General features: G+C 51.1%; 39 protein-coding genes. 26 read left to right on the top strand and 13 right to left on the bottom strand.

The window, feature by feature from the left end; genetic code table 11:
- Positions 1-89: 89 nt before the first annotated feature.
- Genes ACFQ03_RS17895 through ACFQ03_RS17845 form a run of 11 tightly spaced genes read left to right on the top strand, consistent with a single transcriptional unit; the run spans position 90 to position 13,016 of the window.
- Positions 90-1,511 carry a UDP-glucose dehydrogenase family protein gene (locus ACFQ03_RS17895; RefSeq protein ID WP_379289868.1) on the top strand — a complete coding sequence of 474 codons (1,422 nt, stop codon included), beginning with the start codon at positions 90-92 and terminating at the stop codon, positions 1,509-1,511.
- Positions 1,512-1,543: 32 nt separating this feature from the next.
- Complete coding sequence (locus ACFQ03_RS17890) at positions 1,544-2,269, top strand: YveK family protein (RefSeq protein ID WP_379289866.1); 726 nt, start codon at positions 1,544-1,546, stop codon at positions 2,267-2,269.
- Positions 2,253-2,882, top strand: coding sequence for a CpsD/CapB family tyrosine-protein kinase (locus ACFQ03_RS17885; protein WP_379289864.1), 630 nt, complete (start codon positions 2,253-2,255; stop codon positions 2,880-2,882). Before ACFQ03_RS17890 ends, ACFQ03_RS17885 begins: the two co-directional genes overlap by 17 nt.
- A 24-nt stretch (positions 2,883-2,906) precedes the next feature.
- Entirely contained in the window at positions 2,907-4,355 is a 1,449-nt protein-coding gene (locus ACFQ03_RS17880; RefSeq protein ID WP_379289862.1) for an O-antigen ligase family protein, read from the top strand.
- Positions 4,289-5,746, top strand: a complete 1,458-nt coding sequence (locus ACFQ03_RS17875) for an oligosaccharide flippase family protein (protein ID WP_379289860.1) — start codon at positions 4,289-4,291, stop codon at positions 5,744-5,746. Before ACFQ03_RS17880 ends, ACFQ03_RS17875 begins: the two co-directional genes overlap by 67 nt.
- A 25-nt stretch (positions 5,747-5,771) precedes the next feature.
- Positions 5,772-6,962: a glycosyltransferase family 4 protein gene (locus ACFQ03_RS17870; RefSeq protein ID WP_379289858.1), complete on the top strand. Its 1,191-nt coding sequence runs from the start codon at positions 5,772-5,774 to the stop codon at positions 6,960-6,962.
- Entirely contained in the window at positions 6,959-8,206 is a 1,248-nt protein-coding gene (locus ACFQ03_RS17865; RefSeq protein WP_379289856.1) for a glycosyltransferase family 4 protein, read from the top strand. The genes ACFQ03_RS17870 and ACFQ03_RS17865 overlap by 4 nt, the downstream gene beginning before the upstream one ends.
- Positions 8,184-9,305 carry a glycosyltransferase gene (locus ACFQ03_RS17860; RefSeq protein ID WP_379289854.1) on the top strand — a complete coding sequence of 374 codons (1,122 nt, stop codon included), beginning with the start codon at positions 8,184-8,186 and terminating at the stop codon, positions 9,303-9,305. Before ACFQ03_RS17865 ends, ACFQ03_RS17860 begins: the two co-directional genes overlap by 23 nt.
- A gap of 37 nt (positions 9,306-9,342) precedes the next feature.
- A complete protein-coding gene (gene gmd / locus ACFQ03_RS17855; RefSeq protein ID WP_379289852.1) occupies positions 9,343-10,335 on the top strand; it encodes a GDP-mannose 4,6-dehydratase in 993 nt (330 codons plus the stop codon).
- A 43-nt stretch (positions 10,336-10,378) separates the two neighbouring features.
- Positions 10,379-11,728, top strand: a complete 1,350-nt coding sequence (locus ACFQ03_RS17850) for a sugar phosphate nucleotidyltransferase (protein ID WP_379289850.1) — start codon at positions 10,379-10,381, stop codon at positions 11,726-11,728.
- Positions 11,729-11,777: 49 nt separating this feature from the next.
- On the top strand, positions 11,778-13,016 hold the full coding sequence (locus ACFQ03_RS17845) for an LCP family protein (RefSeq protein WP_379289848.1): 1,239 nt from the start codon (positions 11,778-11,780) through the stop codon (positions 13,014-13,016).
- A gap of 95 nt (positions 13,017-13,111) precedes the next feature.
- Here ACFQ03_RS17845 and ACFQ03_RS17840 read toward each other — a convergent pair whose 3' ends face one another.
- The 8 genes from ACFQ03_RS17840 to pseB form a co-directional block, all read right to left on the bottom strand.
- On the bottom strand, positions 13,112-14,470 hold the full coding sequence (locus ACFQ03_RS17840) for a DUF4910 domain-containing protein (protein ID WP_379289846.1): 1,359 nt from the start codon (positions 14,468-14,470) through the stop codon (positions 13,112-13,114).
- 45 nt (positions 14,471-14,515) lie between these two features.
- Positions 14,516-16,009, bottom strand: coding sequence for a hypothetical protein (locus ACFQ03_RS17835; RefSeq protein WP_379289844.1), 1,494 nt, complete (start codon positions 16,007-16,009; stop codon positions 14,516-14,518).
- A 63-nt stretch (positions 16,010-16,072) separates the two neighbouring features.
- Positions 16,073-17,140, bottom strand: coding sequence for a pseudaminic acid synthase (gene pseI / locus ACFQ03_RS17830; RefSeq protein ID WP_379289842.1), 1,068 nt, complete (start codon positions 17,138-17,140; stop codon positions 16,073-16,075).
- Positions 17,100-17,837, bottom strand: coding sequence for a formyltransferase family protein (locus tag ACFQ03_RS17825; protein WP_379289839.1), 738 nt, complete (start codon positions 17,835-17,837; stop codon positions 17,100-17,102). Before ACFQ03_RS17825 ends, pseI begins: the two co-directional genes overlap by 41 nt.
- Positions 17,837-19,180, bottom strand: a complete 1,344-nt coding sequence (locus ACFQ03_RS17820) for a DUF4910 domain-containing protein (RefSeq protein ID WP_379289837.1) — start codon at positions 19,178-19,180, stop codon at positions 17,837-17,839. The genes ACFQ03_RS17825 and ACFQ03_RS17820 overlap by 1 nt, the downstream gene beginning before the upstream one ends.
- Positions 19,181-19,221: 41 nt before the next feature.
- A complete protein-coding gene (locus tag ACFQ03_RS17815) occupies positions 19,222-19,956 on the bottom strand; it encodes a cytidylyltransferase domain-containing protein (protein ID WP_379289835.1) in 735 nt (244 codons plus the stop codon).
- Positions 19,953-21,164, bottom strand: a complete 1,212-nt coding sequence (pseC, locus tag ACFQ03_RS17810; protein WP_379289833.1) for a UDP-4-amino-4,6-dideoxy-N-acetyl-beta-L-altrosamine transaminase — start codon at positions 21,162-21,164, stop codon at positions 19,953-19,955. The genes ACFQ03_RS17815 and pseC overlap by 4 nt, the downstream gene beginning before the upstream one ends.
- On the bottom strand, positions 21,151-22,149 hold the full coding sequence (gene pseB, locus ACFQ03_RS17805; protein ID WP_379289831.1) for a UDP-N-acetylglucosamine 4,6-dehydratase (inverting): 999 nt from the start codon (positions 22,147-22,149) through the stop codon (positions 21,151-21,153). The genes pseC and pseB overlap by 14 nt, the downstream gene beginning before the upstream one ends.
- A gap of 550 nt (positions 22,150-22,699) precedes the next feature.
- On the opposite strand from pseB, the gene ACFQ03_RS17800 reads away from it, so the two are divergent.
- On the top strand, positions 22,700-22,891 hold the full coding sequence (locus ACFQ03_RS17800; protein ID WP_379289828.1) for a hypothetical protein: 192 nt from the start codon (positions 22,700-22,702) through the stop codon (positions 22,889-22,891).
- Between the two features lie 42 nt (positions 22,892-22,933).
- On the opposite strand, the gene ACFQ03_RS17795 is transcribed toward ACFQ03_RS17800, so the two are convergent.
- The 4 genes from ACFQ03_RS17795 to ACFQ03_RS17780 form a co-directional block, all read right to left on the bottom strand.
- Entirely contained in the window at positions 22,934-23,299 is a 366-nt protein-coding gene (locus ACFQ03_RS17795) for a helix-turn-helix domain-containing protein (protein ID WP_379289826.1), read from the bottom strand.
- Positions 23,300-23,711: 412 nt separating this feature from the next.
- Positions 23,712-25,136 (bottom strand): SpoVR family protein, encoded by a 1,425-nt coding sequence (locus tag ACFQ03_RS17790; RefSeq protein WP_144941421.1) that lies wholly within the window; start codon positions 25,134-25,136, stop codon positions 23,712-23,714.
- A 5-nt stretch (positions 25,137-25,141) separates the two neighbouring features.
- Positions 25,142-26,287 (bottom strand): sporulation protein YhbH, encoded by a 1,146-nt coding sequence (gene yhbH / locus ACFQ03_RS17785; RefSeq protein ID WP_144941423.1) that lies wholly within the window; start codon positions 26,285-26,287, stop codon positions 25,142-25,144.
- Positions 26,288-26,735: 448 nt separating this feature from the next.
- The gene (locus tag ACFQ03_RS17780; RefSeq protein WP_144941425.1) at positions 26,736-27,182 is read right to left on the bottom strand and encodes a hypothetical protein; all 447 of its coding nucleotides are present in this window, start codon (positions 27,180-27,182) and stop codon (positions 26,736-26,738) included.
- Between the two features lie 894 nt (positions 27,183-28,076).
- Here ACFQ03_RS17780 and ACFQ03_RS17775 point away from each other — a divergent pair.
- The 14 genes from ACFQ03_RS17775 to ACFQ03_RS17710 all read left to right on the top strand — a co-directional run bounded on the left by ACFQ03_RS17775 (position 28,077) and on the right by ACFQ03_RS17710 (position 47,232).
- A complete protein-coding gene (locus tag ACFQ03_RS17775) occupies positions 28,077-28,451 on the top strand; it encodes a DUF423 domain-containing protein (protein WP_144941427.1) in 375 nt (124 codons plus the stop codon).
- Between the two features lie 234 nt (positions 28,452-28,685).
- Positions 28,686-33,200, top strand: coding sequence for a DEAD/DEAH box helicase (locus ACFQ03_RS17770; RefSeq protein WP_379289822.1), 4,515 nt, complete (start codon positions 28,686-28,688; stop codon positions 33,198-33,200).
- Between the two features lie 117 nt (positions 33,201-33,317).
- On the top strand, positions 33,318-33,620 hold the full coding sequence (locus ACFQ03_RS17765) for a YunC family protein (protein WP_144941431.1): 303 nt from the start codon (positions 33,318-33,320) through the stop codon (positions 33,618-33,620).
- Positions 33,621-34,286: 666 nt separating this feature from the next.
- Entirely contained in the window at positions 34,287-34,865 is a 579-nt protein-coding gene (locus ACFQ03_RS17760) for an AAA family ATPase (RefSeq protein WP_144941433.1), read from the top strand.
- Between the two features lie 189 nt (positions 34,866-35,054).
- Positions 35,055-35,849, top strand: coding sequence for a thymidylate synthase (thyA, locus tag ACFQ03_RS17755; protein WP_379289819.1), 795 nt, complete (start codon positions 35,055-35,057; stop codon positions 35,847-35,849).
- Positions 35,850-36,302: 453 nt separating this feature from the next.
- Complete coding sequence (locus ACFQ03_RS17750) at positions 36,303-36,821, top strand: dihydrofolate reductase (RefSeq protein WP_379289817.1); 519 nt, start codon at positions 36,303-36,305, stop codon at positions 36,819-36,821.
- 195 nt (positions 36,822-37,016) lie between these two features.
- Positions 37,017-37,352, top strand: coding sequence for a hypothetical protein (locus ACFQ03_RS17745; RefSeq protein WP_379289815.1), 336 nt, complete (start codon positions 37,017-37,019; stop codon positions 37,350-37,352).
- A gap of 267 nt (positions 37,353-37,619) precedes the next feature.
- The gene (locus ACFQ03_RS17740; RefSeq protein ID WP_379289813.1) at positions 37,620-38,399 is read left to right on the top strand and encodes a glucosamine-6-phosphate deaminase; all 780 of its coding nucleotides are present in this window, start codon (positions 37,620-37,622) and stop codon (positions 38,397-38,399) included.
- The gene (locus ACFQ03_RS17735) at positions 38,396-39,553 is read left to right on the top strand and encodes an N-acetylglucosamine-6-phosphate deacetylase (RefSeq protein ID WP_379289811.1); all 1,158 of its coding nucleotides are present in this window, start codon (positions 38,396-38,398) and stop codon (positions 39,551-39,553) included. The genes ACFQ03_RS17740 and ACFQ03_RS17735 overlap by 4 nt, the downstream gene beginning before the upstream one ends.
- Before the next feature lie 426 nt (positions 39,554-39,979).
- On the top strand, positions 39,980-42,316 hold the full coding sequence (locus tag ACFQ03_RS17730) for a helix-turn-helix domain-containing protein (RefSeq protein ID WP_150960376.1): 2,337 nt from the start codon (positions 39,980-39,982) through the stop codon (positions 42,314-42,316).
- Positions 42,317-42,486: 170 nt separating this feature from the next.
- Positions 42,487-44,097, top strand: coding sequence for an extracellular solute-binding protein (locus tag ACFQ03_RS17725; protein WP_144941495.1), 1,611 nt, complete (start codon positions 42,487-42,489; stop codon positions 44,095-44,097).
- Between the two features lie 109 nt (positions 44,098-44,206).
- Complete coding sequence (locus ACFQ03_RS17720) at positions 44,207-45,166, top strand: ABC transporter permease (RefSeq protein WP_144941497.1); 960 nt, start codon at positions 44,207-44,209, stop codon at positions 45,164-45,166.
- Positions 45,167-45,178: 12 nt separating this feature from the next.
- On the top strand, positions 45,179-46,057 hold the full coding sequence (locus ACFQ03_RS17715; protein ID WP_144941499.1) for a carbohydrate ABC transporter permease: 879 nt from the start codon (positions 45,179-45,181) through the stop codon (positions 46,055-46,057).
- Between the two features lie 53 nt (positions 46,058-46,110).
- On the top strand, positions 46,111-47,232 hold the full coding sequence (locus ACFQ03_RS17710) for a glycoside hydrolase family 88 protein (protein WP_379289807.1): 1,122 nt from the start codon (positions 46,111-46,113) through the stop codon (positions 47,230-47,232).
- A gap of 76 nt (positions 47,233-47,308) precedes the next feature.
- Here ACFQ03_RS17710 and ACFQ03_RS17705 read toward each other — a convergent pair whose 3' ends face one another.
- Positions 47,309-47,488, bottom strand: coding sequence for a hypothetical protein (locus ACFQ03_RS17705; protein ID WP_144941503.1), 180 nt, complete (start codon positions 47,486-47,488; stop codon positions 47,309-47,311).
- Positions 47,489-47,723: the final 235 nt, after the last annotated feature.

The following is a 47,723-nucleotide window of genomic DNA, read 5'->3' as shown; positions in this document are numbered from 1 at the left end:
CGCAGTTTGGCAACAGGGGGTTATACCCCAAGAGCAAACCACCCGTTGGACGGGTGGTTATGATTTAAGCCATTAATCGGAGGAAGAACATGAAAATTACTTGCATTGGAGCAGGTTATATCGGAAGCGTAACGGGAACGTCTCTGTCAGTTATGGGGCATCATTGCACCATTATCGACATTGACGCTGCCAAAGTCGATGCCATAAACGCAGGAACGAGCCCCATTTACGAGCCGGGACTGCAGGACTTGATACAGCTGCAAGCGGGCACTTTCTTGTTCGCTTCTACCAGCTACCAATCCGTGTACGATGCGGATGTAGTATTTATCGGAGTAGGCACCCCGTCCCTCGAAGATGGAAGTGCAGATTTATCCTATATAAGAGCAGCAGCGGCCAACATTGCGAAGCATTTGAATCCCGACCGGTTTACCGTCATCGTCAACAAATCAACGGTCCCGGTCGGTACCGGGGAAGAAGTAACTTCGATGATAGAACATATTAGCGGTCTGAGGCCGGGAGAGCATTTTGCGGTAGCCAGCAATCCTGAATTTCTGCGCGAGGGTCATGCGCTCGAAGATGTGTTCTTCCCTGACCGAATCGTTGTCGGGGCTTCCGCCGGGCGTGCCAAAGAGAGATTAAAGGAGCTGTATGCCCCCTTTATGCGCCGGGACCTTCTCGTTAAAGCTGCACAGCTTCTTGGAATACAGGAACGGGAAATTGTTCCCCCGGTTTATTTTGAAACGGATTTGCGCAGTGCGGAGATGATCAAATATGCCTCCAATGCCTTCCTGGCCGTCAAAATCAGTTATATCAATGAAGTCGCGAGATTTTGCGAAGCCGTTGGTGCCAATGTTATGGATGTAGCTCAAGGAATGGGGCTAGATTCAAGAATCGGAAACCAGTTTCTGCAGGTTTCCAGCGGCTGGAGCGGGAGCTGCTTTCCTAAAGACACCGCTGAATTGTTGAATGCCAGCCAGAAGCATGGGCAGGAGCTCAGCATCGTTAAAGCGGCCATTGAATCGAACTATCAAATGCATTTATATATTGCGAATAAAGTTCATGACCGGATCGGCTCCCTGCAGAACAGAACGATAGGAATTCTCGGTCTCACGTTTAAACCGAATACGGATGATACCCGTCATACCCAGGCCGCCGTCCTGATCAGGAAATTTAGTGAATGCGGAGCAGTTATCAGGGCGCATGATCCTAAAGGAATGACCGGCTTTCATCAAAGAAATAATGATCTTCCTGTCATCTATTGTTCAACTGGAGAACAGGTTGCTGAAGGGGCGGATGTCCTGGTACTGGTCACGCACTGGCCGGAATATAAGGTGCTCGATTGGAAATGGATGCATGAAGCGATGAGATCCCCCTATATTCTGGATACAAGAAATTTCCTGAATCCCGAGGAAATGCGCGGGCTTGGTTTTATGTACGAAGGACTGGGATTGGGAACGGATAAAGCTGCCGGTCAGAGTGCTTCCCGACCGACATTGTCCCATGTTGTGTAGGCTGCCGTAAACATCTAATGGGGAGGTTCACTATGGAATTAATCGATTATATCCATATGATTCGCAAGCGGATAGGGTGGATCATTTCTTTTGTCATTGTCACGACGGCGACAGCGGTTTGGCTTAGTTATTTTGTCCTTCCCCCAAACTATGAGGCATCGGTGAAGCTGATTGCCGGAAGCTCGGAGAAGCAGGATTACAGTGCAGTGAACGCCGGGCTGCTGTTGATTAATACGTACAAGGAACTGATTAAATCTCCCTCCGTTCTGAGTCAAACAGTCGCCAGCCATCCGGAATGGGGCTTGGATGTAGAGAAGCTGGAGAAGAAGCTTAAGGTGACATCCGCTAAAGATTCTCAAATGATCACCATTAGTATAGAGGATCATTCCTACAGCAAGGCTCAGCAGATTGTGCAGGCCGTTGCCAAATCGTTCGAAACTCAGGCGGCCTGGATTTTGAAGGTGGAGGAAGTAACCATTTTGCCGGACAGCAAGGGGAATCAAGAGGCTAAGCCGACTTCGAAACGGATGGTCAATGTCCTTCTTGCCTTTACCGTATCCGGTATACTTTCGGCTGCCTGGGCCATTGGAAGGGAACTCGCGGATCCTACCATTCGCTCTGCCGGTGTCCTGGAGCAGGAGCTAGGGCTTAAACAGTTAGGTGAGATTTCACGGATTGAGAAGAAGGATTTTAAAAGAGCGGAAAATCAGACCAAATTGAGACAGGTAGGTGAAGCTTCTTATGGCCACCTTGGCTAACCGCACGTTAATCGCACACGTAAATCCGCAATCCAAGGCTGCAGAGGATTTCAAATTTCTTCGCACCCGAATTGACTACTCTTTCGCAGGAGTGAGCAAGCCGGTGCTTCATGTTACATCGGCGAAACAGGGGGAAGGCAAAACCTATGTGGCGGCCAATTTGGCTGTCTCGTTCGCTCAGTCAGGGAAGAAAGTGCTTCTCATCGATGCGAACTTATCCGAGCCGGATCTGCATCAATGGTTCGTCATACCGAATGATATCGGTCTTGCAGATGTATTGGCAGGCAAGTGCGGGGTGTATGAGGGCGTTCATGATACGATGATCGATAACTTGAGCCTGTTCTGCGCGGGAAGGGCGGTCATGTCTTCTTCGGATTTGATAATCACCGGGGAGATAGGAAAACTGCTGGAGCGCTATAAGGAGCAGTACGATGTCATCGTTATCGATTCCCCGGCCGCCGGGGAATCGGCAGACAGCTTGTTTCTGGCCGCCCAGAGCAGCGGAACCCTGCTCGTGGTCAAGAGCGGGGTCGTTACAACGAAGGAAATTCGCCAGCTGATGAAAGATTTCGAGCATGTGAACGGCCAATTGATAGGCTACGTATTCCATTAGATTCTTACAGACGGGAGCAATCCAGTGATTACGAAATTAAAGAAACCTGCAATCCATTGGCCGTCAGCCTGGATCAAGAGGGCAAGAGCGGCCGCTGTCGGGTTAACCGCGGCCGTCCTGATCGGAATGATCTGCTCTTACCTCAATCCGAAAACAGGGGTTCTCTTGGCGATCCTTCTGCTGCTGGTGACGCCGGCGCTGCTGCTAGCCAGATCCGATTCCCGCTGGCTGGTTCCCTATATTATCGCGGTTTGGGCCTTCACCCCTGCCATTCGCCGCATCTACGAATGGGTTTATCTGGAGTATAACTCCGTTTCTCTGCTAAGTATTCTGCCTCTTCTCGTTACGTTGACACTGGTCCTGCCCATGCTGGGCAAACCGCTGGAATTTTCCCCTCTTCTTAAAGGGTTTCTGCTCTGTATGGCGGTTGCGCTCGGATATGGCTTCCTGGTGGGCGGATTGAAGAATGGGGTATCCGGCTTGTTTGATTTGGCGAACTATGCGGTTCCTTTACTAATAATCCCTTATGAAGCCGTTCGCAGAAGCAATATCGAGGAGCGCAAACTGTGGATCGGTTCATTTGTAAATATCGCTATTTTGGCTGCGGCATACGGAATTGTTCAATTTTTTGTAGTACCGGAATGGGATGCCTTTTGGATGAATGAGGTCGATATGTTTTCGAACGGCCAGCCCGTTCCTTATGAAATCAGAGTATTCTCGACTCTAAATTCGCCTGGACCGGCGGCTATTTTTTTGTCCACCGCTCTGCTGGCCATGCTGATGAACAAGTCGTGGAGAGGCTTTGCCGGATGGCTCGGCGTAGGAATCGTCACTTTCGGGTTGATCCTGACCCTGGTAAGAGCCTCTTGGGTAACGATGGTGCTGGCTTTATTTCTGTTCATTCTATTGGAACAAGGAAGAAAAAGATGGTCCCTTATGGGAGCCATCCTGCTGGCCGGAATCTTCATGTACTCTGTGCTGACCGTAGTTCCAGGCGGCGAAAATTTGCTGAACCGGTTCTCGACCTTGGGAAATCTGGAGAGTGATTATTCCTACAACGATCGAATGCAATTTGTATGGAAGATTATTCCGATGCTGGCGGACCAGCCTTTCGGTACCGGGCTTGGAAGTGTCGGAGTCGGAACGAAATTAGAGAATGACGGGCGGCTGGGGCAGTTTGGAAATTTCGACAACGGGTTTCTGGCCCTCTTCCTGACCTTCGGCATCGTAGGCGGGTTGGCCTTCGCCAGGGCGGTATGGCTGCTTGTCCGGCTGCTGCGTCCGATACGTCAGGAGATGGACCCAAGAGAAGCTAAATATACCCTTCTCGCTTTTAGCGTCTTGCTCGCCGCCATCGCCTATTTAATTTTCGAGAACAGGCTGGTTGGCTTGGGAGGATTTGTCGTGTGGCTGTTCGCTGCCATCGGATTGCCGAAGTCGACCCAAAGCTTGAACGGCAAGGGAATGCCATGATGAGCAATTCCAATCTGCTGCATAAATCCGGTACCGTTCGTCTGTGGTCGATTGCCAGAAGTCTGCGGGTCCGCAAGGACAGCACCGCCCAATCTCTTAAAACGGTAGCGGTCAGCATGCTTATCATGATCGTTAACCTGTTAACCGGCATATTGACTGCCCGTTATTTGGGGCCGGCCGGCAAAGGAGAATCTTCCGCTCTATTGCTATGGCCTACTTTTCTGGCGAACCTGTTCCGGCTGGGTCTGCCATCGGCTTTGTTATTCAATATGAGGAGGCATCCGGACGATTCGGCCCCCTTATACACTACCGCTTTGATGATTTGCCTTGGTTTCGGCGGCTTCGCCTTAACGATTGGTGTGTTGGGGGTGCCCCACGCCCTTAGCTCCAGCTCCGAGCAGATGATAGTTTACGCTCAGTGGTTTATGCTATGCGCTCCCATTCTGTTAATGGAAGCTACTAACAATGCAGCGCTGCAGGCACGGGGAGAGTTCCTGCTGTTCAATCGGCTCAGAACGCTTCCTCATCTCGGTGCTCTGATCGGGTTGGCCGTACTGCTGTTAGCAGGGAAACTGACACCCTTGTCCGCCGCCCTGGCTTATTCGTTCACTACAATCCCGGTTACTTTGTGGCTGACATCACGGCTGTTGTCCATCTACCGCTTATCTATTAAACGATTCAAGCATTCGTTCGGGATGATCTTCCGATATGCCCGCAGCTCTTCCGCGGCCGATGTGTTGAGCTCGCTATCCGTTTATATGGACCAGCTCATTGTCGTGGCCCTGCTGAGGCCCGCTGATCTTGGACTTTATCTGGTGGCGCTCAGCTTGTCCAGAGTCATTAATGTGGTCCACAGCTCCCTTGTTATGGTCCTCTTCCCCAAGGCGGCGGGATTGGAGAACAAAGAAGCGATCGAACTGGTCAAGAGAATATTCCGGATCAGCCTCAGCATGACGATGCTCGCAGCGATTCCTATGATGCTGTTGGGGACAGTAGTGCTGAATGTCCTGTATGGCGAGCAGTACACGGCCGCCGTTTCCGTCTATCGAATCTTGGTACTGGAGGCGGTTATCGGAGGGTCCACGCTTATTTTGGCACAGTCGTTCATGTCGTTGGGCAAGCCGGGCTACCAGTCCACGCTGCAAGCCGTCGGGATCGGCGTCGGGATGGTCCTGATGGTCATTCTGGTCCCCCGATTTGGTCTGATCAGCGCAGGAATAGCATTGCTAACAGGTTCCCTCATCCGGCTCCTGCTGGGACTTGTATTTTATAAAAAAGTGCTGCATACCCCTATCCCACAGTTGTGGATGCGGTGGGAGGATGTGCGTTGGCTGTACAGCCGGTTCGCATCCGTTCCGACGCAACAGCCGGATATTAACGATAAAGAATAGAGAAGAAATTCACTAGGAGGGTACGATGGCTGAATTAAGTTTTAATATACTGGCTACCGGATTGGATTGGCCGACGGAAAAGCCGGGAGGTCTAAATATTTACTATCGATCCATATGCAAAACTTTGGCTTTGCGGCACTGTATCGAAGCGTTGGTTTGCTGCAGCGAGCCTCCGGGGCAGGAGCCGGAAACCAATCTGACCCTGTCCAACATCTCCAATCCGCTGGTGCCCATGGTACGAAGGCAAACCGCATTCAAAAAGTACGTTCACCGCGCAACGAATGACCGCAGAATCGACATTATTTATTCTCACTTTGCCCCTTATGCCATGGGAGCCGCTCGTATTGCACTGGGCAAAAATATTCCGGTAGTTGTCGGTTTCCATGGCCCGTGGGCCGCAGAAATGAAAGTGGAGCAGGCCGGCCTGAAGGGGAGGATCAGAGCGGCGATCGCCCGGAGAATTGAACTTCAAACTTATCGTCTGGCAGATCGTTTTATAGTGCTCAGCCGCTATTTCAAGAAAATTCTGCAGGAAGACTACGGCATCTCCCCCGACAAAATTCATATTGTTCCGGGTGCCGCGGATATCGAACGATTCCGCCCGGCAGAAGATAAGATGCGGCTAAGAAAGGAGCTGGGCTTACCGACCGATAAGCTGGTCGTCCTGTCCGTCCGAAGACTGGTTCATCGAATGGGGCTGCTTCAACTGGTGGCCGCCTGGAAGGAAGTGGTTCGGCAGCATCCCGATGCGCTTCTGTACATAGGCGGTACAGGACCTCTGCAAGAGGCGTTGGAGACGGAGATTCAGCTCAACGGGCTGGAGCAGAATGTACATATGCTGGGGTTTATTCCGGAGGAACTGCTTCCGGCCTACTACCAGTCGGCCGATTTGTTCGTTGTTCCGACCCAGGCGCTGGAAGGGTTCGGATTAGTGACGGTGGAGGCGCTGGCCAGCGGGGTGCCTGTGTTTGCAACCCCGGTGGGCGGAAACGTCGAAATTTTGACCCGGTTTTCTCCAGATTTTCTGAGTGAGGATATTACGGTTGATGCTTTGGCCAAAGGACTGAATCTTGTATTAAAACATCAGGAACGGTGGCCTACCGCCCAGCAGTGCAGGGATTATGTCCTGTCTCATTATACATGGGATCAGGTTTTACAATCGGTAGAAAATATATTTTTCGAAGTACTCGAACAGAAAGGGAGAGGAAAACGATGAAAATAGCTTATTTGGACCATACCGCCCGGTGGAGCGGCGGCGAGGTTGCCCTGTATAACCTGCTAACTCACTTGAAAGGAATCGGGATTCCGATTGACCCGATCGTGATCTTGGCCGAAGATGGCCCGCTTCGGGAGAAGCTTGCCGAGAAAGGGGTCGATGTTCGCGTTCTGCCTCTCGATCCGACCGTCCGTGACCGCAATCGTCATGCGGTGTCCAGCGGATTGTTCAGATCCGCCTTCGAGGTCATGCGTTACAGCAGCAGGCTGGCCAGGCTGCTTAAAGAAGAGAAGGTCGATTGTGTCCATACGAACTCTCTGAAATCTGCAGTATATGGGGCATTTGCGGCCAAACTGGCCCGCTTGCCGCTGGTCTGGCATATCCATGATCAAATTCAGCCCCCTTACTTAAAATCTTATGTGGCTAAGTTCATTCAGAAAATGGCCCGTACTCTTCCAAACGGGATTATTGCCAATTCCAGCTCGACTCTGGCCACCCTGCGCCTGCCGGCACACAAGAGACAGAAGGAGCTTGTATTGTATCCCGCTTATGCAGGAAGATTCGGCAGAGAAGAAGTGATTAGGGAGGATCCGGATCCGATCCCTGAAGAATGGAGACGGAGCGAGGACGAATTTGTCGTTCTGATGGCCGGCAGGATTGATGAATGGAAAGGGCACAGGACGCTGCTTCAGGCCGCCCGTCTATTTAAGGATCAGCCTAACGTCAAGTTCTGGATCGCCGGTGATGCGCTGTTCGGCCAGGACGACTACAAGCAATCGCTTCTGGAATTCATCGAGCAGGAAGGGTTGACGAATGTCAAGATGCTGGGGCATGTATCCAGGATGGAACGGTTGATGCTGGAGGCCGATCTGCTCGTTCATGCTTCCGTCATGCCGGAACCGTTCGGTCAGGTCATCGTGGAAGGCATGGCGATGGGCTTGCCCGTCATTGCTTCCAACCAAGGCGGCCCTAAGGAAATTGTGGAGATAGGGGAAACCGGCCTGTTGATCCCTCCGGGAGATCCTCATGTGCTGGGAGAAGCCATCCAATGGATGATCCAATCTCCCGAACGCCGCAAATCAATGGGAGAGGGAGGGATTAAGCGGGTCCGGGAGCGGTTCGCCATCGGACAATCGATCCGGGCATTGGCACACTTTTATCCTGAACTGCGGCCTAAACGAAAGCCCGCTTTCACAGTGAGTACGGCGGAGGGAAAATACATTGAAAATTGCGATCGTTCATGATCTGTTGACCCAGATGGGCGGGGCCGAGCGTGTAGTAGAGGTTCTTCACGAAATGTATCCGGAGGCGCCGATCTATACACTCGCCCTTAACCGCGAGCGGCTCAGCGATGCGTTGCGGAAGTCGGATATTCGCACAACCTGGATACAGAAAATCCCCGGGGTGGAGGCGAATTTCAAGAAACTCCTGCCCCTGTACCCCATCGCGCTGCGCCAATTGACTCTGGAAGGCTATGATGCGGTCATCAGCTCCAGCTTCGCCTTCGTCAAGGGGGTCCGGGTTCCGCAAGATACCTTCCATTTCTGTTATTGCTACACACCTATGAGGTTCGCTTGGGACTTTGAAAATTATATTGAAAGGGAAGCTTATCCCAAGGCAGTGAAGTCGGTCCTGCGACAATATGTCAAATATTTACGCTATTGGGATGAAAAAACCGCTAATCGCGTTGACAGCTACGTAGCCATATCTTCTGTAGTGAAGAAGAGACTTCAAATGTGTTACCGAAGAGAATCGGAAATCATTTTTCCTCCTGTTCATACATCCAGATTTTCACCTTCCCGTCAGATAGACTCCTATTATTTGCTGGTTTCACGGCTAGTTTCCTATAAGCGAATAGATCTGGCCATAGAGGCTTTTAACCAGTTGGGCCTCCCTCTTTATATAGTCGGAGACGGTCCGGATCGGGGGCGGTTGAAAAGCATGGCTAAGAGCAATATCCAATTTTTGGGCCGGCTGCCCGATGAGGAGGTTGGTTCATTGATGTCGCGCTGCCGGGCTCTTTTGTTTCCGGGGGAAGAGGATTTCGGAATCACCCCTCTGGAGGCCAACGCCGCAGGGCGCCCTGTGGTCGCTTACCGGGCGGGCGGTGCCCTGGACACGATTATCCCTTATAAGAACGGACTGTTCTTCGATGAGCAGAAGCCGGATAGTGTTATAGCTGCCATTCGGCAATTAGAAAACTTCGGCTGGGACGCCGGAGCCATTGTGGCCCATGCAAAAACATTTGATACCGAGGTATTTAAACAAAGATTCCATCAACACTTGTTTGAGGTTTACCGTCATCATCTATCTGGAATCAACAGCCGGCGGGCGATACCATGAGCGGATTACATTAATAGATAACGGGGAGGAAGAAAGAATGAAAAGAGCACTGATTACAGGAGTTACAGGTCAAGATGGAGCGTATTTGGCTCAATTGCTGCTAAATCAAGGATATAAAGTGTATGGGATGACGGCTCGTCGGAGTACCCCTTCATTATGGAGGTTGGAGTTTCTGGGCATCGAGCAGGAGGTGGAGCTAATCGATGGGGATATGGCTGACATGTCCTCACTCGTCCGGGCAGTAAAGGCCTCTAAGCCGCATGAAGTGTATAATCTGGCAGCGCAAAGCTTCGTCGGAACCTCCTGGAAACAACCGGTTACGACTGCACAAATAAGCGGGCTTGGAGTCCTACATATGCTGGAGGCCATTCGCCTTACGGATCCATCTATCCGGTTTTATCAAGCATCAACCAGTGAAATGTTCGGTCTGGTGCAGCAACCCGTTCAATCTGAGTCCACTCCCCTATACCCGCGAAGCCCGTATGGCGTTGCCAAGCTGTTTGGACATTGGTCGACTGTCAATTATCGGGAAAGCTTCGGATTATACGCTTGCTCTGGCATTCTGTTCAACCACGAATCACCCTTGCGGGGAATAGAATTTGTGACCCGCAAAGTGACGGATGCTGTAGCCAGAATTAAATACGGCCGGCAGCGGGAGCTTCGTCTTGGCAATATTGATGCAAGAAGAGACTGGGGATATGCGGGTGATTATGTGAAAGCCATGTGGCTCATGCTTCAGCAGGAGCATCCCGATGATTATGTCGTTGCGACGGGGACTACAACAACCGTCCGTGAGATGTGCAAGATAGCCTTCGAGTATGCAGGTCTGAATGCCGAAGATTATGTCGTGATCGATCCGGAGCTGTACCGGCCCGCCGAGGTGGATATTCTGCAGGGAGATCCGGCAAAAGCCCGGGAGAAGCTTGGATGGAAGGCGGAAACGCCCTTTAAGGAACTAATTGAGATGATGGTTGAAGCAGATTTGCATAGAGTCAGAATGGGAGAACCCCGAGAGATATTCTCAGTTTAATTGTAAGATTCACTTCAATATAATCGAAGGATGTGTCCATAGCATGAGATTGGTTTTGTTATCGGGTGGTTCCGGTAAAAGGTTATGGCCTCTCTCCAATGATGCCCGGTCCAAGCAATTTCTGAAGGTGCTGCGCGATGAGGAAGGCCGGCTGGAGTCGATGGCTCAACGGGTGTGGAGGCAGATGGCAAAAGCCGGACTGAACCAGAAGGGCTACATCGCCACGAGCCGGGAGCAGGTCGATATGGTCCGCAACCAGCTGGGCAGCGAGATTCCGCTGATCGTTGAACCGGAACGCAGGGATACGTTTCCTGCCATCGCCCTGGCTGCCGTATATATGTATACGGTAGCCGGCGCATCCCTGGATGAGGTGATGGTTATCCTTCCTGTCGATTCCTATGTAGAGACGGATTTCTTCGAGAAAGTGATCCAGCTTGATTCTGTTCTTGAGGAGACAGGGGCCGACCTGGCTTTAATTGGTGTCAAGCCGACCTATCCATCGGAAAAATATGGTTATATCGTTCCCGCAACGGAGGGGTCCACCCGATATGGCACTGCAGGCTGGCCAGTCTCTCATTTTCGGGAGAAGCCTGCCGAACCGGAAGCCGAAGAGCTTATTCTTAATGGGGCATTATGGAACTGCGGAGTATTTGCCTTCAAGCTGAAATATATGATCGATTTGCTATTTAGCAGAGGGCTCCCGCTTCAATATGAAGAGATGCTGCATCAGTATTCGCGATTAACTCCTACCAGCTTTGATTATGAAGTCGTCGAGAAGGCGGAGAAGATCGTTGCCCTGCCTTATGACGGCCCCTGGAAAGATCTTGGGACCTGGAACACCTTGACGGAAGAGATGGAAGAAGGGATTGTCGGGAGTCATATCATGAAGGAAAACTCTCCGGGAACCCATGTCATCAATGAACTGGGAATACCAATCGTTGCTTTGGGACTATCCGACGTAGTAGTCGCCGCCAGCCCGGACGGAATTTTGGTAGCGGACAAGAGCTCCAGTCCCCGCATTAAAACCATCCTGCAGCATATCGATTTTTCCCCTATGTACGAAGAAAAAGCGTGGGGTCACTTTAAAGTATTGGAGTACATGCAGCGATCATCGCAAGGAAGCGATGTACGGATTCAGAAATGCTATATCAAATCAGACAGCGTATTGACCGAACGGCTTCAGGCGGTCCGCAGTGAAGTCTGGGCGGTGCTATCGGGCGAAGGGAAGCTTGAGGTGAACGGCAGCACCCGCTGCTTAAATGTCGGAGACGTAGCCGTTCTGCCCCAGGGGGCGGAATACCATATCCATGCTTACACCGATATGGAAATGGTGGAAATCCAATATGGATTATCCCCAACACAGGGAACGGCTGCGTTGAAACTCGGAACCTGATAAGAGGTGTCCGGTTGGTAAGGTTGTCTAAAGGAACTGGGGGAGTAAGATGAAACGTTGGATGAAATGGGGCGGAGTGATCTTTTTCATTGGATTGGCCACGATGGCGATTTGGGGGTATTCATTAACTCCGGAAGTTCACTTTAACCAGAGGAACCACCCGATTCTAGCTGTCCCTGCAGATTCTCCCCCTGGTTCGGGCTTTATAGATTGGAACGAGTCCTTGCCCTTCTCCTTGGGCAGAGATTTTGTTGGAACGAGCTTGGTTAACTATCTCCGTTGGAAGCAAGGGCCGGATTCTGAATTTCAGGGGATGTCTTCCTTCGACACTATGGATTATGGGTTGTCCGGGTGGTATGCCTTGAGGTCCGGACAGTATGAATCTGTTTTTTTGACCGAAGCCGATGGCTGGATTCCGTACGGGGATAAGGTAGAAGAGTCCTTGGTTAACGGGCAGACCTTCCGGCAAACCGGCAAGGGACGGTCGGGAGGAGCAGAGGACGGCTCTTCCTTCAACGTGCTGATTCTGGGTGTCGATGCCAGAGAAGGCGAGAACTCGCGGTCCGATGTTATACTGCTTGCCCATGTGGATCCGAAGGAAAAGGAAGTCCATATGCTCTCTATCCCCAGGGATACCAGAGTTTATTTGGATGGAATCGGTTATACCAAGATCAATCATGCTCACTTTATAGGAAGCGTACGAAAAGGCAACAGCGGAGGCACTGAGGCGGCGATTCAGGCGGTCAGCAACCTGTTGAAGGTTCCGGTGAACTATTATGTAAAAATTGATTTTGCTGGCTTCGAGAGCTTCATTGATACTATCGGAGGGGTCGAACTGGACTTGCCTCAGGAGGTTTGGTTAACGCAGCCGCTGATTCCGAGGGAACCGCTGCTGCTTCCGGCCGGGCCCCAGACACTGAACGGCGAACTGGCTCTCGATTATGTGAGGGAGCGTTATTCACGGGAAGACGGGGAATTCGGGCGCCAGGCTGCTCAGATGGAGGTCATTAGCTCCGTGGCGGCGAAGCTTACGCAGTTGGACTACCTGCCTAAACTCCCCGGTTTAATCCAGAAGGTGAAAGAGGAAGTGCTGGATACCAACTTTACCGATTCCGATCTGCTCAGTCTAGCTTGGCTGTTCAAAAATTTACGGCAGGATCAGCTAATGTACAGACAAATTTCCGGCCGCAGCGGCAGAGCGTTGGACCCGCTGGTTCGCCAAGAGCTCTACTATTGGCTGCCGGATAAGAATGAGCTGGAAGAACTGGCGGAAACCTATCTTCAATAACTTCCTTATACGGGGACTGTCAGTGAGGATCATGGATTGGACCGTGAACGTGTGGCGGGGGGACCATTAGTTAAGGTCCCCCCGCCACATATTCGTTAGCTGGAAGCCTGCTTGGATAAGGGAATAGGCCGGGAGTACTCCTCGCGATTGCCGGAAGCCTGATAAGCAGGGATTTCTTCGCCCGAACAAGGGACAAGCAACCCTTTAGCTAACAACAAAGACGCTGTTTCGGCCAAATCACTGCCGACCTTGTTCATTTTATCGGCTATGTCTATCAGATCATGGTCACCATCGCTGTAAGCCAGAAGATAGGTGATCATCGACACCCGCTCCCGTTCTTCGCGGGAACGGGTTCCGCCCGTAGAAGGGTACAATCCCCGTTTATCCAGCTTAGGCTCGCAATGAATGTGGGTGCTGCGATAAGTCTCGTTCGCCTCTATCGTCTCAATAATCTTGATATACATATCGACGGTTTCCTGCAGAGCCTCCTCCGAGATTAAGTCGCGGTTGTCGAGCGAGGTATGGTATTCCTTGTAATCGCCGTACATCGTTCTCATTAAGCTGCCGACAGGCAAATTGAAGGCTTGACTGCAATACTGCCGTTCATCGCTGCCGAACGGGGACCATTCAATGATCCGATGGGGCTTGCCGGATTGACGCAAGACATGTATGGCGGCACGGTCTGCAAGGGTCTCCCCTCTTTTGCTTTTTTTGTAGGTGAAGGAAGGGCCATGCCCTACGCAAGTGACTACATAACCGGCGGCAAGCCTCTGCTTCAGCATATCCCCATATTGGCTCAAATATAGAATGGAGCCGATCGTTTCCGGCACATACAGAAACCGGTAGTTGTATTTCAAATTTCCCCGCTTCAATAAATATTGATAAACCATGGTTTGGACGAGAGGTCCAGACAGTTCATTGTTGGCCATAGACGGGTGACAGACATAGGTTGACAGCAAAATTTCCTGTTCTCCTCTTCCCGGCACATAGCCTTCACCGATAGTCAAATATCCGTCCTCCAGTGTCGCGTCGATCACCACTTCATACTCGTCATCAACGAACTCCCGCAGTCTGTTATGCTCGATGCAGAAGCCCCAGTTTTCCTTATAATAAGACGTGACATAGGGAATCGCATCCGGCATTTCGGGCAGCGTATGTATTCTGGCCAGCAGCTCGTCGCGGCTCACGGTTCCCCGGAAAGGAACGCTGTACGAGACCAAATGAAGATTGTGGTCACATAGGTCAACGATCTTCTCTCCCCGCTTATTCTTGATATATGCCTCCCGAACATTCCATTCTTTAGGAATTGTCCAATCAAAGCAGGTCATCCCGGACGGATACTCCTTTTGTTCAATGGGAACTAATTCGTTAAGGATCGTCAGCATTTCCCGAACTCCATCGCCGGTAATGCTCCGCTGAATTGGAAATAAGCGGTCGAATAATTCCATGATCATAGGATCACAACCTTTTCTCGTTAATGTGGAGACGACAAGACGCGTTTAGTGCGACGCCACAGATAAACAAGCTGCTTCCACAGTATTCGACGGAAGGGATTCTGCAGATGGTTTCGAATGTTTTCCTTCCAATACGTCAAGCAAGGAGATAAATCCGTAGGCTAAATGCTCGATATTCCTCTTATCGATGCAAGCAATATCCTCCATGGGACAGCTCATGATTCCCCGGAAGGAGTTAGCCAGCAAGCGGGCTATGAAGTTTACCCTATCCTCATAGCTTGGGAGAGAGGAACGGGCTGTATGAAGAATCTCCGCTATGCTGTCTGAATAGGGATTGAAATTTCCTCTGACCAGGAGGGGATTGAAAAATAGGTTGGCCACAGAGATGGCCGGTATTCCGAATAAACCGGCTTCATAAGCAATCGTACCCGAGACCGTTACCACAAGATCCGCCCGTTTCAACAGGGAATGGCTGTCCGAATAGGGGGAGATGAGTCTTACGCCGGGTATGGAAAGCAGCTGCTTATAAAGCTTCATGGAATTGTTGCCGATATTGTTGGAATGCTCTTTAACATATAAATCATGTGTAGATGGGGTGCTCCTGGCCAGCGCCCGAATAATCTCCAGTTGATTGGAGATGGAGCCGCCCAATACATCGATGGATGCTTCCGGCTGCCTGTGCAGTGCGTACAGAACATAGGGCTTGGAGGGCCCGCGGCCGGCGAACGGCTCCTCAAAAGGCTTGCCCAGCCTGGAGGACCATGAATTGAACAATGCGGTAAACCGGTCATGGATAAACTGAGACGTCGTAGGCTGGGCCACATCATAACGATAACAATACCGTCTTTGCCGGACAATTCTTTTCGCCAATGTAACAGGCCAGCGGGCTTTAATTCTGGGGACTTTATTGTTTAAATGAAAATACCTCGGCTTCGGACCGGAGTTCATAAAAAAATCTAAAAATTGCTCTGCCTGCTGTAAATCCTCGCTTCCCGGCTCGCGAATCGGTTCCATGAACGCTTCCGAATAGCCGCCAAAGAAAGCGAATCTTCCATCCGGAATACGTATCACTTGAGGGTTATAGTTGGCAATATTCAACTCCTCGCATAATTGCACGGTCATTAGTTCCGTAGCCCAGGTACGCTCCGAGAATACACACTCGATTTCATGCCTGATCAGAAATTGTTTGATCTTCTGTCCGCACACGGTCAGAAATGCCCTGGCATAGGCAGGAGGCTTCTTGGACAGCATTCGGTCCATCAAGATCATGTTGGAAAGGTATAATCCTTGGCTTTCAACTGAAGCAATAAAGTCCCGTTCTTCCTCGGATGGCGCCCGCTTGCTTCCGGCCATCCAATCTTCGCCGAAATCCGTTAAGTCCAGAAGGAACCGCCGCTCGGCACCGTTTCTCATAAGCCATTCCGCCCATTCACGGCTAGGAGAAATCCAGTAAATCTCGTGGCCTGCATCGACGAGTATTTCTGCTATTTTCCAAAAGACTATCGTCTTGTAGTGGTTGGCCCAAAACAATACTTTCAAGTCCATCCCCCCTCTGCTCGCTCAAATTCGGTCTATTGGTATGTCACCCTGGATTGACGCCGGTTAGTCTGCTTGCCTGCTCCCCAACATATCCCAGCTTAAGGGAGTGCCGGCCTCGACTTTTCTGGATACGGGTTTCCCGATAAATAGATCGTAATATTTGGGAGAGAGCCCATAACCCGGTCGGATGCTTCGCAAGTTGCTTTCATCGAATGTATCTCCGGGAAGCATATCCCGGCTGACATATAACGAACGCTTGAAGACGAGAGAGGAGCTCTCCCGTTCATCGCTGCCGTAGTGCACCCGGCCCAGCGCCCGCCACGCTCTTTCGCTTTCCTCGACAAGCGCCTTCATCTCCTGCGGCTCCAAGGAGAAGGCGGCATCGACCCCGCCGTCGGAACGGGAGAGGGTGAAATGCTTTTCGATGACGGTAGCCCCCAGAGCAACACTGGCGATCGCTGCCCCGATTCCCTGGGTATGATCTGATAGCCCGGCTTCGCACTCGAACAATTCCTTCATATGCGGTATGGTCAGCAGGTGGCTCTGCTCAGGGGAAGCGGGATAGGTGCTGGTGCATTTCAACAGAATCAGCTCTTGACAGCCCGCCTCTCTCAGCCACTCCACCGTCTCTGCCAGCCCGGCCAACGTAGAGATTCCGGTGGATAGAATGACAGGCTTACCGGTGGCGGCCACCTTCTGAATCAACCTCTTGTCATTGTTCTCGAAAGAGGCGATTTTGTAGAAGGGAACGTCCAATTGTTCAAGGAAATCGACGGCCAGCGGATGAAACGGTGTGCTGAACGGAATGATTCCGCGCTTCCGGCAGCGCTCGAAAATAGGCTCGTGCCATTCCCATGGAGTATAAGCTTCCTGATACAGCTGATACAGGGTCCGGTTCTTCCATAGACTGTCTGAACTGCGAATGAGGAAATCCTCCTTCTCCAGATCCAAGGTCATCAGGTCGGCCGTATAGGTCTGGAGCTTGAGAGCATGTGCGCCGCTTTCTGCGGCCGCATCGACCAAGGATAAAGCCCGGTCCAACGATTGATTATGGTTGGCCGACATTTCCGCGATAATAAACGGGGGATGGTTAGCACCTACCCAATGATGGCCTAGCCGAATGTCTTTCATCCTGAACCACCTCCTGGCTGCTTGCAGATTTCTTGGTAATAGAGAGGACATATAGATGCCCGTCTATTTCGAAAAAACAGGGATACCTCTTGTTATCCGCCACCCGCATCAGGTTGAATTGCTCGCGGATTGTCCGATCAGGGTCCAGCCGGCTGTCCTGGGCGGTTCTTCGCGGATAATAGGTGGCTTCCCCTTCCTGTTTCTTCGCTTCTCCAATAATGTCCGGATATCGTTTGATAAAACAGAGGCAAAGCTTGATCGTGACCTTCGCCAAGGCATGGCGCAATTCATCTATCAATTCGAAGCCGGTATATTCAATAGTCTCGCTTAAATAAATATCTCCGCTATCCACTTTATCCGCCGCTTCGAACAGAACGACAGGCACCGTATTCATTCCTTCGACGATTTTCCAGGTAAGCGGAGACCAGCCTCTGCCACGCGGCAAATCACTGGCATGAACGACCAGATTATGGCGGTTACGCTGCCGGAGTGAGGACGATATGATTTGTTCACAGCCTAAATAAAAGGCAAGATCGCCGCTGGGCAGCTCCCCGATGTCGTGAATCCAGCCTGCGCGATGTCCTAGCTGCTTGATCCGGTCGATCAATCGGGGAATATATAGATTCATCCAGCTGTTGGCACCGGAAACGATAGTAATGGATAATGACACGGCAAACGACTCCTTATCGTAAGTCATTAAAGGATTTTTCCTTGTATAGTTACAGTTCTGACAGGCCTGATACGAACGGGGGAGGTTACCGGGCGGGTAGTTACCAGCCCCTTCTGCTTAAGCTGGTCTACCAGCGAGCGGACGAAGCGGTAATCGATCTCCAACTCCTCGGCAATTTCCAGGCAAGAGCGCTGTCCATTCATAAGGATTTGCGCTGCTTGCAGGCTACGGTAGCCCTTGGGATCGTGAAGCGGATCGATATATAGATGATATCTGCTTAATTGAAGCGGCCCCCGGTAGGTGCGTGTTGGAATGCAGTCCGACTCCAGCACGTCAATGATCTGTTCCAGGAGAGCAAGAGTCTCTTCTAATTTATTGAAATCACAGTTTTGCAAATTATCCTGATTGGTATGATAATGCTCGTAATCGCGGCGGCAGATTCCGACTGTAGGGATCTCGAAATCGGGGCCGTCATAGAACATTTCATCGTTGCCATATAAGCCGCGGTAGTCCGCTTCCACATATCCCGGTTCGGAGAATTTCAGCACGTTGCGGGTGATCCGGTCTATATAGCTGTTGCCACGGAAAGAGCGGGAGAAGCTAAGCGGCTGAGAATGGCCGGGCATATCCAGAAAGATAGCATACCGGATCTCCTCGATTCCTGGTCCGTAATGCAGCAGACCGGCTGCGGCATAATATTCGGGACCAAGGACCAGACGATAAGTATAGAGACGGCGGGTTCTCCGCTGCAGAGCACGAAACAGCTCGATAAGAACGGCAATACAAGCAAGCCCGTCGTTCACCTGACCGGGATGACAGGTATGCGCGGCTAGCAATATCGTATCGGCTGCATCGCCGGGCAGTTTCCAGTCAACGATATCCAACGTGCCTTGGCTGAATTCCACATCGATATGAACCCGGTATTGATCTTCCGTCAAGCGGTTGACCTCTTCTTGGGTCAGAGTGAAGCCCCAATCCGTTTTGGATCCGGGACGGAACTGCCATCGGCTCTCGTAAACCAGCTTATCCTTGTACAGGGGATGGACAGAGATATGCTTCAGCAGCTGATCGCGGGAAACAACTCCGGAGAAGGGGGCGGAATACGACTGGAGGCGTATCGGGTGCGAGTGGAAGTCGGCGATTCGATGCCCATCCAGAGTTTCGATATAAGCTTCATGAACCGTCCATTGGTCCGGAATGATCCAGGTCAGACATTCGGTCCCGGAAGGGATCATGTGCAGCCTCGCACCTAATTGCTCAGCCAATTCCCGGGCAAACAAGCTAGTGTCCTTGCCGACAGGAACCCGGTTCCATTGGCAATAGCGTTCCATCCACCGCTTCATTCGGTGCTGCCTTGGGTTCGTTTCCACAATATAGACCTCCATGCACTGGGCAATTTAGTTATGACCTGTTACATGGCCGGGGCTTGTTCTATGTGCGCGTTGATCTCCGCCCACTCGGGATGCGTTCGGAGCAGTTCCAGAACCGTTTCCAAAGAAAAATGCGGATCGGTCGGATATAATACCTCGATTATCCGCTGAATAAGCTGAAAATCCTCAGGTGTATCCACTGTCAACCGATAGCGGCTTTCATCGGCAGAATAGGTGACGCCCGCCGTTCGAAAAAGGTGCGGCTGATTATATAGATAAGGAGTGACATGCTCCCTGTCATAGGGCCGTTCCGCTGCGATATGAGCTTGCTTCAACGCCCGGGCGGAGAAAATTTCCGTATCCATCCCTCTGGGAAAGGTTCTCTTCAGAATGTTGGATACATAATCCACTTCCGGCGCGAGACTCTTGTAGGCGTGGACAACCTGATCGACTATTCTCGGATCCAGAATAGGACAGTCCGCGGTCAGGCGAACGATCGCGTCAGCCCCGAATAGATCGGCAGCCTTGGCATATCGGGCCAGAACATCATACTCCGGCCCGCGAAAGCAAGGCAGAGCTTGCCTCCCGGCCCATTCGGCAACGGCATCGTCTTTCGGTCCAACGGTCGTTGCAATGACGATTTCGTCTAACAGGGAAGCTCTCCGCAATCGGTCCACCTGATATTCGAGCAGAGGCTTGTCTAACACTTTCATCAGTATTTTGCCGGGAAGCCTGGAAGAATTCATTCTGGCCTGAATGATGGCAACAACTTTCAAATCGAGTCCTCCTGTTCGGCTTCTGTTATGGAATAATGCTGAATGACCTTGTGGACACTCTGAATGACATCCTCCACATCCTGGTCCGTCATGGCCGGAAACAGAGGCAGGGTAAGTATCCGTTCATACAATCGCTCGGCTCTCGGACAGATCCGTCCGGAATATCCCAAGCCGCGATAGTAAGGATGATAATAGACGGGGATGTAGTGGACATTGACCCCGATATTTTCCTGGATAAGAGCCTCATAGATAACGTCTCTGCCAGCCGATAGTTGCTCAAGGTTCAATTGGATGATGTACAGATGCCAGCTCGAAACCCCTGCCTGATCCTGATAAGGAATTTGCAGCTGCGGACAGCTTGAGAAAGCTTCGTTATATTGAGCGGCAATAGTGCGCCGCCGTTCAACGAACCGATCCAGCTTATCCAACTGGCTGCAGGCGAGAGCGGCCTGCAGATCGGACAGCCGGTAGTTATAGCCTAGAAATTGCATTTCATAGTACCAGCGGCTTCCTTCGTTCTCCCAAGAGGAGGGGTTCCTTGTAATGCCGTGGCTACGGAATTGCTTCAGAAGCTCGTAGTACTTCGGGCTATTGGTCGTTATCACCCCGCCTTCCCCGCTAGTAATATGCTTGACCGGGTGCAGGCTGAACATGGTCATATCGCTAATTTGACCGACTTTACGGCCTTTGTACTCGGCGCCGAGAGCATGTGCGGCGTCTTCAATAACGACGATTCCTCTCCGCTGCGCTAACTCAGTAATCGCGTCCAGATCGGCCGGTTGGCCCGTGAAATCAACCGGAATAATCGCTTTTGTATCGTCCGTAAGCAGGCGTTCCACCGCCATCGGGTCCAGGTTGTAGGTTTGCTCGTCAATATCGGCGAATACCGGAATTCCGCCTTGGTACAAAACGCAGTTTGCACTCGCCGCGAAGGTCATCGGGGTCGTAATGACCCGATCCCCGGGCCCAATACCGGCTGCATAACATGCGGCGTGAAGAGCGGCGGTACCGTTGGCGAACGACACGGCGTAGGCGGCTCCGACATATTCGGCTATTTTGCGCTCCAATTGTTCTACAGCCGGACCGGAAGTCAGGTAATCGCTCCGCAACACCTGAACAACGGCATCAACATCGTCCTCATCGATCCATTGTCTGGCATAGGGCAGCATTTGTTCCCGCACGGGATGCAGAAGATTAGACGCTCGCATGGACAGCCTCCGCTCCGAGTCCCAGCTCCGCTCTGATGTCCATAACGGACAGCCAGGCCGAGTTCGTGTGGCTCATGTAGCTGAACGATTCAGGCAGCGGGGATCCCTGCTCCGTCTGTTCGCTTTCATTCTGCCACCAGGGGAATTCGGGCTGAATCACATAATAAGAGTCGAATTCAAGGGTACGGCGGGAATCATCTTCCGTGATCATCGCTTCGTGAAGCTTCTCTCCCGGACGGATCCCGATATATTCCAGCCGACATTCCGGAGCAATCGCTTCAGCCAGATCGACAATACGAACGCTTGGAATTTTCGGAACGAAAATCTCTCCCCCGCGCATACGGGTCAAGCTGTCCAGAACGAACTGGGTACCCTGCTCAAGCGTAATCCAGAACCTCGTCATTCGTTCGTCGGTAATCGGCAGAATTCCGGTCGGTTTCATTTTCAGAAAATGGGGGATAACGCTGCCGCGGCTGCCGACTACATTGCCATACCGGACGACGGCGAACCGTGTTTCCTTCCCTCCGGTATAGGAGTTGCCTGCTACGAACAGCTTGTCGGATGCCAACTTGGTGGCTCCGTATAAATTTACGGGACTGGCTGCCTTATCTGTGCTTAGAGCGATTACGCGGCTCACATTGCGGTCTATCGCCGCTTCGATAATGTTCTGTGCCCCGATAATATTCGTCTTGACCGCTTCGAACGGATTATATTCGCAGGCCCCTACTTGTTTAAGCGCTGCCGCATGAATAACGATATCTACCCCGTCAAATGCCTGCCGGAGTCTTTCCTTATCGCGCACATCCCCGATAAAAAACCTCACTCTGGAATCGTCGAATTCCTGCATCATCTCAAATTGCTTAAGTTCGTCCCGGCTGAATACAATCACTTTTTTGATCCCGTATCCGAGGATCTTGCGCGTGAAGGTTTTGCCGAAGGACCCGGTTCCGCCCGTAATCAGCACCGTCTTATTCTGAAGATTCATTGATATAGCTTTCCTCCCCTCAATTATGAACCCAAAAGGCGCAACGTTACGAATTGTTTCCGAATGGATACGATATGTATCAATCCCAATCTATAACATTCTTTTTCTTTCGTCAATTGTTATTTTTTGAAAAATGACGTCCTTTTGGAAGTGGAAGGTGTGATAGGAGGATTCATTAGTTAGAGGGGAGTACGCTAATTTGTAAAGCTTATTATAGGGTATAAGAAATTTTGTTCAGCATTAGAAAGGAAAGTATGCTACAATATCCCATACCCGCAATATATACATTTGTATACATAAAGTTATATCGTGTGTTGAATTTACTACGGCAAGCGATGAACATTTCAGATCAATATTCTGAAATAAATGTTAAAAAATGTTCATGAACATAAAGTAGAATAAAGATGTTGGGAAATTTAAGGCGAATTCGAAGGAATACGACACAGTAATACAAAAAAAGCGTTTGACAAGATACGAAATGTATCATACAGTTTAGTTATTGTTCCATAAATGTAAAAAAATTGATTTATTCGCGGGGAGTTGCTTATCATTGAGCCAAAATTCTGGAAAGTCAAAGGGTAAAATCGAGCTGGATGTCTATAGGGTGATGGAACAACTGAGCATCAACCCAGGTAAATTTGCAATCCTGGTGAATGAAGATAAAGGCGACACGGTTACGGGGATGACGGATTCGGGGGAATCGAATTTCAATAGAGGAACGGAGACGGATCAAACCCGCTAAGCTTCCTCTAAGCAGAAGCAGGAAACCAGCGGGAATGACGGTTTACATAGATCTCTCCGCACGGACGAAGGCGACAAAGCGCTTGGCCTCTTCCGGGCTCAATTCAACGCCGTCTACTGTCAATTTAAACTTCGCAATGATCTCTTCATCGGATAGCTCCAACTGATCCACAAACTCTCTAACCTCATTGTCCAGGACAGTTTGCGGGTTGTTCGTTCTCCCGATAATATAATCGACGGAGACGTCAAAATAGTTGGCAATTCTGCTCAGCATGGAAGAATCAGGCTCTCGGCGGTTCTGTTCGTAATGGGCGAGAGAAGCCCGTGAAATTTTCAAATGTTGGGCGAGCTGCTCCTGAGTCAAGCCCCTGGAGGTGCGAAGAGCGTAAATTCGGCTTCCGTATTCCATTTGGTTCACCACCTATGGCAGCAGTTATTTGTGTAAGCTTCAGAACTGTAAACGAAATGTATCATTTTGAATCATATATCGAAAAAAATAAAAAAAATAAATATCCGATACAAATTGTATCGAGGTTTTGAAAGCAAAAAAAAGATTTGCGATACTGAGTGTATCAGAAAATGGTTGAAAAAGCAATTGGAAACCATGGTACAGCTACCTTTCTTTGGTAGTACAATCTCGTTTTTGCAGGGGAAATACTGATTTTTATAGGCCGGCTGTCCTATAAAATAAAACCGGACCTCCTTTAGTGAAAAAGGACGGGTCCGGTCTTTGGTTTAAAACGACGTGACATTATGAACAGGTTGACGGTCAACTGTGCCCGTCCTGGCTAGCTTTTGCAAAATAACATTGAAATAAAATTTTATAAAAAGCGTCTCATATGTTTTTTTCCGTCATAGGAAAATAGCACTGATTTATCTTCTACAACGGTTTCCAGATGGACCGCCTTCCCCCATAACTGCTGAACGTAAGGGAGAGTCTTCTCCACATACTTTAAATCCAGCTCGATTCCTTCGAATTGGTGTTTTAAATACAGCTCCCCGTTCTTTAAATGGTTTCCGTTCTCTACAACGAGATAGGGAAATCCTCCGTTCACGCGAGAATAAACAAGCTGTTCGCGAATGGATTCCCACGTTTTGTCCGTAATTTTCCACTCATTTCCTTTTTTCTCGAACAGATAAAGATCCAGATCCTCGACCAGTTCTTTGGTTAAATAGCTGCGAATGAAGGAGGTGTCGGAATCGAATTCGCGTACCTCGAACAGCTTCCTGCGTCCTTCTCCGGGGGCTCGCCCATACTTTTCGATTTCCTCCGCGGTCGGTTTATCCCAGCGCTTCTCGATATCTTCAAAAATTTTGAGGCCCAGGTAGTACGGATTCAGGCTGTGCCGGGACGGCTGAACGACCGCGGAATTCAGCTTGGCGAATTCAATGGTCTCCTCCGGGGTCAAATCCATTTCCCGCAAAATTCGGATATGCCAGTAGGAGGCCCAGCCTTCGTTCATGATCTTGGTCTCCAGCTGCGGCCAGAAATAAAGCATTTCGTCCCGCATAATGGTTATAATATCACGCTGCCACTCCTCCAGCTCGGGCGCATACTGTTGAATAAACCAGAGCAGATCCTTCTCCGGGGACGGCGGGAATTTCTTCGGAGTGTCCGCCTCTTCCTTTCTATCCTGCATATCATCCAGCGACCACAGATCATCATAGGGGGTAGAGACGCTCGGAAGCTTTTCCTTCTCGCCTTCCTTGTCTTCGCGTTCCCTGGCGTCCTGTTTGTAACGGTAAACAAGGCTCGGGTCGATATGCTCCTGAATAGCCAGCACCGCATCGAGGAAGGCTTCGACCTTCTTGCTGCCGTATTCAATTTCATAGAGACGGATTCTTTCGGCCGAGGCAGACATACTCTCCACCATATTGCGATTCGTACGCGAGAAGCGCACATTATTTTTGAAGAAGTCGCAGTGGGCCAATACATGCGCCACAATCAGCTTGTTCTGGATAAGGGAGTTTCCGTCCAGCAAGAAGGCATAGCACGGGTTCGAATTGATCACCAGCTCATAAATTTTGCTTAATCCGAAATCGTACTGCATCTTCATCTTGTGAAACGTTTTGCCGAAGCTCCAATGGCTGAAGCGGGTCGGCATTCCGTATGCGCCGAACGTGTAAATAATATCGGCCGGACATATTTCATAGCGCATGGGATAAAAGTCAAGTCCGAAGCCTTGCGCAATCTCCGTTATTTCCGCGATGCTCCACTCCAATTGCTTGATTTCGTCGGAGGTCAAGACGATCACCCCGTTTCTTTTTTCGCGAAAAACGTTTTGAGAGCTTTGTACACTTCGCCTTTTTCGCGAATGATGCAGAATTGGAACTTATCGTTCTGAAGCTGCCGGTAAGCGGCCATCAGCGTACTGCTGCGGTTGTACTGATTCACCTCTCCGTATCCGAACATATTGGCCCGCTGTATGATTTTGCCGATCAAATCCAGACATTTGGCATTATCGGAGGTAAGATTGTCGCCATCGGAAAAATGAAACGGATACAAGTTGTAGTACGCCTCCGGATAACGGCTGTCTATGATTTCCAGGCATTTCTGATAAGCGGAGGAGCAGATCGTTCCGCCGCTCTCCCCTTTGGTGAAAAATTCTTCTTCGGTTACTTCCTTGGCTTCCGTATGATGAGCGATGAAGACGATCTCCACCTTCTCATATTTGGAACGCAGAAACCGGGTCATCCAGAAGAAGAAGCTGCGGGCCACATACTTTTCAAAGCTTCCCATCGAACCGCTAGTGTCCATCATCGCAATGATGACGGCATTCGAATGGGGCTTCTCAATTTCCTCCCAGGTTTTAAAGCGCAAATCATCCGGGGAAATTCCGAAGATTCCGGGCTTTCCGGCATTGGCATTGCGCCTTAAATTTTCAAGAATCGTCCGCTTTTTATCAATGTTGGACATGATACCCTTCTTGCGGACATCGTGGAAGACGATATCGGAAGCCTTCATCAGATCCTTCTGCTTCTCCTGCAGATCAGGCAGCTCCAGTTCCTCGAACAGAAGCGTCTCCAGTTCCTCCATCGTCACGTCGGCTTCATAATAATCTTCGCCGGCCTGATCTCCGGCCCCCTGGCCTTGGCCCGGCCGGCCGGATGAGGGATCCGTTCCCAGCACGTCTCCTACCTGGCTATCTCCGTCGCCTTGACCGACATGCTTGGATTTATTGTAATTGTACCGAAAACGGTATTCATCCAGACTGCGGATCGGAACCTTTACGATTTGCTTGCCGTCCGACATAATGATGCTCTCCTCTGTGACGAGGTCAGGAAGATTTTGCTTGATCGCTTCCTTAACCTTCTGCTGATGGCGGGTCTGATCCTGGTAGCCCTTGCGGTGCAAGGACCAGTCTTCCCTGGAAACGATAAATAAAGGCTCGGACATGCAGGCACCTCCTCGAGAATTCTCTCGGATTATTAGCGGATGGATCGGCATGAGCCTGTGCAATTACAGAATAAGGGATGAATGGCATTCGTCTCATGATCTTCGTTATAAACACTGTTCAACTCAATAGAATGCCGCAATCCGCTAATGTTTAGCGATGAATAAGAATGAAGCATTATTCCGGTTGTTATTCAAATATATTCAAGTTTCGCAAAACCATGAATGGAATCCGCCTATTTGGGCCAGGAATTCTATTAAAAATCAGGGGCGGAACCCGGCAGATTGTGAGAATGGCCCTTGTCCTACAGCGTACCTCTCCCGGCGCTCGTTGAGAATCTTTTAGTTGGTGAAAAAGAAACCGCCGTTTGTATAGTAAAAAGAATTACCTTGAAAAAGAAAAAGAGGCCTTCCGCCTGGCTGGCGAAAGGCCTCTCGGTGCGGGCTTCTCCTAAACTCCCATCCCCATCGAAAAGAGGAAGAAAAGCAGTGGAATCCCGACCAGCAAGCCGCTTAATACGGTTCCAATAACCGCAAACACCTTCTTCCGGTTTTGCTGCAGCAATCCAATGATGCCAAGGATTAGCCCGATTAAAGCGAAAACGAAAGAACCGAGCATTCCAAGCCCGATGAAAAGAAGAGAGGCGACGAGCTCCGGCGTTTGCTGAAGCTGTTCGAGGTTCTCCAGATCGAGATTAGGCATGAGTCCTGCCAATTGGGTGCTCAGGACAGCAACTCCGCCGACAAACAGCACGATGTATCCGATTCCGGCTAGAAGCGACATTACGAATGAAGCGATTCCCGGTCCCGAATGCTTCTCGGCGGTTATGAAATGATTTCGAAAGCCCTCCTCCTTATTTTTAAACGATTCCTGTTCTTGCTCATTGAAATGATCCATTCAGCTTTCCCTCCGTTATTAAAGCGATAAATAATGTGTTGATACGGCAATTAAGATAAGATTTCATTCCGTCCTCAATAAGTGCCTTAAGGCTTCAATTAAGAGGCCCCAGATGGCGAAAGCAGTCTACGTCTGCCCAAGGAAATATAAATCTTCATCGCCAAAAATAATATCATTATTTTACCACATCGCAAAGTTTCTATGTTCATTATAGCGTTAACGCCTCCTGAAAAGCGGTTGGCATCAAGTTATGTTGACAGCCTCTTCCAACTGTTATCCCCTTGATTCAGGTTTCTCATTTTTCGGACTAGCGGTTCTTTATTTAGACATATGGGCTGTTATCCCAATCGCTCAGCGGCTTCATACCGGACTTGTTGGTGAGCTCCATCATATGACTGTTATCCCCCTCGCTCAGGTCCTTCATATCACGGACTAGTGTATGATCTCGTCAAACGACTGCTGCTTCTTTCACTCGTTTCTTCCGTCGGTTCTTCCTTTAACCCAGTGTTTTACCAAGAGGAACTCGGCTTTAAGCGGATATGAAAATAAAACAACAATAAACGCAATCTGCAGATGGCCCCCCCGGTCGCCGATCCATTCTGAGGGAAGGGGATAACAGTCCAAAGTCTCGGCTAGAGGATTCAAAGAGGTAGGAAGATCAAGTGAATGGCGAAAGGAAGGGGAGGCTGATTGCAGACCAAAACTCCAGAGTCCATATTGAAAGTTCCCGAAAAGATGGATGGAAAAATGTCCATTGAAAGTGAAGTTTTCAACAGTTGTTCACAGAATGAAAAAAGAGTTTCGAATCGTCGCGGTTGGCATAGCCCATGAACAAGCAATCGAGAAAAAAATATGATATGATGCTGGCAAAGGTTCTCTGCAGGAGGTTGGAATATGCAAAAATTATTTACCATTTTAGGCAGCATTAATGCTCTACTGGCCGTTGCCCTGGGGGCGTTCGGGGCGCACGGGCTCGCTTCCGTTCTTGATGAGAGACTGCTGAACGTATTCGAGACCGGAGTCAGGTATCATATGTACCATGCTCTGGGGCTGCTCGCCATTGCCGCTCTAAGCGCGAAGATGCCGAATTCGCGTTCACTGCTGTGGGCCGGCAGACTTTTATTTGTAGGGATCATTTTGTTCTCGGGCAGCTTGTATGTTCTGGCTCTGAGCGGAATCAACAAGCTGGGAATGATTACTCCTTTCGGCGGGGTTATGTTCATCGTAGGATGGGCGCTTGTCGCGGTATCCGCTGTTAAATGGAAGTAAGGGCAAACGGGTACGTTTCTTTCCAGTACAGTCCGAGAAAGAAGCGGCCCGTTTTTTGGATCGGTAAGTAATCAACGGTTTGTAGAATCGGTCTTGGTTACATTCAGATTCATTGGAGGCTATCTTTCTTGAGAGACCGGTGTTGATTGTGCAAGTATACTGAGAAAATCTCCGTGCTTCAGACACTTCAGAAAAACGGAGATAGAAGGTTTTCGTCAGGTTAGGAGGGGAATGATGGAACAGGAATTGTTATCGGTTTTTCATCCGGTGCTCGCGGGCTGGTTTCACCGGTCCTTCGGCGAGCCGACCGAGGTTCAGCGTAAGGCTTGGAAGGAAATTCTGTCCGGGCGCCATACGCTGATTGCTTCGCCGACCGGGTCGGGCAAGACTTTGGCCGCACTGCTTCCATGTCTGAATGCGCTTGTACGGAATAAAGAGAAGCGGACGAATGCCGCCCCGGGAGTAAGAGTACTGTATGTCACGCCGCTCAAGGCTCTCAATAACGACATTCATCATCATTTGTTTCGCTTTGCTGAGGAAATGAAGCAGTATTCGCAGGAAATCGGCGGGAACTGGCAGGAGCTGAAAATCGGCATCCGCACCGGGGACACGCTGCAGAGCACCCGGGCTTCCATGCTCAGGAACCCGCCGGATTTGCTCGTGACGACGCCGGAATCCCTGTATATCATGATGACCTCTCCGAAAGCAAGGGAGATCCTGAAAACGGTGGAGCAGGTCATCGTCGATGAAATCCACAGCCTGGCTGCGGACAAGCGCGGAGCCCATCTGTCGCTTACGCTGGAAAGGCTGGTGGAGTGGAGCGGCCGGTCGTTCCAGCGAATCGGCGTCTCTGCGACGCAGAAGCCGCTGGAAAGAGTGGCCCGCTTCCTGGGCGGCTGGGAGGCGCCTGCTGCCGCTGAGAGCGGCGGAGCGATGACGTCGGCCGATGGAGGGAAGGGCCTCGCCGTTCAGGAAAGCGCAGCAAGCGGCGGCAAAGCGGACGTAACCGGCGCGAAGGAAGGAGCAGAGGCCGAGGAGAACGGCGAAGGCGAACCGGGATCGGGCGCGGGAGGCGAAGACGCAGCGGAAGGGGGAGGCGGCCGGGAGAGGGCGAGAAGCGTGGCGATTGTGCACAGCGAAATGGAGAAGCGCTACGAGCTGCTCGTCACTATGCCGGAGCGCCCGGCGCGGTCGAAGGAGAAGGAGCTGTTCTGGATTTCCATCGTGGAACGAATCGTTCAACTGATGGAGAACAGCAGAACGGCGTTGATCTTCGTCAACAACCGGCGGCTGTGCGAGCGGCTGACGCTCCGGCTGAACGAGCACTTCGGCTTCGAAGCGGCGCGCTCGCACCACGGCAGCGTCTCCCGCGAGAAGCGGCTCGAGGTCGAGCGGCTGCTGAAGGAAGGCGCCCTGCGCTGCCTCGTCGCGACATCGTCGCTGGAGCTCGGCATCGACGTTGGGCATGTCGAGCTGGTGATCCAGATCGACAGCCCCAAGCAGGTCGCTGCCGGCATCCAGCGCATCGGGCGCGCCGGGCACGCTGTGGGCGACGCCAGCTGCGGCGTCATCCTCGCGCGCAGCCGCGGCGAGCTGCCGGAAGCCGCTGTGCTGGCGCGGCTCATCGCTGCCCGGGACATTGAGGAAATCCGCATTCCGCGGCATTCCCTCGATGTCCTCTCCCAGCAGGTGACGGCGATGGTCGCCGTCGATGACTGGGAGGAGGGGCAGCTCTATCGCGTGCTCACGCGCAGCGACTGCTTCCGCGGCTTCCCGCGCGGCCGGTTCCGCAGTATGCTCGAGGTGCTGGCGGGGCTGTATCCGTTCGCCCGCCCGCTACTCGACTGGGACCGCGACACCGGACTGCTCCGCCGCCGCGCGCATACGCCCATGGCCGCCGTCATGGGCGCAGGCACTATTCCCCAAAGCAGCGGCTACCCGGTGTACCATATGGACACCCGGCAGCATCTTGGGGAATTGGACGAGGAGTTCGTCTTCGAGAGCCGGCCCGGCGACGTCTTCCAGTTGGGGACGAACTCCTGGTCGATCCGCTCGATCAAGCACGACCGGGTTTACGTGACGGAAGCGGAGAACCGCTTCAGTGAAATACCTTTCTGGCGGGCGGAAGCGCTCGGCCGCAGTTACGGGCTGGGAGTCCGGATCGGACGGTTCATGGACGAGTTTGGGGGGCGGATCGAGGAAGATCCCGACCAAGCCCGGCAATGGCTTATGGAGGAATACCGGATGGATGCCGGGGCTTCGGAGCAGTTGATCTCGTGGGTCCGCAGTCAGCAAGCCGCTTGCCCGCTGCCAACCGATCGGCGCATCGTCGTCGAACAGTTCTTGGATGATACGAACCAGCATCATGTCGTTATTCATTCGCTGTTCGGACGACGCTTGAATTTGGCCTGGCAGTTGGCTATTCAGGCCCGGTTGAACGAAGTGGTCCACCGGACATACTTTGCCAACGCGAGGGATAACGGCATCGAGTTTATTTTCCCGGAATGGGACCCGGCCTGGTTAGCCGCTCTGCGCCAGGTGGATGCGGCTTCCCTGGATCGGCTTCTGCTGGAATCGCTGCCGGGGACCCCAATGCTCGGAATCGCTTTTCGCCGCATTGCGGAGACCTCTCTGCTGCTGTCCAAAGGCTTCAGCCGAATGCCGGCCTGGAAGAAACGTCTGCGCAGCGAAGGATTGCTGGAAGAAGCGCTTCCTTATGCGGAGAGATTCCCGTTCCTGCATCAAGCCATGAAGGAATGCATGGAGGATACACTGGATACGGGCGGTCTGAAGGAAGTGTTGACCCGCATCGGTAACGGGGAGATCGAATGGCAGGTGGCAAGAACCCGGTTCCCGTCGCCCTTTGCCGCCCAATTTTTGCTGGATTACGTGGGAGTGTCGCTGTATGAGTCCGATGCGTTGAAGCCGGACCTCCAGATCCAGTTGGCCAGCATAAGCAGAGACTTGGCCGCTCAGTATTTCGGCGAGGAGAGCCTTCAGGGGATGATTAGCCCGGAGGTGCTGGATCGGGAGCAGAAGCGGCTGGAGCAGGGAGAAGGCCTTGAATGGCGCGGACCGGATGATCTGTACCGGCTCCTTAAGGAACGTGGCGACCATACCAAGGAGGAATTATTCCGATTGGCCGGCAAGCAGGCGGGGGAATGGCTGGACAGCCTCGCGGCTGAAGGACGGGTGGCGGAATGGACCGAATCGGGAGAGGCCCGCTGGATTTGCCGGGATGAACGGCATTTGTACGAGACGATCGGGAGCGATCCGCTTGCGGCAGCCTTCATCTGCAGGCGGTATATCGATCACCGGTTGTCCTTCACTCCGGAGGAATTGCAGCGGAGATACGGTCTTTCGGCACAGCGGACGGAAGAGCTGCTGGCCGAATGGCGGGAGGATAAGGTGATGGAGCCTGCCCCTTTTGCCGACCGGGAGAAGGAGCAGCTATTCACAAGCACCAAGGTAACCCGCCGGATGATCCGGATATCGATTCGGGATTTCCGCAGATCGGTGGAGCGGGTGCCATCCGCCCGATTGTGCCGTTACCTGGCCGAACGTCATCGCATCGCTGCCGGCCAGCGTCCGTCCGGGGCGGAGGGGTTGAATGATGTGCTGGAGGAGCTGCAGGGGGTCTACCTCCCCTTGGAGCAGTGGGAGAAGCAAGTCTTCCCCGCGCGGCTGTCCGCTTATCGCAAGGAAGAGCTTGACCTGCTGTTGGCGTCCGGCGAATGGATCTGGATGGGCGCGAAGGAAGAGCAGGACAAGGACGGCAGGATCGCCTTCTTCCGAGCCGATTCCAGACCGTTGTATGCCCCGTTTCTGAAGAGCCGGGAAGAACAGAGCGTTCATGCGCCGCTGCTTGATCTCCTCCGGTCCCAAGGAGCAAGCTTCCTGACCGCCTTGAGCCGGGAGGCGGGAGAAGTCCCTTCGGTGATGCTGGACAAGCTGATGGATTTGGTCTGGGAAGGGCGCGTGTCCAACGATCAGCTTGGTCCGATCAGGACCTATCGGCAGAGCAAAGCTTCCCGGACCGGCAAGTTTCAGTCCGGTCTCGGCCGCTGGTATGCGTTGGAGCCGTCTTCTCAAGCGGCCGAAGGTTCTCCGGAAAGGGCCGAAACTTCGGCCGTGCAGTGGGCGCATCTGCTGCTTAAGCGATATGGGATCGTGACCAAGGAAACGGCCAAAGAAGCTCCTTTTTCCTGGGATACGATGATCGGCGTCTTCAAACGGCTGGAAGAATGGGGGATCGTTGCCCGCGGAATGTTCATCCAGGGGGTTAGCGCTATGCAGTTTGCCCTGAAGGAGACTGCGGAGTCGTTAAATACGATCCGCTATTCCGATTCCGAGCTCATCCTGCTGCCAGCCTCCGATCCGGCGAATCCATACGGGATAACGGTTCCGTGGCCGGCGAGGAAGGAAGCGTCCTACGCCCGCAAGCCGGGCAATTACCTGGTTATGCGGGGGGAGCAGTGGCTGCTGTGGCTGGAGCATTATGGCAGAAGAATCATAACGATGGAGGAGGACAAGGCGGGCAGCTCGCGGAGCGGGGAAGGCCCGGATTGGAAAGAGCTGCTGCCGGAGCTGCTCATGCAGACCCTCCGCCAGAGCGGCCAGAGGAAAATCGCCGTCGAGCAGTGGAACGGCCTCCCGGTCGGAGAGACGGAGGCGGCGGACTGGCTGCTGCACAGAGGAGCCGAGCGCGATCGCCATAAAATCGTTATATGGCCCAGCTCATTCCGTTAGCTGCCTATACCCGCATGTACCTGTCCCTCATATGCTACAGTACGGGTTCGTTAAGGCACAGGAACTTCTTGGGAAGTTCCTGACAGGGGACCATCTTGGGAAAGGGGATGCTTAACCATGATGCAGGTCATTCCGATGGATATAGGCGGTCGTACCGCACTGGGGATCGAAGTAAAGCTGCCGAAAACCACCTTGCTCGCCGTCACTACCGACAAGGGATATATTATGTGCGGCGCCTTGGATGTGAAGCTTCTTAACGACAAGCTCAAGGATCGCAAAATCATCGCCGGCCGGGCCGTTGGAGTCCGAACGTTGGAGGAGCTTCTGGAGGCTCCATTGGAATCCGTTACTCTGGAAGCGGAGGCACTGGGCATTCACACGGGGATGAAGGGAATAGAGGCAATTGCTCGGATGATGTGAGCCTTGGTTGATCCCATAGCAGCACAGCCCGTCACTGTCGGTCCGCATCCGGAGGAGCGGACCTCTTTTTTCTTGACCGGAACATTCTGTGGAATAAGTGGAATAAACGCAATCCGTTTAGCTCTGTCGGTCGTCGATTAACGGCGTATAACTGAGATCATGCGAAAAGCCTGCACGGTATGAAAATAAAGTGGAGTAGGCTCAAAAACTGTAGCATTGAGGATTCTATTTGTTTGTTATAAACCAAGATCGAACGAAACCCTGAGCGCCCGGAATATAACGGACCCCAGAGACCTTAATCGGTCTAGAAGAGCCTTTCAGTAATTTTAATGGACTCGGATGACCTTATTCCCAAGCAATGCATGTGAAAGTAGGAGAATTCCGATCAATAAGCGCAGCTGTGTCCGTCTAAAAAAAACCGCCTATTTTGACGAAATAGGGTCTCCCGGGTCCGTTACAGACTATTGATCCTGTACAAACCATTCGGCCTTACCGATAGAACTATCAACCTATTCTTATGTACTGCTTAAACGATAGATAGTCGTTCTTTATTCCCGAGTACCTTTAACGGGGGATATGATAAAATATAGAAGGCTATTCACGGAGTTGGTCCAAGATACGCTCTTGGCTGCCGGTCTGTAGCGGTGCAGGAAATGGAGGGATGGCATGATCATTTGGATAAACGGGGCGTTTGGCTCCGGCAAGACGCAGACTTCTTTGGAATTGCGCCGGAGGTTGGCCTCATCCTTTATCTTTGATCCGGAGAACGCCGGGTATTACATCCGCAAGAATCTCCCCAGAGAAGCTTCCCGGGATGATTTTCAGGATTATTCCATGTGGCGGGAGTTCAATTACTCGATGTTAAAATACATATCCGGACAGTACCCGGGGATTATTATCGTGCCTATGACCGTGGTTCAGCCGCTGTATTTTGAAGAAGTGGTCGGCCGCTTAAGAAACGATGGAATTACGGTTCATCATTTTACGCTGTGTGCCTCCAAGGAAACGCTGCTTAGAAGGCTTCGCTCCAGGGGGAACGGTCCCAATAGCTGGGCCGCGCAGCAGATAGACCGTTGTGTGGACGGGTTGTCCAACGACATTTTCCGGCACCATCTCGATACGGAGAGCCTTAACATAGGGGCGGTGGCGGATAAGATTGCCTCCATGCTGAACCTCACGCTTCAACCGGATACCCGCGGGAAGCTTAGAAGAGCATTGGACCGATGGCTTACGCTAGGAAAATGAGCTGAGAGGGCGAGGGCCATCTTTTAAGGGCTGTATCCGGCCTTTAGCAGCTTCAACTGCGATTCGCTAACAGGCCTGTCTCTGTTATAATAAAGTTTAATCCGTGCGGCGAGATTACATTGCCGACATTAATAAGACCGCGATACGAAGCAAAGGTTGTATCGTGAGCCGTTGTAGATGAGGTGCTTTATGAGAAGTTATTTGGATCTGTTACAAGATGTGCTGGGTAACGGTGTGCAAAAGGAGGACCGGACGGGAACCGGAACGATTTCGGTGTTCGGCCGTCAGCTTAGATTTGACTTGTCGGAGGGTTTTCCGCTCGTTACGACCAAGAAATTGCATCTCCGCTCCATCATTCATGAGCTGCTGTGGTTTCTGAGCGGGGATACCAATATTCGTTATCTTCAGGAAAACGGTGTGACGATCTGGGACGAATGGGCCGACGAGAACGGGGACCTCGGGCAGGTTTACGGATCACAATGGCGTACCTGGCCTGCTCCGGACGGCAGACGAATCGATCAGATCAGTCAGGTGATCGAACAAATCAAGAGCAATCCGGATTCCCGGCGGCATTTGGTGAGTGCCTGGAATGTGGCGGAGATTGAGGAGATGGCGCTGCCGCCCTGCCATTATGCCTTCCAATTTTATGTGGCCGACGGCAAGCTTTCCTGTATGTTTACGATGCGGAGCGTCGACACTTTCCTCGGGCTTCCCTTCAATATCGCCAGCTACGCATTGCTGACGCATATGGTGGCGGAGCAGTGCGGGCTGAAGCCCGGGGAATTGATCTGGTCCGGAGGAGATGTGCATATCTACTCCAATCATATTGAGCAGGTGAAGCTTCAGTTGACCCGCGAGCCCTATCCGCTCCCTCAATTGATTATTAAGCGGAAGCCGGACTCGATCTTCGATTATCGCTATGAAGACTTTGAAATTGTCAATTACCAGTGCCATCCGCGGATCAAGGCGCCTATTGCGGTTTAGAGTCTGTCCGAAGGAACACAGGAATCAAAATAAGGGACTGTTTGAAGCAGCGAACTGCTGTGACGGCATCCTGATATGGTGGAAGCAAGTCACGGAGAAGAACATTTGGAACTGGTGAAGAGTTAGCGTTCGCCTTGTTATCCTTGGATTTCTAGAATTCCGAGGATAACCGTGATCGGAAGTCCAAACAGTCCCGGAGTGCAGTAAGCTCGCAAATACATCGTCTGAACAAAGACCTGCGTAATGCAGGTCTTTGGACAAATTTTCGTTAAAAGGGTCCAAAGACATGAAGATGCGCAGGTAAATTTGGCCATTTTGGCTAATTTTTGCGATTTTGGCGTCCAAAGACCTGCGGTTTTGATCATCTTTGCGGGATTTTACCGGATTCGTGCTAATAGACCTGCACTTTTACCGTCTAGACCGGAATTCGATAATGAAAGGGAAATGAAATAAATGATGACGAAGATAGAGAAGCAGAATACGAACGGAGCGATTTCCATGGTCGCGGCGATGGCCAGCAACCGGATTATCGGCAGCGGGAACCGAATTCCGTGGAGGCTTCCCGCGGATATGGCCCATTTTCGCCGGACGACGATGGGACATTCGATTCTGATGGGAAGGAAGACGTTCGAATCGATCGGCAAAGCTTTGGACGGGCGCCGCAACATCGTGCTGACGTCGAATCGGCAGTACAAGGCGGAAGGCTGTGACATTGTCCATTCCGTAGAGGAAGCGCTCGAACGGTACGGGAACGAAGAGCTGTATGTGATCGGCGGTGCGGAAATTTACCGGTTATTTATGCCCTATGCGGACAAGCTGTTCATGACGGAGATCGATCAAGATTTCGAAGGGGATGCAAGCTTTCCGGAAATCGATTTGGAGGAGTGGGCGGTTACCGATTGCCGCGAGGGAGAAATGGGCGAGAAAAACAAATACCCCCACCGGTTCGTTGTCTATGAAAGAAGAAGGTAAGCGGCCGCTTACCGCTGCAATGACGAACAGAACAGGAGAGTGAACATGCCGCGTAATGCGGCTTTCTTTTTACCACATTAGGAAGTTATAAGCTTAAAGCATCGTTGCGGAAAGGAAGGCCTTTCTACCGGCTTTTTGCACGAGGGAGGAAGCTTGAAGGCAGAATTGAACCATCGATGGATACAGGAAGCCCTCATGATAAAAATGACAGCGCCTTCTTTAAAGACAAAGCTTCTATTGCTCATCCTTCTCTTATTGAGCAATCATGGCCAGCTCATTGTAGACGCCATGGCTATCGCAAATAATGAAGGTCGGATTAACGACGGACTTGATATTCCTGCAATGCCGACCCTACAGACAAGGCGGGAACTGGCTTATGACGGATTATGGATGCAATTCGCGGCTAAAGTGATAACGGAGGAAGAGTCCATTGACGGATTCGATCAATTTGTAGAAGACTGGAAAAAACGCGGCGGCAACGAATGGATTAAGGAAGCCACGCAGTGGTATAACGAAACATATCGGAAATAATCTATACAAGTCCCCGGGCACACGGTTTGGGGACTTTTATTTGTCTAAAATTACGGTATAACGCGCTGCTTGCAATCGAAGGCTCGAAAGCAGTGTTTATATCAGTACCGTGATAAATTTCCGGGTAATATTTCTCGCAATTCTTTATTAAAGCATTGTCAGGGTATGGGATTTCGCCCATAATAGAGGTAGTCAACAGGCTTTGGCAGCAACGGCAAGGGTTAAAGCTGCTGACATTCCGATTATGATCAAGGAGGACAACCTGATATGAGTTCAACGATTCAACCGGTTCTGACCGAGACGTGCGAGCGGTTGCAGGTTCGCGTATACAGGAACCGTCAGGAACTGGGGCAAAGTGCCGGACTGGCCGCGGCCAGCAAGGTGAAGGAGCTTCTGGGGAAGCAGGAGAGGGTTCGCATGATTTTTGCCGCGGCTCCTTCCCAGAACGAATTTTTGGAAACACTGGCGAAGGACCCGGATATTGACTGGTCCCGTATAACCGCTTTTCATATGGATGAATATATCGGTTTGAAGCGGGATGCTCCGCAGCGGTTCAGTCAATTTTTGCAGGACCGAATTTTTGATATTGTCAAGCCTGGCGAAGTTCATCTGATTGACAGCTCCAATTCGATAGAAGAAGAATGTAAGCGCTATTCGGATCTGCTTAAGGAGGCTCCGATCGACATCGTTTGTCTGGGGATTGGCGAGAATGGCCATATAGCTTTTAATGATCCGCCGGTAGCCGATTTCGAAGATCCGGTGCTGATGAAGCCCGTCGAACTGGATGACGCCTGCCGCCAGCAGCAGGTGAACGATGGCTGCTTCCCGACCTTTGACGCGGTTCCGACTCATGCGCTTACTCTCACTATTCCGGCGATTATGTCAGGAAGTCATCTATTCTGTATGGTTCCGGGACCGACTAAGCGCAACGCGGTTATGCACACGTTAAACGGGCCGCTGACAACGGAATGCCCGGCTTCCATTCTTCGTACTCATCCGGATTGTACCCTGTATGTCGATACCGAATCCTATGAGGTGAAAGCATGAGTGGGGAGCAGCTAACGGTTCTGGAAGGATTGGACTACAAGTCCGGCAATCCTGTCCGGGTAACGATAAGCGAAGGGAAGATTCGGGAAGTGGCGCCTGTGCAGGAGGAAGCCGACGGTTCCCTTCCATGGATTGCTCCCGGACTCGTTGATCTGCAGATTAACGGATACTTCGGGATTGATTTCAATACGCTTCCGTTGACAACGGAGGCGGTCCAAGAGGTGACCCGCCGGATTGCGAAATTGGGTGTTACTTCGTACTATCCTACGGTGATAACGAACAGCCCCGAGGATATTGAGCGGCTTGTCGGAATTATTGCAGAGGCTTGCGATTCCGATCCGTTGACCGGGCAGTGCATAGCGGGCATTCATGTGGAAGGTCCGTTTATTTCACCTGAGGACGGAGCCCGCGGGGCTCACAGTAAGGAATACGTGACCGCTCCCGATTGGGAGCTCTTCCAGAGGTGGCAGCGCGCGGCCGGTGGCCGGATCCGCATTCTTACGCTATCTCCGGAATGGGACAACGCCCCGGAGTTCATTGCGAAGTGCAGCGCGGAGGGAGTCACCGTGTCCATCGGGCATACTTCGGCGACACCGGAGCAGATTCGGGCGGCAGTGGCCGCGGGGGCCAGGATGTCGACACATCTGGGCAATGGAGCGCAATTGATGCTCCCGCGTCACCCCAATTATATTTGGGAGCAGCTGGCCAGCGACGAGCTGAGCCCTTGTGCGATAGCGGACGGGTTCCATCTGCCGGAATCCGTGCTCAAGGTATTCCTCAAGGCGAAGGCCGAGCAGCTCATGATAGTCAGTGATGCGGTGTTCCTGAGCGGACTGGCTCCAGGCGAGTATGATACCCATATTGGCGGCAAGGTGGTGCTGACCCCGGAAGGTAGGCTCCATACGGCCCATAATCCGAACATACTCGCCGGATCGGCACAGATGCTTCCTTTCAATATCGAGCATCTCGTCCGCTCCAAGCTGTGTACTGCGGCCCAGGCGTGGGAGATGGCATCGACCCGTCCGGCGGCCTTCATGGGACTGCCTGCTGCCCAAGGTTTGAATGAGGGCGCCCCGGCGGATCTCGTCCTGTATAACTGGGAGGAAGACAAGCTCATGGTCAGAGAGGTTTACAAGAACGGCAGCTTGATATAGTAGCGATAGAGAGACAAGCGACAATTCAATACTTTTTTGAAAAGGGGGACCATAGCGTCCTCTTTTTTTTATCGATGTGTATGGATTCTGCAGCGGAATCTACGAAAAGGCTTCAATAGATGAAGTTGGGAGGTGGCCGCAAAGGACTCGAAATACGTTTCGCGGCAAAAATTCCTGAGATAATGCAGGACTTTTAACAAATCTAAGAAAGTATAAGTTTCACCTTATACCGGTGTTATATTTTTTGCGTATTTTCAGGCTCAAATCTTAAATGTATACTATTGACCATTAAAAAAGATCATGTACAACAAGTGGGGGATTATCCATAATTAATATTGCTTTCCGGAATTTTCTAAAAGGCTCAAGTATACTCAAACTCTGCGGCATTAACCGATTTTAACATCAAGCGGAATAGGGGCGATATGGATGATGAGAACAAGAACGCTGAAGCCATGGAAAGGAAACGGACCCAAAAGCGTGTTTATTACTTTATTGACATCCTACATCATCATTCTTCTTATTCCTGTCATTATTGGAAGCGCTTTATACAAAAACGTGGAGAAGCTGATGGTGGATAATGCAAACCGGGCCCATCTGGGCATGCTGGAGCAAGTGAAACAGGTTATGGACAACCGTCTGGGGGAAATTGACTCCATGACCGTTCAGTTGGCGCTGAATCCGAAGCTTCTCTGGCTGCTGAGCAATGTGGGGGGTGACACGGTTAACGACCAAATCAAGTTTCTGGAATTTATGAAAGAAGTGAAGAACTTTCGAAATATCAGCACCTTTATAGAAGATTTTTTCATTTACTTTAAAAATACCGAAACGATCCTTACCCCGCTTATGAAGACGAACCCTGAAGTGTATTTCAACAAGATTCGTTCATACGAGGACAAAGGCTACGATTGGGTGATGAACGAGCTGCTCTCCGGACATCGTTACAAAACTTATATACCGGCGTCTCCCATTACCGACAGAATTGCATCCACTACGACCAATTATATTACCTATGTTCAGTCGCTGCCGCTCGCCAACTTTTCGGACCCGGAAGGATACCTCGTCATTCATATCGATGAACAGGAAATCAATCAACTGCTCAAGCAGGTGGAATGGGTTCATAATGGGGCGATCTATATTTTGGATGAGAATTATCAGGTGATGATGACGAATTCGCAGGAGGGGCTCGATCCCAAGCTCTATACCCAGCTCACGGAGCCAAGCGATTACTATAATATTGTGCAGAACGGCGAGGAAAAAATGTTGTCGTATACGACCAGCGCCAAGAACGGCTGGAAATACGTCTCGGTCGTACCGACCTCGATCGTTATGGAACAAGTCAACAGAGTGAAGGACGGGGCGCTGGCGATGCTGGTCATCTGCCTGGCGGCCGGAGCCGTCGCTTCTTATGTGATGGCTTACCGCAACTATAGCCCGATTCGCGAAATGATCCAGGAAATCATCAAAGGGAGAGGCCTTAAGAGAGGCCATTTTACCAACGAGTACGATTTTATTAAAAAAATGATCGTGCTTTCTCTGAATGAAGAGAAGCATTTGCGCAAAACGCTGGAGGAGCAGGCACCGGTGCTGCAGGCGAACTTTCTGACCCGGTTGATCAAGGGGCATGCGGAAATAGACGCGGCCCAAGACCGCTCTCTCGAATTTATGGGAGTTCATTTCGAGCATGACTTTTTCTGCACCATGATTATAGAGATAGATGACTGCTCGAGCTTTATCAAAGGGGATACCGAAAGGGAATGGGCGCTGGTCCGCTTTATTCTTACCAACGTATGCAGCGAATTAATGCAGGATAAGGGCTATATTGTGGAAATGGACCGGGACCGGCTGGCTGTGCTGACCAGCATTCCTGAAGCGGATGACGAGGTCAAGATGCGGCGGAACGATTTTATCCGTCAACTGAAGCAGGTCATTGAAGAGAGATTTCGCATTCAAACGACCGTGGCGGTCAGCATGATCCATCAGGGGATGGAGGAGATTGGGAGATGCTACCGGGAAGCGCTGATGGCGATGGATTACCGAGTCATTTACGGGGCGAATGAAGTTATCTTCTATGAAGATCTCGAGGATTTGGAGCAGCATTATTATCACTACCCGATGGAAGCCGAGGTTCAATTGATGAATTACGCGAAGAGCGGGGATTACGTTCATGCCGAGAAGCTGCTGGAGCAAATTTACGAGGTCAACTTCACGGACCATAAAATTACTCCCGAAATGGGCAAATGCCTCTTCTTCGATATGCTGAGTACTGTCCTGAAGGTGTCCAACGGAATGAATATCGATGACAAGAAGCTGTTCGCAGGCTCGTCCGATCCGGCGAAATCGATCTCCGATTGCTCGACTGCCGAAGAAATGCTGGGCAAAATCAAAGAGCTTTATATGCAAATATGCACCCATTCCCGGGAAGAGAAGACGGATCACAGCGAGCGGCTGTATGCCAGAATTTGCAGTTATATTGAACAGAACGGAGTCGATTGCAACATCAGCTTGACGATGATGGCGGATCATTTTCAAATTACACCGCAGTACCTGTCGTCGTTCTTCAAGAAGCACAGCGGACAGAACATTACCGATTACATCGCGGCCGTGCGAATTCGGGAATCGAAAGCTCTTCTTGCCGATCAGACGTTGACCGTTTCACAAATTGCGCAGAAGGTCGGTTATTCCAATGACGTCGGATTTATTCGTTTTTTCAAAAAATACGAAGGCGTAACACCGGGAAAATATCGGGAAATGCTGCGTCGCTGAAGAAAAGCTTTAATCTGTATAGTCTCCCTTAAGAAAAGATAGTGATCATTGTTTAAGCCGTATAATTCATTGAAAATCGTATTGTATCCAGAGGGCAGGCCTTTCGTTATAGTTTGAATATGTCGCCAGACGAAAGCGTTTCAATTTCTGAAAAGGGAGGCCCTATGATCATGAATAAAAGAAGACAAAGAACGGCAGCGGCTCTGATGTCCGTTACTCTGGCAGCCGGATTAATCGCTGGATGCAGCAAGGGGGAGGCACCTCCGGCAGTTCAACCGTCGGATTCCGGCGGGGCGCCGAAGGAAGTGAACTATCCGGAGAAGCTCACATATTGGGCAGGGATGGGGAATGCCGGTTCCGTCCTGAAGAGCTTCAATGAAATGGGCGCTTATAAAGAGATGGAGAAAATTACCGGAACGAAGGTGGAATTCCAGCATCCCCCGTCCGGGCAAGAAGCCGACCAATTCAATCTGATGCTCGCGTCAGGCAAGCTGCCCGACATCATTGAATATAACTGGGCTTCGGTGGCCAAGGGTCCGGATAACGCGATCAAGGAAAAGCGAATTATCCGATTGAATGAGCTGATTGAGGAGCATGCTCCCAATCTGACCAAAATCTTGAATGAGCACCCGGAGTGGAAGAAATTGATTACGACGGATGAAGGCAATATTTATGTATTTCCGTTCATTCGCGGGCATGAGGAGCTGCTGACCTTCCATGGTCCGGTCATCCGCAAAGATTGGCTCGACAAGGTCAATCTGCCGGTGCCCAAGACGATAGACGATTGGGAGAAAGCGCTGACTGCCTTCCGGGATCAGGATCCTAACGGTAACGGCCAGAAGGATGAGATTCCGTTCCTTCTAACGATGGGAGATATTAATGTCGGCCATGCCTTTATCGGCGCCTGGGGGATTACGACCGAATTTTATCAGGATAACGGGACGGTCAAGTACGGACCCATTCAACCGGAGTACAAGGAATTCCTAACCCTGATGAACCGGTGGTATAAGGAAGGACTGATTGACAAGGATTACGCCACGACAGACTCCAAGCTGAAGGATGCCAAGATGACCGGAGATCAATTGGGCTCCATCGTAACCTATAACGGAAGCGGTATCGGACGGTATACCAGTCTGATGAAGGATTCCAAGCCCGATTTCACACTGATAGGTACGACCTATCCGGTTCTTAAAGAAGGAGATAAAGCACTCGGTCAAATGGATTTTCCCTTCAGGGGAGATGGAGGCGCCATTTCCGCAACAGCCAAAAATCCGGAGGAGCTGGTCAAATGGATGGACTTCCGGTATGGAGAGCAGGGGCATATGCTGTTTAACTTCGGGGTCGAGGGAGAGAGCTATGTCATGGAGAACGGATACCCGAAGTATACGGATTTGATTATGAATAACCCGGACAAATTGCCCATTACCCAAGCGATGGCCAAGTATTTTGTAGCAAGCTGGTCCGGACCGATCATTCAGGATGTTCGCTATCAGGAGCAATACCTGTCGCTGGATGTCCAGAAGGAAGCGATCAAAAACTGGATGGACGCCGATCATTCCAAGCTGCTGCCCCCGATTACTAGGACAGCGGACGAAAGCTCCAGATATTCGTCCATCATGAACGATATTAATACCTACAAGACCGAAATGATTGACAAATTCATTATGGGTGCGGAGCCCCTCGATCGTTTTGATGACTTTGTCAATACTCTCAAGGGAATGGGGATTGAGGAAGCCATTAAAATTCAACAGGCGGCCCTGGAACGCTTCAATCAGAGATAAGGATTGCTGCTGTTTGTGTCCGTGTCGGGGCTGCCCCGTCACGGACCCTTTCCCGGAAGACCGGATCATTTCACCTACATCCTGATTACAGCAATAAGGGAGGCTGAGTATGGCTGAAGTAGTTAGAGGAAAACCAGCCGGAACAGCGAAGGATAAGACGCGTTTTCGTTATCGGGTCGTCCGTGACTTCAAGATGAACAAGTACGTCTACTTGATGCTGCTTCCTGTCGTTCTATACTATGCTGTCTTTCACTATGGCCCTATGTACGGAGTGCAAATCGCCTTTAAAGACTACTCTCCGACGCTGGGATTCTGGGGCAGCCCCTGGGTCGGCTTTAAATATTTTCAAGATTTTTTCAACAGCTTTTATTTTTGGAGACTGATCCGCAATACGATATTGCTGAGTGTTTATGAGCTGATTTTCGCCTTTCCGGCGCCGATCCTTCTCGCCCTTCTGTTGAACGAGGTTCGCAACCGGCTGTTTAAGCGTGCGGTTCAGACGATCACCTATATTCCGCATTTCATCTCGATTGTCGTCATAGCGGGGATGATGGTAGACTTCCTGGCGCGTGACGGGCTGATCAACAACCTGCTGGCCTGGTTTGGAATGGAAGCGATTCCGTATCTGCGGCAGCCGGAATGGTTCCGGACGATTTACATCAGTTCGGGAATCTGGCAAGGAGTAGGCTGGGGGACCATTATTTATTTGGCGGCCATCTCCAATATCGATCCTTCCCTGTACGAAGCCGCACGAGTGGATGGAGCCAACCGGTGGAGGCAGACGATTCATATTACGATTCCCGGCATGCTGCCCACGATCATTATTTTGCTGATTCTGCAGATGGGGAATCTGATGACCGTCGGGACGGAGAAAATACTGCTGCTGTACAATTCCGCCACGTATGAGACCGCCGATGTCATCGGTACCTTCGTTTACCGCAAGGGGCTTCTGGAGTCGAACTACAGCTACAGTGCGGCGATCGGTCTGTTCAACTCGGTCATAAACTTTACTTTACTGGTGCTTGCGAATACGATCAGCAAACGTACGACGGAGACCAAATTGTGGTAGGAGGGGTGCTTGATGAATAGACCGACGATAGGGGAGCGGATCTTTGATTTTTTCAACTCGTTATTTATGATCTTGCTGTGCCTCGCTACCTTGTATCCGTTCCTGTACGTGCTGATCGCTTCGTTAAGCGACCCGGCATGGGCAGTACAGCAGCGGGGACTGATCTGGTTTCCCCATGGATTCAACCTGGATGCGTATAAGCTGGTTTTCGACAACCCGATGATCAAGACCGGTTATATGAATACTCTGTTTATCGTTGTTGTCGGGACAGCTATTAACGTTTTTATGACGGCGTTGGGAGCCTATGGACTCTCCCGGCAAAATGTGATGTGGAAAAACCCGATTATGTTTTTTATCGTTTTTACAATGTTTTTCTCCGGCGGGCTGATTCCTACCTACCTGCTGGTGACTAATCTGGGGATGCTAGATACTTTATGGGCGCTCATTATTCCCGGTGCGGTCAGCGCCTTCAATCTGATCATTATGAGAACATCGTTCCAGGGAATACCGATCAGCCTGGAGGAATCGGCTAAGCTGGACGGCGCCAACGATTTTACGGTGCTTTTTCGAATCATTCTACCGCTCTCCATGCCGGTTGTGGCCGTCATGATTTTGTTCTATGGGGTAGGGCATTGGAATTCCTGGTTCAGCGCGATGATTTATTTGAGAAACCGTGAATTATTTCCGCTTCAGCTTGTCTTGAGAGAGATTCTGATTACGAACAGCACGGACAGTATGATGACCAGTGTCGGCGCCGCCGATAAAATGCCGATTGGCGAAACGATCAAGTACGCGACCATCATTGTCGCTACGATTCCGATTCTCCTGCTCTATCCGTTCCTGCAGAAGTATTTTGTCAAAGGGGTTATGATTGGGGCTATTAAGGAGTAATCCGATTTGATAGAATGATTAATGAAAATAACAGAATAAGGTGTGATAAAGGCATGTGGAAGCAAGCCATTGAGGATGCCGTTCAGAAGATTAGGAAAAATATCGAAGGCCACCCCGGACTCTTTCCTCATATTACAGAAGGAAACCGCTATCAATGGGGGGAGAACAACGATTGGATCGAAGGCTTCTATACCGGGATGATCTGGCTTTCCTATCAATATACAGGGGATGAATTTTTTAAAAAAGCGGCGGAAGAGCAGGTGCAGAATTTCCGCGAACGGCTGGGTAACAATGTGGCGCTTGATCACCATGACATCGGATTTTTGTATTCGCTGTCATCGAAGGCCGGGTGGATTATTGCGAAGGACGAGGAAGCCCGCCAATTGACACTGAGAGCGGCCGATAAATTAATGCAGAGATGGCGCCCCGCCGGCCAATATATACAGGCATGGGGCCCGGAAGGAGATCCTAAGAACGGCGGACGGATCATCATTGACTGTATGCTGAACCTGCCCCTTCTTTATTGGGCTTACGAGCAGACGGGGGACCCGAAGTACCGGGATATCGCTGCAATTCATGCGGAGAAGAGCAGGCGCTATCTTGTGCGCGGGGACGATTCTTCCTATCATACGTTCTATTTTAACCAGGAGGATGGAACACCTATCGGCGGGGGCACCCATCAGGGATACCATGACGGTTCGACCTGGACGCGAGGCCAGGCCTGGGGAATATATGGCTTCGCGCTATCGTACCGCTATACCCGTAATCCGCTGTTCCTGGATACGTCCCGAAGGCTCGCCCGCTATTTCGACAAGCATCTGCCGGAAGATCAGGTAGCCTATTGGGATTTCGACGCTCCGATCGAGGAAGGGACTCCGCGTGACAGCTCCGCATCGGCTATCGCTGCAGCGGGTGTGCTGGAGCTGGCCGAGCATCTGGATGACAAGGACCCGGACAAAGCGTTCTTCCAGGATGCGGCAGTAAGATGGATGGCTTCGCTGGTGCGAAATTATTCTACGATGAGCATGCCAGAAGCGGAAGGCTTGCTCCTGCATGGCTCTTATCATGTTCGCGGGGACCGGGGGCCCGATGATTTCATGATCTGGGGCGATTACTACTATTTGGAAGCCTTGATGCGCATGGAAAGAGGATTGAAAGGATACTGGTACGAGTAAAGCTCGTGGCCCGGAGGCAGGGATGGAAACCCGCTTCCGGGCTATGTTTGTTAAGTACCGCGACTTCCCGCAAAAGTTATGCCGTAGGGCCGCCATGCTCCTGAAATTTGACTTTGTAAACGACCATGAAGTTTTCCGAATGCAGCTCTTCTCCGGCGATTTTGTAATCAATGCTGTAAACCGTATCTTCGGACAAGGTTCTGAGGAAATTGTTCAGCTCTTCTTTATCGTCGAAAGTTTTAACCTGAAGGACCATGTGAATTCCACCTTATGTTGATATTTATTGAAAAAGATCTCCTGTTACATTTTATCCAACAATGGGTCCACTTATCCGATAGTGATGTCACGACAACCTTTCGTAATTAAATGATACCGCTTACCGAGCGGTTATGGCATAATGAATTTAGATTATTGCCTATTCTACTAACTCAACTTTCGCAGAGCGAAAATCGGCATAATTGCATGATGTGACTGAACTAACGGTGAATGTA

The sequence above is a fragment of the Paenibacillus residui genome, from assembly GCF_042677205.1.
GTDB lineage: Bacteria > Bacillota > Bacilli > Paenibacillales > NBRC-103111 > Paenibacillus_L > Paenibacillus_L residui.
This window is presented reverse-complemented; position numbering and strand designations above follow the sequence as displayed.

Bases quoted from the DNA above. Each gene is read 5' to 3' on its own strand.
- ACFQ03_RS17720 (WP_144941497.1), top strand. From the start codon at position 44,207: ATGGCTGAAGTAGTTAGAGGAAAACCAGCCGGAACAGCGAAGGATAAG.
- ACFQ03_RS17765 (WP_144941431.1), top strand. From the start codon at position 33,318: ATGATGCAGGTCATTCCGATGGATATAGGCGGTCGTACCGCACTGGGG.
- yhbH (WP_144941423.1), bottom strand. From the start codon at position 26,287: ATGTCCGAGCCTTTATTTATCGTTTCCAGGGAAGACTGGTCCTTGCAC.
- pseC (WP_379289833.1), bottom strand. From the start codon at position 21,164: ATGCGAGCGTCTAATCTTCTGCATCCCGTGCGGGAACAAATGCTGCCC.
- ACFQ03_RS17760 (WP_144941433.1), top strand. From the start codon at position 34,287: ATGATCATTTGGATAAACGGGGCGTTTGGCTCCGGCAAGACGCAGACT.
- pseI (WP_379289842.1), bottom strand. From the start codon at position 17,140: ATGAAAGACATTCGGCTAGGCCATCATTGGGTAGGTGCTAACCATCCC.
- ACFQ03_RS17735 (WP_379289811.1), top strand. From the start codon at position 38,396: ATGAGTGGGGAGCAGCTAACGGTTCTGGAAGGATTGGACTACAAGTCC.
- ACFQ03_RS17715 (WP_144941499.1), top strand. From the start codon at position 45,179: ATGAATAGACCGACGATAGGGGAGCGGATCTTTGATTTTTTCAACTCG.
- ACFQ03_RS17850 (WP_379289850.1), top strand. From the start codon at position 10,379: ATGAGATTGGTTTTGTTATCGGGTGGTTCCGGTAAAAGGTTATGGCCT.
- ACFQ03_RS17840 (WP_379289846.1), bottom strand. From the start codon at position 14,470: ATGATCATGGAATTATTCGACCGCTTATTTCCAATTCAGCGGAGCATT.
- ACFQ03_RS17770 (WP_379289822.1), top strand. From the start codon at position 28,686: ATGGAACAGGAATTGTTATCGGTTTTTCATCCGGTGCTCGCGGGCTGG.
- ACFQ03_RS17740 (WP_379289813.1), top strand. From the start codon at position 37,620: ATGAGTTCAACGATTCAACCGGTTCTGACCGAGACGTGCGAGCGGTTG.
- ACFQ03_RS17750 (WP_379289817.1), top strand. From the start codon at position 36,303: ATGATGACGAAGATAGAGAAGCAGAATACGAACGGAGCGATTTCCATG.
- ACFQ03_RS17870 (WP_379289858.1), top strand. From the start codon at position 5,772: ATGGCTGAATTAAGTTTTAATATACTGGCTACCGGATTGGATTGGCCG.
- thyA (WP_379289819.1), top strand. From the start codon at position 35,055: ATGAGAAGTTATTTGGATCTGTTACAAGATGTGCTGGGTAACGGTGTG.
- ACFQ03_RS17825 (WP_379289839.1), bottom strand. From the start codon at position 17,837: ATGACTTACGATAAGGAGTCGTTTGCCGTGTCATTATCCATTACTATC.
- ACFQ03_RS17845 (WP_379289848.1), top strand. From the start codon at position 11,778: ATGAAACGTTGGATGAAATGGGGCGGAGTGATCTTTTTCATTGGATTG.
- ACFQ03_RS17795 (WP_379289826.1), bottom strand. From the start codon at position 23,299: ATGGAATACGGAAGCCGAATTTACGCTCTTCGCACCTCCAGGGGCTTG.
- pseB (WP_379289831.1), bottom strand. From the start codon at position 22,149: ATGAATCTTCAGAATAAGACGGTGCTGATTACGGGCGGAACCGGGTCC.
- ACFQ03_RS17885 (WP_379289864.1), top strand. From the start codon at position 2,253: ATGGCCACCTTGGCTAACCGCACGTTAATCGCACACGTAAATCCGCAA.
- ACFQ03_RS17780 (WP_144941425.1), bottom strand. From the start codon at position 27,182: ATGGATCATTTCAATGAGCAAGAACAGGAATCGTTTAAAAATAAGGAG.
- ACFQ03_RS17730 (WP_150960376.1), top strand. From the start codon at position 39,980: ATGATGAGAACAAGAACGCTGAAGCCATGGAAAGGAAACGGACCCAAA.
- ACFQ03_RS17775 (WP_144941427.1), top strand. From the start codon at position 28,077: ATGCAAAAATTATTTACCATTTTAGGCAGCATTAATGCTCTACTGGCC.
- gmd (WP_379289852.1), top strand. From the start codon at position 9,343: ATGAAAAGAGCACTGATTACAGGAGTTACAGGTCAAGATGGAGCGTAT.
- ACFQ03_RS17895 (WP_379289868.1), top strand. From the start codon at position 90: ATGAAAATTACTTGCATTGGAGCAGGTTATATCGGAAGCGTAACGGGA.
- ACFQ03_RS17725 (WP_144941495.1), top strand. From the start codon at position 42,487: ATGAATAAAAGAAGACAAAGAACGGCAGCGGCTCTGATGTCCGTTACT.
- ACFQ03_RS17890 (WP_379289866.1), top strand. From the start codon at position 1,544: ATGGAATTAATCGATTATATCCATATGATTCGCAAGCGGATAGGGTGG.
- ACFQ03_RS17745 (WP_379289815.1), top strand. From the start codon at position 37,017: ATGATAAAAATGACAGCGCCTTCTTTAAAGACAAAGCTTCTATTGCTC.
- ACFQ03_RS17705 (WP_144941503.1), bottom strand. From the start codon at position 47,488: ATGGTCCTTCAGGTTAAAACTTTCGACGATAAAGAAGAGCTGAACAAT.
- ACFQ03_RS17710 (WP_379289807.1), top strand. From the start codon at position 46,111: ATGTGGAAGCAAGCCATTGAGGATGCCGTTCAGAAGATTAGGAAAAAT.
- ACFQ03_RS17865 (WP_379289856.1), top strand. From the start codon at position 6,959: ATGAAAATAGCTTATTTGGACCATACCGCCCGGTGGAGCGGCGGCGAG.